Origin of the sequence: Subtercola sp. PAMC28395 (assembly GCF_018889995.1) — a bacterium.
Lineage (GTDB): Bacteria > Actinomycetota > Actinomycetes > Actinomycetales > Microbacteriaceae > Subtercola.
In genome coordinates this window covers 3,036,947-3,094,617 of record NZ_CP076547.1, presented here as the reverse complement: position 1 = coordinate 3,094,617, position 57,671 = coordinate 3,036,947, and the positions used below count along the sequence as shown (strand labels likewise).

The following is a 57,671-nucleotide window of genomic DNA, read 5'->3' as shown; positions in this document are numbered from 1 at the left end:
GTTCACCAGCACCGCGCCGGTCTGCACCGAGGAGTTCTTCGAGGAGGCCACCAGGCGCAACATGCGGGTCATGTCCGGTCTCACGGGCATCGACCAGAATGCGCCAGACTACTTCGCCGACACCCCCGAGAGCTTCTATTCCAACAGCACGGCGCTCATCGAGAAGTACCACAATGTCGGCCGCAACCTCTACGCCGTGACGCCGAGGTTCGCGTTCGGGTCGAGCCCGGAGCAGATGCAGAAGTGCGAGCAGCTGAAGGCCGAGCATCCGGATGTCTGGGTCAACACGCACATCTCAGAGAACCCACATGAGATCCGCGGTGTGCTCGCACTGCACCCCGACTGCGACGACTACCTGAGTGTCTACGAGAAGTACAAGCTCGTCGGCCCGAAGTTCAGCGGCGGTCACGCGGTCTGGCTCTCTGACGACGAGTTCAAGCGCATTCACGACTCAGACGCGTCGGTGACGTTCTGCCCGCACTCGAACCTGTTTCTCGGCAGCGGGCTCTTCCGCCTCGGCAAGGCCACAGACCCTGACATGCGCGTTCGCATGTCGTTCGGCACCGACATGGGCGGCGGCAACCGCTTCGGCATGCTCGCCGTTCTCGACGGGGCCTACAAGGTCGGCATGATCAACAACACCGTTCTCGACGGCAGCATCGACCCGTCACGGATGAACGCGGCCGAGTCGGAACGCAACAAACTGTCGGCCTTCCGGGCGTTCTACTCGATCACGCTGGGCGGAGCAGAGGGGCTCTACATCGATGACAAGGTCGGCAGCTTCGACGTCGGAAAAGAGGCGGACTTCGTCGCCCTCGATTGGAAGGCGGGCCCTCCCGGTGCCGAGTGGCACGCCGAGCTGATCGCCGACGGCGGAGACCCCGTCACCGTGGACGACGCGGCGAACATGCTGTTCGGCGTGATGATCGTGGGCGACGAACGTGCCGTCGCCGAGACGTGGGTCATGGGCGAGAAGGCGTACCAGCGGGCGGAAGCCGTAGCTCCCACCTTCGCTCGTCACTTCGACCCGGCCCACTAGGCCGTGGCCGCGGGAGCGGGGTCTGCGCCGGTGCCGGCAACCGAGCCGTCAGCCAATCTGTCGGGGGGGCCTGTCGTCTCGCTGATCATCGAACGGCGGGTTCTTCCGGGAAGCGACGAGATCTACCGCGCGTGGCAGAAGAAACTGGGGGCGGTGCTTGCCGCATGGCCGGGGTTCATCGACCGGCGCGTGATCGAGCCCTCGCCGCCCACGCAGGTGGACTGGGTACTGGTGCAGCGTTTTGTGAACGCCGAAGCCGCGCGACGCTGGTTGCAGAGCCCGGAACGCACTGCCCTGTTCGAGGAGATCAAAGACCACTTCGTCGGGCACGAAGACATCCACCTGGTCACAGAGGCGGAGACCCAGGCGCCGCGGGCCGCCTCACTCATTGTGACGAGCCACGTCGAGCCCGCCGATGAGACGGCGTTTCTCAGCTGGCAGCGCAGGATCTCTGCCGCTGAAGCCAGTTTTCCCGGATTCCTCGGGCACAAGATCGAGCGGCCGACCCCCGGTGTGCAGGAGGACTGGACGGTCATCCTGAGCTTCGACAGCGACGCGAGCCTCACGGCATGGGAGACGTCTCCGGTGCGCACGAAGCTGGTGAAGGAGGGGGAGGCGTTCAACTCGCAGATGCGGGTGAGCCGGTCGAGTTATGGCTTCGACTTCTGGGGTGCCGGTCGGCAGAGCCGAGCCACGATCTTCAAAGACAACCTGCTTGTGCTGCTGGTGCTGTACCCGATCGTGTTTCTCTGGGGCTACTTCATCGGCGCACCGCTGCTCGAAGCGAACGGCGTACCGTTCTGGGCGAGCCTGTTCATCGGCAACGTGGTGAGCACGCAACTGCTGGGCTGGTTTGTGGCCCCCTGGATCTTCAGGGTGTTCGACTGGTGGCACAAGCCCGGCGTCGGTACGCGCCGCAACGTCATCGGCTATGTCACTCTCGCTGTGCTCTACGCCGCGAGCATGGGCCTCGACGCCTGGCTGGTCTCACTCAGGGCGTAGAGGCCTCTGCCCCGCTGTGTGAGGTGCGCTGTGTGAGGTCGCGCTGTGTGAGGTCGCGCTGCGGCAGCGGGGCGTGTAGACTCACACACTGAACTTCGGCGAGGGATGCCGCTGTCAGATCGCTGTTGTCAACGCAACAGAACTGCCGGGTATCCGTAATCGACGCGGTGGACGAGGCTTCATGTCTTTCCTCACGTGTCTCATCTGAGTACTCAACCATTCAGGCGCGTTCGAGTTGAAAATACCAACCCACACAATGCATTACTCACGCGATGCATTGCCAACACAACGCACGCGGGTGTGTGTGCCTTCCGGGCCGCACGACTCGTGAGGAGAAATCATGGCTGACGACAACAAGATCGTTGCGGAGACCCGCAACTCATTCGGCAAGGGTGCGGCGCGCAAGCTCCGCGCAGCCGGCAAGATTCCCGCAGTGATCTACGGCCACGGCGCAGAGCCGCAGCACGTGAGCCTGCCGGGCCACGAGGTCTTCCTGCTCATTCGTAAGTCGAACGCTCTGATCGAGCTCGACATCGAGGGCAAAGAGACGCTCGCCCTCGTGAAGGACGTTCAGAAGGATCCCGTACGCCAGATCATCGAGCACCTCGACCTCATCGTCGTCCGCAAGGGCGAGCGCGTTCAGGTCGAGGTTGCCGTGCACGTCGAAGGTGAGCCGGTCTCCGGTGCGACCGCCGACCTCGACACCTTCTCGCTGCTGCTCGAGGTGCTGGCCACGAACATCCCGACGCGCGTCATCGTGAACATCGAGGGTGCTGAAGCCGGCACCCAGATCCTCGCGAAAGACATCGCACTGCCCGAAGGCGCCGTTCTCGTCGGCGACGAAGACCAGCTCATCGTGGCTGTCTCCATCCCCGAAGAGCAGGACCTGGGCGACAGCCTCTCAGCCGGAGACGCCTCGACGTCTGACGCGCCGACGCCTGCCTAGGCGAGCGCAGCGGGCGCCTTGAACAGGCGCTCGCCCTGAGCGCGGCGCGAGACTACCGAATGGCCGCATCGATACGCTCGTGTGTGCGCCGCTTCTGCCGCTGGTTGAGTAGCGCGTCAGAGCGTATGAAACCCCTTAATCGTGCGGGTTTCTGTACGAACTTCGCACTGGCGAGATTGCGCGCCAGTCGAGCGCAATGCGGTAGCAGAAGGGTTCGGTGATCAGCGTGGCAGGTGACGAGCAGTGGCTGGTGGTCGGGCTCGGCAACCCCGGGCCGGAGTACGCCGGCAACCGGCACAACGTGGGCCAGATGGTTCTCGACGAGCTCGCCACGCGACTCTCGTCATCGTTCAAAGCCGTTGGGCGCACGAATGCTCGTGTTGCAGAGGGTCGGGTCGTGCCCGGTGGGCCGCGCTTCGTGCTCGCCAAGCCGAACAGCTTCATGAACAACTCCGGTGGGCCTGTCGCCGCGCTGCTCGCCTACTTTTCGCTCACTCCGTCGCAGTTGATCGTGGTTCACGACGAGCTCGACATTCCGTTCGACACGCTCAAGCTGAAGTTCGGCGGGGGTCACGGCGGGCACAACGGTATCCGGGACATCGCGGCCGCGACTGGCACGGGTGACTTCGCGCGGGTGCGGGTCGGGGTCGGGCGGCCTCCTGGCCGGCAGAGTGCCGCCGACTTCGTGCTGCGCGACTTTACGGCGACCGAGCGCGGAGTGCTGCCGAACATCCTCGCCGACGCAGCCGACGCGGTCGAGCTGACCGCCACTGACGGCCTCACGGCCGCGCAGCAGCGCTTTCACGCGCCGTCCCCGGACTGAGTTCCGCCCGCATCGGCCAGCCGGCGGCGGGGAGGGAGTGTCGGAGGAGGACCGTAGACTTGTGCGGTGATACTTCAGGGCTTGATCGGTGCGCTTTCGCGCGCCTCGACGTTCGACAACGCCCTCGCACAGGCCGGCCGCGACGCTGATTTCTCGCTCACTGACGGTCTTCGGGCTCCACTCCTGGCCGCACTGCTTGCCAGGCGGGCAGAGAACGAACTCCCGCAGGTGCTGTTCGTCGTCACGGCAACGGGCCGCGATTCCGAGAGCCTCCGTGCGAGCCTCGAGTCTCTCGCTCCAGACGCCGATGTGCTCGAGTTCCCTGCGTGGGAGACGCTGCCGCACGAGCGGCTGAGCCCGAGCGCAGAAATCGTCGGCAAGCGGATAGCCGCACTGCGCTCGCTCTCCGAGTGGGATGCTCAGACGAATGCCGCGGATGCGGCGGGAGTGCCCGCGCGTGCTGAGGCCCCGGCGCCGTCAAAGGGTGTGGCTAGAGGTGCGGGGAAAGCTTCATCGGAGAGCGCCGCACAGAGCGCTGCGAGGAGCTCCGCGAAGAGCGCTGCGAATCCGAAGGCCCGTGCCGGGTCGCTTGGTCCGGTGCGACCACGCCCGCTCATCGTCGTAGCCTCCGTGCGCGCTGCACTGCAGCCGCTCGCCGACAACCTCACCGACCAGCAACCCATACTCCTGGTCAAGGGAGGGCGTGGCTACGACCTCGCCCAGCTCACGACCGGGCTCGTCGAACTGGCGTACTCACGCGTCGACATGGTGACCCGCCGAGGCGAGTTCGCCGTTCGCGGCGGCATTCTCGACGTGTTCCCGGCCGTCTCCGAGCACCCTGTGCGGGTCGACTTCTTCGGCGACGAGATCGAGGAGATCCGCGCGTTCTCGGTCGCCGACCAGCGTTCACTCGATCTCTCTCTCGCCGACGTGAGTCTGCCGCCCAGTCGCGAACTCCTGCTCAGCGAGAGCGTGAAACAGCGCGCCCGCGAGATGCAGCACGAGTTCCCGAGCCTCGCCGGCATGCTCGAGAAGATCGGCCAGGGCATCCCGGTCGAGGGTATGGAGAGCCTTGCACCGGCCCTCCTCGATCGCCTCGTCACCGTCACGCACTACCTGCCGAAGGGCGCCGCGATCGCCGTCATCGCTCCCGAACGTGTTGCAAGCCGCGCGGTCAGCCTCACTGAGACCAACCGCGAGTTCCTCTCCGCCGCGTGGAACGCCGCCACCGCCGGCGCCGAAGCCCCGATCGACCTGGCCTCCGGCGAGTTCATCACCCTCAACGCGCTGCGTGACGCCGCGGGGCCGGCCCGCCCGTGGTGGACCCTGTCGACATTCGACAGCGGTTCATCATCCGTCGACGAGCACCTGCAGGCCATCGTCGACTCCGACACCCACTACGTGAGAATCGCGGCGGATGCTGTACCCAGCTTCCAGGGCAACGTCGACGGTGCCCTCGAGCACGTCGCGGCGCGCCTGCGTGACGGCTGGAGTGTTGCGGTCGTTGCGGGCGGCTCCGGCCTCGTGGAGCGCGCGGCCGATGTCCTGGGCGAACACGAGCTGCCCGCTCGAATCGTCGACGAGTTCCCCAACGACGTCGAGCCCGGCATCGCCTACCTGGTGAAGGCCACCGTCGAGAGCGGCTTCGAGCTGCCCGAAATCAAGCTCGCGCTCATCAGCGAGAACGAGTTCTACGGCCGCAGCGCGGGGTATGACGCGCGGCAGGTGAAGAAGCTGGCCACCCGGCGAAAGAACGTCGTGGACCCCCTTCAGCTGAAGGCTGGCGACGTGGTCGTGCACCAGACGCACGGCATCGGCAGGTTCATCGAGCTCACCCAGCGCGAGGTCTCCAGCGGTGGCCGCAACCCTGTGAAGACCACGCGCGAGTACCTGCTCATTGAATATGCGCCGTCCAAGCGCGGTTATCCGGGCGACAAGCTGTACGTGCCCACCGACCAACTAGACCTGCTCACCCGCTATGTGGGCGGCGAAGCGCCCGCGCTCTCGAAGATGGGCGGCAGTGACTGGTCGGCGGCCAAGTCGAAGGCGCGCAAGGCCGTTCGCGACATCGCCGTCGAACTGGTGAAGTTGTACTCGGCGCGCATGGCATCGAAGGGCTACGCGTTCGGGCCCGACACACCCTGGCAGCGCGAGCTCGAAGAGGCCTTCCCGTTCGCCGAGACGCCCGACCAGCTCACCACCATCGACGAGGTGAAGGCCGACATGGAGCGGCCCATCCCCATGGACCGCCTGCTCGCTGGCGACGTCGGCTTCGGCAAGACCGAAGTCGCCGTGCGCGCCGCATTCAAGGCCATCCAGGAGGGCAAGCAGGTAGCGATGCTCGTGCCCACGACCCTGCTCGTGCGCCAGCATCTCGAGACGTTCAGCGAACGCTTCGCCGGCTTCCCCGTGCACACCCGTGCCCTCTCGCGCTTCCAGACCGAGAAGGAGGCCCGGGAGACGATCAAGGGCCTCGCTGACGGCACGATCGACATGGTGATCGGCACCCATCGCATCCTCACCGAATCCATGGTCTTCAAAGACCTGGGCCTCGTCATCATCGACGAGGAGCAGCGCTTCGGCGTCGAGCACAAAGAGAAACTGAAGAAGCTCAAGACCAACGTCGACATCCTCTCGATGAGTGCCACGCCCATCCCTCGCACCCTCGAGATGGCGGTCACGGGCATCCGGGAGATGTCGACGCTTGCGACCCCACCCGAAGACCGGCACCCGATCCTCACCTACGTGGGCCCGAACTCCGACAAGCAGGTCGCCGCGGCCATCCACCGGGAGATGCTGCGCGAGGGCCAGATCTTCTTCGTGCACAACCGGGTATCGTCGATCAACCGCGTCGCCGCGCACATCGCCGAGCTGGTACCGGATGCCCGGATCGCCGTCGCACACGGCCAACTGCCCGAACACGTGCTCGAACAGGTCATCGTGGACTTCTGGGAGCGCAAGTTCGACGTTCTCGTCTCGACCACGATCATCGAGACCGGCCTCGACATCCCGAACGCCAACACTCTCATCATCGACCGCGCCGACAAGTACGGCCTGTCGCAATTGCACCAGCTGCGCGGGCGCGTCGGTCGTGGCCGCGAGCGGGCGTACGCCTACTTCCTCTACGACGAGAACAAGCCCCTCAGCGAGACCGCGCACGACCGGCTCTCGACCATCGCCGCGAACAACGAGCTCGGCTCCGGCATGCAGGTCGCGCTGAAAGACCTCGAGATCCGCGGCGCCGGCAACCTGCTCGGTGGCGAGCAGTCCGGCCACATCGCCGGTGTCGGCTTCGACCTCTACCTCCGCATGATCGGCGAAGCCGTCTCGACCTTCCGTGGTGATGTCGCAGAAGGACAGACCGAGCTCCGGCTCGAGTTGCCCGTCGACGCGCACATCCCCGAGGAGTACGTCGACAGTGAGCGCCTGCGTCTCGAGGCGTACCAGAAACTGTCTACTGCCTCGTCACCGGCTGCGGCCGACGGCCAGATCGACCAGGTGCTCGAAGAGCTCATCGACCGGTATGGCGAGCCGCCGGAGCAGGTCACGAACCTGATCACCGTGTCGAAACTGCGCCGGCTGGCGCAGCGCACGGGGCTCAGCGAGGTCGTCGCGATGGGGTCCAACCTGCGAGTCGCCCCGGCGAACCTGGCCGACTCCGTCCAGGTGCGACTGAGGCGCATGTACCCGAATGCGAAGTACCTGGCGGCAGCCGCTGCACTGAGCGTTCCGATGCCGGTCGTCAACGGGCATCCGCTGCCTGACGCCGACCTCATCGCCTGGGTGGAGAGTCTGCTCGCGGCGATCTTCCCGCCGCCTTCGGCCCCAGCCGCCGCACCGGCGTCTGCGGTCGGGGCTCCGGCCGCAGACTGACTCGTCTCGCCGTCGAGTCCCGAGCGGGGCTCAGGGGAGAGGCTCGGCTGGAGCCGGGCCGGGGCGGCGGGCGAACCGGGCGGCAGAGCGCACTGCGCCGATGCTCGCCGCGATGACGAGCGCGATCGCGACCGCCTCCACCCAGGTCAGGGCCTGCCCGAGGATCACCAGCCCTGCCAGCGCCGCAATCGCAGGAGCGAGGCTCATCAGGATGGAGAATGTCGCCTCTGGCAGGCGCCGCAGCGCGAGCAACTCGAACGCATACGGGATCGTCGATGAAAGCACCGCGACCGCCAATCCGAGCACGAGCGCCGTGGGCTGGAAGAGAGCGGCCCCGGTCGAGACAATGCCGAACGGCAGCGACACGATTGCGCCGACCGTCATGGCGATGGCGATGCCATCGAGCTGGGCGAACCGCTGCCCGGCCCTCGCCGACAGCAGGATGTACCCGGCCCACAGGGCTCCTGCACCCGCCGCGAAGGCGACGCCGACTGGGTCGAGTGCTGCCGCTCCGCCCTGGCTGAGCAGGGCGACCCCGGCGAACGCGAGCACCGCCCAGAGCCACGCAGAGGCTCTCCGCGCGACGACCACCGAGAGGACGAGTGGGCCGAGCACCTCGATCGTGACCGTGGTTCCGAGCGGCAGGCGGTCGAGGGCCTGGTAGAAGAGCATGTTCATGCCCGCGAGCACCACGCCGTAGGCGACCACGATCATCCAGTCGCGCCGGGTGTGGCCGCGCAGCTTCGGACGACACACGATCAGCAGGATGATCGCCGAGAACCCCAGGCGCAGCCCCACCATGCCGAGTGCCCCCACGAGGGGGAACAGCACGACCGCGAATGATGCGCCGATCTCCTGGCACGCGAGCCCGACGACCACGATGCCGACCGGCCACAGTGTTGTGAAGCCACCGGGTGCTGCGCTGCGGCCGGATGCCCGGGAGGGTCGAAGCGATGCGGTCACCCGTTCACGCTACCCTCTGCCCGGGCTATTCGACGAGCGCTCCACTGCGCTTCGTTTCGCGCGCCCGCTTGTATGCCCGTGAGCGCATACTCACCAGAATGGCTGCAGCCACGATCGAGACACCCGAACCGAGCAGCACTGCGATCGTGCCCTCGTCGGCGACCTCATGCACCCCGGCGAAGGCCAGTTCATTCATCAGAAGCGAAACGGTGAAGCCGATACCGCCGAGTCCGCCGACCATGACCAGGTCCTTCAGTGTGAGCAACGACGACGCATCGGATGATCGGCCGACCGTGCGCGCCCCGATCCACCCGGCCAGGGTGATGCCGAGCAGCTTGCCCACCGGCAGCGCCACCAGGATGCCCCAGAATGCGGGGCTGAGCTCTGCGATGCCGACCGAGGGAATCGCGACGAGCGCCGCTGAGAACGCGAACAGTGGCAGCACGACGGCGTTCGACCAGGGCTGCAGTGCGTGCGCAGCCGATGCGCCGGGTTTTCTCGCCATGACGAGGCCGAGTGCTACCCCAGCTATCGTGGCGTGCACGCCCGACTGGTACATGAAGTCCCACGTCAGTATCGCGACAATGACCATGACGATGCAGATGAGAACCTTCAGCGCGCCGGTCGGGCGAGAGCCGATCATCCGGCCCACGATGCGGCCACCGAGGAGCTGACTGAGCGCACCGAACACCACCACCCCGAGAATGGCGCCGCCGAGCGCCAGCAGATTGAGCGAGGTCGTGAAGAAGAACGCGATTATCAGAATGGCCACGAGGTCGTCGAGCACCGCAAGAGCGAGAAGGAACACCCGCACCTTCGTGGGCAGGGCACGCCCGAAGATCGCCAGCACCCCCAGCGCGAAGGCGATGTCGGTTGCCGTCGGGATCGGCCAGCCGCCGAGGTACGGGCTGCCGGCGTTGAAAAGCAGGTAGATGCCGGCGGGCACGATGACCCCACCGAGCGCGGCGATGGCGGGCAGTATCGCCTTGGTCGGCGAATTGAGCGAACCCGCCACGAGTTCGTATTTCAACTCGACGGCGACGATGAAGAAGAAGATCACGAGCAGGCCGTCGCTGATCCAGTGGCCGGTCGAGAGGTCGAGCCCAAGAGTCGGAAAGCCGATGTGTGCGTCGTTCGCCTCGAGGAGGCCGATACCCGCCTTCGTGTTGGCGAGGATGAGCCCGAGGGCTGCAGCGGCGAGCAGAAGCCCCGCCGAGTTGCGTTCTGACCGGAAGATGCTCATAGCGGGGGGTGTCCTGTCGTCGGGCCGAGGCGAAGTTCTCACTCTGCACGAGAGAGCCCCGCTTCAGCCGTGGCTGATAGCTCTTGCCGACCAGACTTCCCGGCGCACCGATTACAGTCTATCGAAAGGGGTACGCGGCCAACGGGCGCGCGGCCCGACCCCGGGCTCCGGGGCGATGCCACAGCCGATCGATGGGTGAACCGCAGTGACCACTCCACTTTTCTCGAACCCGACGAACGCCGCGAACGCATCGAATGTCTCGAATGACGCGTCCGCTTCAGACGATTCACCCGACGAGACTGACTCGCACACCGTGCATCGGGCGCACACTGTGCATGACTCGCTCACCGCCGATGGCGCGCAGTCGTCGGATGCTTCTCCGGTGTCCGAGCACGACGCGCCGTCGAAGCTCGACGAGCTGATCGCCGTGACGGCCCGGCTGCGCGCACCGGGTGGATGCCCGTGGGACGCCGAGCAGACGCACGAGTCGCTCGTGAAATACCTGGTCGAGGAGACCCACGAACTTGTCGACGCCATCGAGACGGGCACCCGCGAAGACCTCCTCGAGGAGCTCGGCGACGTGCTCTACCAGGTTGTCTTCCACGCCGACCTCGCGGCACACACACCGGGTGAGGAGTTCGACATCCAGGATGTCGCGGCCCACATGACGGCGAAGATGGTGGGCCGTCATCCGCACGTCTTCGGCGACACCGTGGCCGAGACCGCCGATGCCGTGGTGGCGATCTGGGACGACCTCAAGGCTGTCGAGAAGCCCGGCCGCACGAGTGTGCTCGACGGGATCCCGCTCGGGATGCCCTCCCTTGCCCTCGCCGACAAGCTGCTCGGCAAGGCCCACAAGATCGGGGTTCTTGACGAGGCGGCCGCGCCGATCATCCCGGTGTCGACCGAAGACGAACTCGGGCCACTGCTTCTCGCGATCGTGGCCTCGGCGAAATCGCAGGGGCTCGACGCCGAACGCGCCCTGCGCACGACCCTCCGCGGCCTGCAGGACGAGATCCGCGAGGCCGAAGCGGATGCCCGAACCTCCGCACGCCCGAGCAACCCCTTCGACGCCGACAACTTCGACGCCGGTATCGTCGCCCTGCCCGCCGCCGACTGAAGCCTTCGGGAGGAGAGGGGTCACGGTGGCGCTGCCGACGGCAACGCATTACCTGAGTTCCTCCCGAAGTCCGCCCCTGCCGAGGTCCGCTCCTGCCGAGGTCCGCTCCTCCCGAGGTCTGCCGCTCCCGAAGTCCGCCGCTCCCGAAGGAAACTGCCGCCCGCCGAGCCTCGTCCAGCTGCCAAGTCTCGTCCAGCTGTCGAGGTGGCTCAACAATCCGACGAACCTCAGCTCGACCGAGCCGCTATTCGCGTCGGTCTAGCTGAGGTTCGTCCGTTTGTGCGTGAGCCGGCGCACGTGGGGGGCACACGGCGGGTGGTCGTGGTGGGCGCGTCAGACTCCCGGGCGCGGCGCCTGAGGCGAGCACGGCGGGTACCGCACGCGCGGGCTGGCAGAATTGAGCACATGGCCCACGCAATCACCCCGCCCCGCGGCATGCGCGACTTTCTGCCCGCCGAGAAGGCGGCCAGGGAGCGCGCGCTCGGCATCATCCGCCGCTCGTACACCACCCACGGTTTCGACGAGATCGAGACCCCGGTGATGGAGGACATCGAGCGCCTGCACTCCGGCCTCGGCGGTGACAACGAGAAACTCAGCTTCAGCGTGCTCAAGCGGGCCATTCCCACGGCCGCCATCGAAGCGGCCGCAGCAGCCGACGACGCCCAGCAGCTCGCCGACCTGGGCCTGCGCTTCGACCTCACCGTGCCACTCGCCAGGTTCTACGCGAGCCACCGCGCCGAGCTCCCCGCCGTGTTCCGTGCCATTCAGATCGCTCCCGTCTGGCGTGCCGAACGCCCGCAGAAGGGCCGGTACCGCCAGTTCGTGCAGTGCGACATCGACATCATCGGCGAGCCGACCCTGCTGGCCGAATCCGAGATCATCACGGCTACGCTCGCCACGCTCGACGCACTCGGGCTCGAGAACTGCACCATCCGCATCAACGACCGTCGGCTGCTCACCGCGATGCTCGAGGTGTTCGGGTTCGCAGCTGCCGAGCATCCACAGGTCTTGATCACCGTCGATAAGCTCGACAAGATCGGGCAAGACGGCGTGGTCGCCGAACTGCGCGAGCGCGCTGCGACCCCCGCGGCGGTCGATGCGCTCGACGCCTTCTTCCACCGCATCCAGACGCGCGAGTTCAATCCGTTCGGCGTGCGGGCCATCACGAAGGCGCTGCCCCCAGGCGTCGACGAGGCCCTCATTGCTGAACTCGCGAGCCTCGCCGACTCAGTCGACCCGTCGAAACTGCAGTTCGACCCGTTCCTGGTTCGGGGCATGGGCTACTACACCGGCACGATCTTCGAAATCGCGCACCCCGACTTCGCGTTCTCGCTCGGCGGCGGGGGGCGCTACGACGGCATGATCGGCCGCTTTCTCGGCACCGACGTCGCTGCGTGCGGCTTCTCGATCGGCTTCGAGCGCATCGTCGACCTGCTGCAGGCTGACGATGCAGGGGTGACGGATGCCCTGCTGCTCCTCCACGACTCCGAAGCGTCGGCTGCCCAGCTCGTGGGTCTCAAGACCCAGCTCGTCGCGGCGGGCACCCGGGTCAGGCTCGAGCGTCGCACCAAGAACACGAAGGCGCAGCTCGACCGTGCGGCCACGGGCGGGTACACCTCGTTCGCGTTCGTCGGGGCTGAGACGCATTCGGTCGATGACCTCGACGTGAAGGCGATCTGACGAGGCTTCGCCCAAAATAGCCTCGAATGGCGGTGTTACTTAGTTCGGCTATACAATTACTTAAGTGAACAACCAATACGATCTCGACACACACGAACTCAGCACACTTCTCGGTGACCTCGTCACGGTCACCCACCGTCTCACCCGTCTTGCAGCACAGGCCACAGGAGAATCTACCTCACCCGCAGCGTGGCGAACGCTCAGCGTTCTCACCTCGGCCGGCCCGATGCGCATCGGCGAACTGGCTCTGGCCAGCCGCGTGAGCCAGCCCACGATGACCAGGATCGTCGCAAACCTCAACGAGGTCGAGTGGATCAAGCGAATCGCCGACAGCTCTGACGCACGGGCATGGCAGATCGCAATCGCACCCAAGGGCCAGAACGCACTCAACGACTGGCGGTACCGCCTCGGAGCCGCCCTCGAACCGCTCTTCGCCGATCTCACCACCCGCGAACTCGGCGTCCTCGCAGAGGCCACCGACCTCATCGGCGATCGCATCGGGGTTCAGGAACTCGCAGCCTGAGAAGGTCGACTCTCCTCCCCTTCGATCTCCTGATGTTGACTGCGCACACGGTCTGCGGGTTTCGACCCCGGGTGTTTGCAGGGGTTCGTTAGACTGGGCGGCGGATGACCGTGCGCGTGTCGGTCGTCGTGAAGCCGACCATCAGTGTGAAGTCGTCCGTTCCTCTGCAAACCCGTTCGTCCTGTATAAACCCGTTCGTCATCTACAAACCCAAGGAGACAATCCAGTGGCATTGATCGAAGCCGTAGGCGCTCGCGAGATTCTTGACTCGCGCGGCAACCCGACCATCGAGGTCGAGGTTCTGCTCGACGACGGCGTGGTTTCCCGCGCTGCCGTTCCGTCCGGTGCGTCCACCGGAGCCTTTGAGGCCTACGAGCTGCGCGACGGCGACAAGAGCCGCTACCTCGGCAAGGGCGTACTGAAGGCCGTCGACGCTGTCATCGACGAGCTCGGCCCGGCCCTCGAGGGCTTCGAAGCAAGCGACCAGCGCCTCGTCGACGGCGCAATGATCGCCCTCGACGGCACCGAGAACAAGAGCCGCCTGGGCGCGAACGCCATCCTGGGTGTCTCGCTCGCTGTTGCACGCGCTGCTGCAGACTCCGCTGACCTGCCGCTGTTCCGTTACGTCGGCGGCCCGAACGCGCACGTGCTTCCCGTTCCGATGATGAACATCATCAACGGTGGCTCACACGCCGACTCGAACGTCGACATCCAGGAGTTCATGATCGCTCCCATCGGCGCAGAGACGTTCGCCGAATCCCTGCGCTGGGGAGTCGAGACCTACCACGCCCTCAAGTCGCTCATGAGCGCCAAGGGCCTGTCGACCGGCCTCGGCGACGAGGGCGGCTTCGCGCCGAACCTCTCCAGCAACGCTGCAGCGCTCGACCTCATTCTCGAAGCGATCACCAAGGCGGGCTTCACCCCCGGCAAAGACATCGCTCTGGCGATGGATGTCGCGGCGAGCGAGTTCTACCGCGATGGTGCCTACCAGTTCGAGGGCAAGGCCACCAGCGCCATCGAACTGAGCGCCTACTTCGAAGGGCTGCTGGCCAACTACCCGCTCGTCTCGATCGAAGACCCGCTCGAGGAGGACGACTGGGAGGGCTACCAGCACCTCACCGCCTCCATCGGCGGCAAGGTCCAGATCGTCGGTGACGACCTGTTCGTCACGAACCCGGTTCGCCTGGCCAAGGGCATCTCGCTCGGCGCCGGCAACTCGATGCTCGTCAAGGTCAACCAGATCGGCACGCTCACCGAGACCCTCGACGCCGTTTCTCTCGCGCAGCGATCGGGCTACACCACGATGATGTCTCACCGCTCCGGCGAGACCGAAGACACCACGATCGCCGACCTCGCGGTCGCCACGAACTCGGGTCAGATCAAGACCGGTGCGCCTGCCAGAAGCGAGCGGGTCGCTAAGTACAATCAACTGTTGAGGATCGAAGAAGAGCTTGCTGAGGGTGCTGTGTACGCAGGGCGCTCGGCATTCCCTCGCTTCAAGGGCTGAAACCTGTAGCTGAAATCGGTGGTTGATATCGCTGGTTGAGTAGCGGCGAAGCCCGTTACTCAACCAGCGAAAGCGAGGAAGAACATGCGGCCCCCCATTCTCGGAGCACGGTCCGCCTCGCCCGCTGATGGCAAGCCGCGAAAGTCGGTCGGCGTCACTGGTGCGGCGAGCGGCTCCAGCACGAATTCCTCCGGAGCATCTCTCGGAGTTGCCGGTCTGGCCGGGTCGACGAACTGGTTGCGCAGCATCCGGTTCTCCGGTTTCACCGTGCTCATGCTCATCGTGCTGGTCTTGTTCGTCGTTGTCGTAGCTCCTGGAGCGCGTGCCTTCTTCGAGCAGCGGCAGCAGATCGCCGACCTTCAGAGCCAGGTCCAGCAGGCGCAGGCGAAGAACACCGAGTTGAATGCCGATGTTGCCCGGTGGAGTGACCCGGCCTACGTTCGCGCTCTGGCCCGCGACCGCCTGTATTTCGTCATGCCCGGCGAGACGAGCTTTCTCATCCTGAACGACACGACCACGTCGGGCGGAGCGGCCGCGGCACCCGTGAGTACGAGCATCCAGTCGACCGACACCAACTGGCTGGCCACGCTGTTCGCGTCAGGAATGACCGCCGGGCTCAGTAACCAGACTCCCGACCAGCTCGGTACGCAACTCGGTACTCAGCCAGGCGCGCAGACCAGTACAGGCACTCAGACCAGTACAGGCACTCAGACAACGACCGGGAATTCCCAATGACAACACCCCCATTCGACCCGGCCAGCACTGCTGACATCGCCACGGTCTCGGCCCAGCTCGGGCGCCCGGCGCGCAATGTGCTCGGAATCGCCGCGCGGTGTGTGTGTGGTGCTCCGACCGTCGTCGCGACCGCACCACGGCTCGATGACAATACGCCGTTCCCGACGCTGTACTACCTGAGCCACCCCGCAGCGACAGCCGCGATGTCCGACCTCGAGGCAACCCAGGTGATGCCCGTGCTGCAGGATCTCCTTGCGACCGACGACGCGATTCGCGAGCAATACCAGGCCGCACATGCGCAGTACATCGCCGATCGCGAGACCATCGCGGTGGTCGACGAGATCGCTGGGATCTCCGCCGGGGGCATGCCGGTACGCGTCAAATGCCTGCACGCCCTTGCCGCTCACGCCCTCGCTGCTGGCCCCGGAGTGAACCCGATCGGCGACCTGGCACTGGCCAGAGGCGACTGGTCGCCCCTCATTTGCGAGTGCATCGACTATTCTGTATAGCTGAGGCCAGTGCGGGCCATTGAACAGCTCCGTGGCTGTGCCTGGGCCCAACCGTCTGGGTGCGTGCCGCGGAGGTAGTAGCCTAATGGCTGTACCTTCACTGAGGAGATCCTTTACTGTGCCCAAAATCCTGATCGTCGGCGGCGGCTACGCCGGTTTCTATACCGCCTGGAAGCTCGAGAAAGCCCTGCGATCCGGGGAGGCCGAGGTCACCATCGTCGACCCGCTTCCCTACATGACGTACCAGCCCTTCCTCCCCGAGGTCGTGGCTGGCTCGATCGAGCCCCGTCACGCCGTGGTCTCATTGCGCCGCCATCTGAAGAAGACCACGATCATCGCGGGCAAGGTCGAGAAGATCACCCACGCCGACAAGGTCGTCACCATCGTTCCGAACATCGGCGAGCCGTACGAGCTCGAGTACGACACGATCGTCGTCACCGCTGGCTCCGTTTCGCGTACCTTCCCGATCCCGGGTGTTGCCGACGAGGCGATCGGCCTCAAGACCATCGAAGAGGCCACGGCAATTCGTGACCGCATCCTCACCAACTTCGACAAGGCCTCGCAGCTGCCAGAGGGCCCAGAGCGCGACCGCCTTCTGACGTTTGTCGTCGTGGGCGGCGGGTTCGCCGGTATCGAGGTCTTCGCAGAGATGCGTTCGTTCGCCAGCGCGCTGCTTGACAAGTACCCCGAGCTCGCGTTTGAAGACACTCACTTCCACCTGATCGAGGCGATGGGCCGCATCATGCCCGAGGTTTCGTTGAAGACCGCGGGCTGGGTCATCCAGAACCTGGCTGAGCGCGGCGCCGAGATCCACCTCGAGACGCAGCTCAAGTCCGCCGTAGGCGGAGTCATCGAACTCTCGACGGGCGACAGCTTCGAATCCGACCTCATCGTCTGGACCGCTGGTGTCATGGCCAGCCCCATGCTCAAGAACACCGACCTCCCCATCGAAGAACGTGGTCGCCTGCGCCTGCAGCCCGACCTCCGCGTCATCAACGACGACGGTGTTGTCGCAGACGCCTGGGGTGCCGGCGATGTCTCGGCCGTGCCCGACCTCTCGGGCGGCGGAGTCGGTGGCTTCTGTGTGCCCAACGCCCAGCACGCCGTTCGCCAGGGCAAGCAGCTCGCGAAGAACCTCGTCGCCGAGCTGCGGGGCGAAGACGTGAAGGACTACTTCCACAAGAACGCCGGAGCTGTCGCAAGCCTCGGCATCGGCGTTGGTGCCTTCCAGTCCGGCAAGATCGGCATCACGGGCCTCCCCGCCTGGTTCATGCACCGCGGTTACCACGGACTGGCTATGCCCAGCTGGGAGCGCAAGCTCCGCGTCGTCGGAGGATGGGTGAACAACTTCTTCCTCGGCCGTGACATCGTTTCGTTCGAAGCCCGCGTTCACCCTCGAGCAGCGTTCGAAGAGTTCGCCTCACGCCCCCGGCCTGCAGTCGCCGCGGCTCCTGCCGGGCATCCTGTGACCGCGGGTGCGCCTGTCGCCGTTGGTGGAGCCGTCTCGAAAGAGTAGCCTTCACAGGTTGCCCCCATAGCCCAATCGGCAGAGGCAGTCGACTTAAAATCGACACAGTGAGGGTTCGAGTCCCTCTGGGGGTACTGCGCTCGAAGGCCTACTATCCCTGATCCACGGGGGAGTGGCGCCTTTTTCTTTCGTCAGGAATCGTATTTTGCGGCCACATGAACTCGGCCCGTCGTCGAACCCACGCAGGAAGCTACTCGTTCGCCTGGATTGAGACGGGCACGGCACAATCGAGCAGGTCGCCGCTTGGGCGGTTTCGTTCATCCAACTCACGTAACAAAGGAGGGTGGCCCGCTCTCCGTTGGCTCACCGATCGAGTACAAGGCCTATCGCCTGTGAGTGAAACTGATGCTTGGCTCCCAATCGACGACCCGATTAATTGTTCGCGTCGCCGGATTCACCAGCCGAGGGTGCCCGGCGCCCCCTTGAACGGGCCGACGACCCGGGAGGTGATCCAGCCACCGTAGAAGTCTCCCTCCTGGCTCGTCACGACCTCCCCGCCCACAGTGCACTGCTGCATGGCCGATGGATAGACAGCGACTCTGCCGGCAAGCAATTCGTACCCGGGCGACGGGTCGGCGTAGTACCAGGCCGCACTCGGGGCAGTCTGCGAACCGCCGTGCACCGACAGGTACCCCGCGAGACCCTTGAACTCGCAGAACGACTGGCCACGGGCATCCGACAGCGAACCCGAGCGAAACGCAGCTCTGGGCAGGTAGTAGACCGGCGGATGGCTGGTCTCGAGCACACGAACCGAATCAGTTGTGTCGACGATGGTCTCACCGCCGAAGACGATGACGATTCGCTCGGTGGAGGGTTCGATGCGGGGAGGCCGCGGGTAGTCCCACACGGACTCCTGGCCGGGCTTCGGTTCCTCGGGGACGATTCGGCTGCGCTTCATACTGCGACGCTAGCGGTGTAGTCCGAATGGTGGCTGTGGCTGGCTGTGGCTGTGGTCTCGGCTGTGGTTTGGGTGGGGCTGTGGCGGTGGGGCTGTGGCGGTTGTTGTCGTGCCATTCCTCCGAGTCTTCGCGGTGCTTCTGCAACCGGCTCAGGATGCTCGCGCCTCGGTAAAGCTGAAGAAGGTCACCGGCGTACCTGTCGCCCCCTGTGCCCGGTAGAAGTCGAGGGCGCTTGCGTCGTCGTTGTCGGCCGCGACAAAGATGTCGAGAATGCCCTCTCGCGCCGCGGCAGCGCGCAATTCGTGAAGCAAACGCGCTGCGATGCCCTGTCGCCGGTGGTCGTGGTGAACCGCCAGATCGTAGACGAAGACCTCGGACTGAGCGGTTCGCGTCAGCGGAAGGGTGTGTGCGGTGAGCCCGCCGACTACCTCGGGCCCACGGAACGCAGCGATTGCCCAGAAGGAATCACTCCGGAGAAGGTTCTTGATGTACGAATCGTCGAGTGGGACGCTGGGTTCTTCGAAGACGGCGGCCATCATCGTGAACGAGGAGGCGGCAAGCGCCTCGTCGCCGGCAACCAGGCGCTTGACTTCGACATCGCTCATTGCACGATCATGCCACCCGTGCACTCATGGCACTGGCACATTCTTGCCACTCGCACACCGGGAAGGGGCGAGAGAAGTTCTCCACAGATTCAGAAAACCGTCGTTTTAGTGAGATTTACTCGAACATATGTGCGAAAATGGATTCATGAACCGACCCCACGCAGACAGGCAAGACGAGCAGCTGACTGCTGATCTCAATGCCGCCGGCGTGCTGCTGAGACGGTGTCGCGAGAGGCTCAGCGCCGGGTCGTCTGATGCACGATTGTTGGCCGACGACGAACTGCTGAGTTTGACCGCGTCCGTGGCCGAGGTTGGGCGAGCGTGCGGCTCCATCGAAATCGCCCTTGCTGGTGAGATCGGCGAACGGTCACGTCCGCAGCTGGGTGGCGAACGCCTCAGTGCATGCAAGGGGTGCAGAAACGCCGCCGAGCTGCTGCAGCGCATCACCCGCGTCTCCTCCGCCACAGCGGCCAGACTTCTCCGAGTGGGCGAGGCCGTGAGGCCGGCGGTCTCGATGACCGGTCAGACGCTTCCTGCTCGGTTCTCGATGCTCAGTTCGGCGCTGGAGAATGCCGACGTCTGCGTCGATGCGGCCAGCGCAATAGTGGGTGGGCTCTCGGTTCCTTCATTGCGAGCTGATCAGGTTGCCGTCGATGCTGCCGAGGTTGAGTTGGTGGCAGCAGCGCTCGGGTCGAGCGTGGAGTGCCCTGTACCCGCGACAGCCGATGACCTCCGGCTGCAGGCCGCGGTGTGGCGCCTGGTCATCGATCCTGACGGTGTCGAACCCGACGAAGAGCGGGCCATGTGCCATCGGTCGCTCAAACTCGGTCGAGCGACTTCTGCTGGTGTGCCGCTCTCCGGAGTATTGCTGCCCGAGGCCGCTGCCCGGTTGCAGCGCCTATTCGACGCCTACCTCTCGCCTGTGACGAGTGCTGTTTCATTCCCGGCCGAGGCCGTTCTGTGCGATTCCGCACCTGCCGAGACTGCACCAGCCAGCACCGCAGGTGCCGATACCGCATTTGCAGGTACCGCAGTTGCCGATCCCGCTAAGTCTTGTGCTGATGCTGCCGGCGAAGCGGATTCCGATACCGCGGAAGCAGAATTCAGTGCTCTGGCCGATGATAGGTCGCGGGTGCAGATACAACACGATGTGTTCCTGTCGATCCTCGACAGCGCGAGCCGCTCGGCAGACACCCCGTCGATCGGAGGGGCGCCGGCGACCGTCGTGGTCAGTGTTCGCGAGTCTGACCTCATGGCCGGTGCCGGAGTGGGCTGGGTCGATGGCAGCGACGCTCCACTTTCGGGCCGTACTGCTCGTCAGCTGGTATGTGCCGGCGGGGTGCAGCGTGTCGTGTTGGCAGACGATGGGCGCATCGTTAGCCTCGGTGCAGAGCAACGGTGTTTTGACGGTCGGCAACGGCGAGCGATAACCCTGCGTGACGGTGGCTGCGTGATTCCTGGTTGCCGGGTCCCCGCGTCGTGGTGCGAGATCCACCATGTCGACGAATTTGCCGAGGGTGGGTCGACACACACCGACAACGGCGTGCTGGTGTGTTGGTTCCATCACCGAACCATTGATCACTCGGGGTGGGAGATCCGAATGCACGCGGGGGTGCCACAGATCAAGGCACCACCCTGGATCGACCGAAAGCATCGTCGTTGGATGCCCGTGACGAAGTCCCGAACCAGACTGGCCCAGACTTTCGATGACCGGGCAGAGTAGCGGCCATGCCCGTACATCCTGCCTGACCCTAGGTTGCAGGCCCAGTCAGACCGGGTATTCGGATTCACTGGTGAGCGGGAACGCACCTCGGGCGTCACTCTCAGCTAATGGCGTACCGATGCATCGTCACGCCGCGGTCGAAATTGCCCTGTTCGAGGAGGTCGAGCTGGAGGGGTTTGGCGAGAGGCTGGTCCAACGTGTCGAAGAGCGGCCTGCCGGCTCCCAGTACAACGGGGTGTGTGAAAAGCAGCAGCTCATCGAGAAGGTTGGCCCGAAGTAGTTGTGTGGCCAGTGTGGCTCCACCGATGCCGATGTCTCCCTCGGTCCGCTGACGCAGCTCGGCAAGCTGTGCGATCGCGTTGTCGGCGCCGTCTCCACTGAAGCCGCCGCCGCTCAAGCCGTCGCCACCAGCGCCGCTGCCGTCACCAACGCCGCTGCCAACCCCGCTGCCAACCCCGCCGATGATGCGGGTGTTGTGCCCAGCAGTCGTACGGGTGCGCGAGACGAGCACTTTGGGCATATCCGTCCAGATTTCGCCGAATTCACGGGCGTAGGCAGGAAGCGATTCATCCGTGCGCGCGTCGGGCCAGAACGGATCCATCATCTCGTAGACGATCCGGCCTTCCACCATCATCGAAAGACGGCGGGCACGAGCGTTGAACTCGAGGTGCAGTTGCTCACTGAGGCGAACCCAGCCGGGGCCTTCGAGGTCGTTGTGTTCGCCCGGCTTGCTGTCGATGAAGAGATCGAGCGAGACATTCATCCAGTACACGAATCGGCCGGCCATGAGCACTCCTTCGCTGGAAGTCCTCTCGATCCTGGTGGACGCACTCAGAGGACGCGGTTTGACAGCATTTCACTGAATGGTAGTCCGGCGCGTGGGTGAGAAATCAAGTGGATTCTCGATCACAAAGATCACAAAGATCACAAAGATCACAAGGATCACAAGGATCACCAAGATCAGTAATCGTCAAAATCATTCGCCGCCGGAGCAATCACCTCCAGGGTCATTCGGTATGAGGTTCACTCCCCGGCAACGCCCTGACGTAGCCGACGACAGCATTGGCGTGGCCGTGCCCCATGCCATGCTCGGTCTTGAGCCACGCGACGATCTCCATGTGCTTGGAGACAGGAGCGTGGTCGACGAGGTCGAACCAGTACTGCATCGGGTGCCCGTACTTCTTCTCGATCGATGGGAAGTAGCTGGCCGGCCCCTTTATTGCTGCTGACGCTTCTTCTGTCATTGTCGCCCCGTCCTATGTCTAAATCCTGCCTCTTCAACCGCTCATCTACAGCAGCGGCTCTATGACCGTGTTTCTACAGAGCCCTCTCGACATCGGTGTCTTTACAGCCGTGGATCTACAGCGTTGTCTTTACAGCGGTGTCTTTACAGAGTTGTCTTTACAGCGGTGTCTCTACAGCCGTGTCTCCCCAACTCTGGCTCGGCAGCTCTGCTTTCGCAACCTCGTGACTGCTCCACATCATGAGTGATGACTCAGGTGACGGCCTTAGCGGTCGCGTCGACCCGCGAGCAGGGCATGCAGCAGCGGGATGATCGACCCGACCAAGAGTATGGTGCCGAATACCGCGTCACTGGCGTGGAGCACGGCCCCGGCGATCACGAGCGCACCGAACAACAGAGCAGACACCAGCCTGCGGGCCGTGCGTTCCAGTCGGGCAACGCGCTTCTCGAGAGCCGGGCTCGACACAGCCACGGTGCCGTCTTCGAAACGGGTGATGAGTGAGTCGAGCCGCTTCGGCAGTCGCACAGCGATTCCGGCGGTCTCGAGGGCCTGTTTCGCGAAGTCCTTGACTACGTTTCCGCCCTCATCACGCAGAAGCTTTGCGGCGTAGGGCTCGACGGAGTCCCAGAGGTTGAATGCGGGGTTGAGTGCGCTGCAGACGCCGGAGACCAGTGACATGGCCCGGATGATCAGCAGGAAGTTCTCCGGGAGCTGAACTGGCAGGGTGCGAACGACGTCGCTGAACTGTTCGGCGAAGGCGCGGAACTCCCGCGGATCCACCTCGCGCAGTTCGGCGAATCCCATGCCGCCGAAGCGGGCGAAGAGTTGGGTCATCGCCTTCTCGAGCTCGGTGGTGTCGGCGGAGGGGAGCAGCACGCCGACGTCGCGCACGGCATCGACCAGCCCCTTGCCATCGCGGGATGCCGCTGCAATCAGCATCTTTCGCAGACCGCTACGCGTGTTGCTCGGAACCTCGCCCATCATGCCGAAGTCGATGAAGGTCAGCTTCCAGGGGCGGCTGCTGGCTGCGGAGGCATCCGCGGGGGCACCTGCTGGCGCATCCGCTGGCGCATCTGCTGAAGTACCCGTGGAGGTGCCAGTGGAGGCATCACTGGTCGCATCAGTGGTCTTATCAGTCGGTGTAATCATCGTCGTGCCCACCGGCGTGACGAAGATATTGCCGGGGTGCGGGTCTGCGTGGAAGAACCCGTTCGTGAAGAGTTGGTCGAACATGACCGCGGCGAAAACCGGAGCCACTTCGGCTGGGTCGATTCCCGCCGCGATGAGGGCTTCGGTGTCGGTGATCTTGATCGCAGTGACGTCTTCCAGCGTGAGAACGCGCCGTGTGGTGCGCTCCCAGACGACGGCGGGAACGCTCACCCGGTCGTCGCCTTCGAAGTCCGCAGCGAAGCGCTCGGAACTCGTTGCCTCGTGCAGGTAGTCGATCTCCTCGAGGCTGGTCTGCGCGAACTCCTCGACGAGGGCTGGCATGTCGACCCGGTCAGAAATGAGCCGCACGTGACTGAGCCACCCGCCGACTCTGCGCAGTGCCGCCAGGTCGACTTCGATGATGGTGTCGATTCCGGGGCGCTGCACCTTCAGTACGACGCCGTGGAGTCCGGTGTCGGCGGCGTCGAGTGGGCCGAGCATCGCCCGGTGAGCCTGTCCGAGCGATGCTGCGGCGACGGGGGTCTCGTCGACCATTGCGAAGGCACGAGCCAGCGACACGCCAAGCTCCGCCTCAGCGAGCGCCCGGATCGCCGCGAACGGAACAGGAGGCACTTCGTCTTGCAGGCCTTCGAGTTCTTTCGTGATCTCCGGAGGCAGCACGTCGAGCCGGGACGACATGAACTGGCCGACCTTGATCATCAACCCACCGAGGTCGACCGCGAGCACGTGGAACCGTTGCGCGAAACGGCGCATGCGTTTCGACCGCGTGCGCTCGGCGATCCAGGTGAGCCCGATGCGGGGAAGGAAGAGTTCGTACCACCAGGTGACAGCGAGGTTCCAGCCGGCGAATCGCAGAATGCGGCGATAGCGGGCTTTCGATTCCCGCGTCTGGCTGGTGGTCAGCACAGTAACGCCGGGTCTGGAACCCGATGTGGAGCCGGGCGTGAAGCCCGATGCAGAGCCGGGTGTAGTGCCGGAGGTGATGCGAGTCATGCCCTGACGATCAGGCGGCACCCCCGTCAATCCTGGGCAAGAATCGAGTAGAGCCTGCGACGTGCCTCTTCGAGCACGGTCACGGCCTGCTTGACCTGCTCTGGGGAGCCTGTGCGACCCACCTGCGCGGCCGCCTGGGCGAGTTCGACGCCAGCCTTTGGAAGAGCGGCGAATCTCTTGCTTTCGCTCGAGCTGCCTGACCCGGTCGAACCCGTCGAACCGGTGGTGTCGAACGGCGTCGACGATTCGGCGCTTGCTACGCTTTCGCGACCGGCATCAGTCAGGGTGTAGGTCTTGCGCCCGTTCGACTCAGACGCTTCGATGAGTCCCTCGTCGGCGAGCAGCTGCAAGGTCGGATAGACAGAGCCGGCGCTGGGCTTCCAGCTGCCGCCGCTTCGTTCCTCGATCTCGTGGATGATCTGGTAACCGTGCATCGGCTGCTCAGCAAGCAGCGTGAGCACTGCCTCGCGCACGTCGCCCCGGCCGACGCGCGTTCCCACGCGCTTGTCGAACGTCGACCGAAGTTGCTCCATCGCCTGCCACACGCCTTCGCCGAACTTGCCGTCACCGAATGTACTTGCGCCGAATGCACCGGCGCCGAACTTACCGTCGCCGAACGCGCCTTCGCCGAACATGTTTGAGGGGAACGTCTTACCCATGATGAGCTCCTTAGCCACAGTACCGATACTCGTACGCGTAGCGCGAACGATACTCAACGATATATGTCGTTGAGCGAAAGTGATAGCTTCAATTCAGCGTGAATACGCCTTCCGAGTATATCGTTGGCGGATTCGTGGCCTTCCACGATTCCCTCCGTTAAACAGCAGAGTCACAGCGTCGCTCTGGCGAACGCTGTGACTCTGCTGACGTGACAGATGCTGTATTGCTGTGTGCCCGTATTGCTGTGTGCTTAAGCAGCAGTCCGGGAGAGTGCGCCGGCTTTGACCTTGTCGAATTCGGCCTGGGTGATTGCACCTGAGTCGAGCAATGTCTTCGCCTTCGCGACCTCGTCGGTCGGCGATGAGCCGGCAGCCTGGCGGATGTAGTCGTCGGCCTGCTTCTTCGCGCTCTGCTGGGCGGCGAGTTGGCGTTCGCTCATGCCGCGTCCATTCGCTATCAGGTAGACGAATGCCGTGAGGAAGGGAACAAAGATGAGGAAGATGAACCAGATCGCCTTCACGATGCCGGGCGTTTTGTGGTTACGAAACAGATCGCCAATGATGGAGAACAGGATCATCAGGTAGGAAATGAATACAAAGCTCCAGAAGAAAACTCCGACGACATCCCAGAAATTCATGGCAGTAGTGCTCCCTCATCATGTGACGCACGGAAGATGCGTCAGGTGAATGGTATTGCCAACAGGGGTAACGCCGCTGTTCGACACCAATCGCATTGCCGGATCGACCGCCACTGGCATTGCCGGATCGACCGCCACTGTCCGGGAGAGCCCGTCTGGTCGGGGCTCGTGTCGGGGCCAGTTGGGTACCGGGCCGGTAGTGTCGGGGCCAGTTGGGTATCGGGCCGGTTGTGTACTGGCCGGTTGAGCACCGGGCCTGGAGTCAACTGGTGCGTTCGCGGCGACCGAACGTCTCAGCTTCAGGTTTCAGTGTCACAGCACCGATCAGCCGGAGTAACAGCACGGAGGTGAGTGTTCCCGCGGCGAGAATGCCGGCCAACACAACGATCTGAAAGCGACCTGCCTCAAGCGGTGATGCGCCGCCGAAGATCGCTCCGACGAACGCGCCGGGAAGAACGACGATCCCCGTCGTCTTCGTCTGGTCGATTGAGGGAACGAGAGCTGAGTAGATCGCTGTTCGGGCCAGTTGGCGGGTCGACTCGATGGGCCGGGCACCGAGGGCGAGCCAGCCTTCGACCTCATCCCAATGATCGTGCACCGAAGCGTGGAAGCCTCGGCCGGTGAGTGTGGCGATGCTCATGGTGTTGCCGATGACGATCCCGCCGATCGCCAGGGCGTACCGCGGTGAGAATTCGATGGCACCTGTAGCGAAGACGATGACCAGCACCACGACGTTGCCGGTGAGCATGGCGATCGCGATCGATGCGACCTGACGCACGGTCGTGTGAGTGCTGTTCGTGTGAGTGCTCTTCGTGGTGATGCTGTTTGCCTTTATGCGGCGCGAGGCGGTCCACACGGCAGCGACGAACATGATCACGAGCCCGAGCGCGACCCAGACGGGATTGCTGATGATGCCGCTGAGCACGAGACTCAGCGCGGCGAGTTGCAGGGCTCCACGCAGGATCGCCTGGACCGGCGCACTCGCTCGCGGAACGCGTGCGAAGAGCAGCCCGGCGACTGCGACCGCGGCCAGAGCGGCCACGGCGACGATGGTGGGCAGCAGCCCTGCGATCCAGTCCATGTCTTCTGACTCTAGGCCTGACTTCTGACTCTAGGCCTGACTTCTCACTCTGGGCCTGACTTCTGACTCTAACCCCGGGCGACCCGTCTCATTCGATCGCGAGGGCCCGCACGGGTGAGACCCGCACTGCTGAGCGCGCCGGAACAGCAGACGACACGATTGCTAGGACGATTGCCCCGGCCACGATGCTGATGATGATCCAGCCGGGAATTGTCGGCCAGAAGAACCCGCCGATGTGGTGGTTGCTCGCGATTGCGGCGAGCACCCCGGCCCAGCCGTAGAAGATGCCGAGCACGAGGCCGGTCGCTGCGCCGACGACGGTCAGTTGGATGCTCTCCGCGAGAATCATCATCCGAACCTGTTGCTTCGTGAAACCGAGCGCTCGCAGAAGCCCGATCTCGCGGCGGCGCTGGATGACGCTGAGCGACAGTGAATTGACAAGCCCGATCGCGGCGATCACGAGCGAGAAGCCGATCAGAACGGTCAGGATGCCCATGGTGAGTTGCAGGAAGGCGCGATCCCCGTCGGCATCTGCGGCGTCGGCACTCGCTGCCGCTGCGACGACGACGCTGGTCTGCGTCAAGAAGGACTGTCCGGCAACCGAGAACATGGTGACGAGGGTGACGCCGATCACGAGACCGATGGTCGACCGCGCTGATCTCGCGGGGTACCTCTGAGCGTTGGCACTCGCGAGTACGCTCGGGGTCGAGGATCCGGTGAGTCGGCCTGCCGCCTTCAGCAGCACCGGAATGAAGAATGTCGAACCGAGCACGAAACCGACGAAGCTGAGAGCACCGCCGGGAGCGGCGACCAGCAGGCCGAAGGGCGTCTTCAGGCCGATGGCCACACCTGCGATAAGGAGTGCGATTCCTCCGAAGAAGCTGGCGATGATGAGGGTGCGGAGTCGCTTGGGCATCTCTGAGACGGCCACGATTCGAGGTTCCTGGGTTGCGCCAGTCGCCTCGATCGGGGAGACGCCGAGAATCTTGCGCGAACCGAACCACGCAGCTCCGGTTGTGCTCACGACTCCGACGATCACCGGAGCGACGAGAAGGGGTGAGAGCGTGCTGATGGGCGTGTTGACGAAGGTGCCCGATGTGACGAGTGCTCCGTAGCTGATCTGGGTGACGACCAGCCCGACGACCAGCCCGACGGCAGCGCCGACGAAGCCGACGACCGCACCTTCGATTGCGATCGCACCGCGCAACGTGCCGGCCGACGCGCCCAGAAGTCGCATGAGCGCGATGTGTTTGGCGCGGCCCGCCATGATGATGCCGAAGGTGTTCGCTGTGACGATGCACGCGACGAAGACGGCGACGAAGAAGAAGAGTACGTCGAGAACGTCGAGCAGGAGCACTACGTAGCCGTGTTTGATGAACTGCCCGCCTACCGACTGCACGCGGAGCACAATATCCATCTCGATCATCATGGTGGCGAACACCGAGGTGATGAAGGCGACGAGCAGGCTCGAGGTGTGTTGCCTGCCGCCATGCCAGAGCTCACGGAAGGCGAGGGCGATCACGCGCTCACCTCGAGGCTCAGGATGACGTCAGAGAGTGCTTTCGCGGGTTCAGGCCCGAGATCGACGGTGCGCACATCGTGGGCGATCGACCCGTCGGCGATGAAGATCACGCGGTCGGCGTGCGAGGCTGCCACGGGGTCATGCGTCACGAGTACAACGGTCTGCTGGTATTCCCGAGTCAGATCCCTGAGCAGGCCGAGTACCTCGCGGCTCGACTTCGAGTCGAGGTTCCCGGTCGGCTCATCGGCGAAGATGAGCTGGGGGCGCATGGCCAACGCGCGGGCGATCGCTACGCGCTGTTGCTGGCCGCCCGAGAGTTCATGCGGGCGACGGCTCTCGAGCATCCCGATGCCGAGCCGGGCGAGCAGCTCTCGCACCCAGGCGAGTTCGAGTGCGCTCGGGCGACGGCCGTCGAGTTCGAAGGGGAGGGTCACATTGCCCATGACCGAAAGGGTGGGTACGAGGTTGAAGGCCTGGAAGACGAAGCCGAGGCTGCGTCGTCGAAGCAGGGTGAGCGCGTTGTCGTCGAGGTCGGTGATGTCGGCGTCGCCGATGCTGATGCGGCCATGGGTGGGGGAGTCGAGCCCGGCGAAGACATGCATGAGGGTCGACTTGCCCGAACCGCTCGGACCCATGATGGCAGTGAGGGAGCCCGACTCGATGTCGAGGTCGATGGTGTCGAGGGCGCGGGTCTGGCTTTCGCCGGTGCCATAGATCTTGCTGACACCGAGCGCACGTGCGGCGATTGCGCCTGCCGGTGTGGGGGCGTGCGTGGGCGCAGAGGTGGGTCTGGAGTCGGGTCTGGAGGTGGGGGATTCGCTCATGTGCGGGTGTCTCCTCAGAGTGGGGCGTGCGGTGTAGGTCTCACGCTAAGGCTCGGCGTCTGGTCGGCGAATCGGCCAAAGTGAGGAAGAAGTCTGTACATCGCTGTGATGACAGCTCTGGGCAATGAGTGGGCCCCGATGTTCTGGCGCGACCGGCGCGACTGGCGCGACTGGCGAGACCGTCGCTTTGCCCTGCGAAGCAAGCCCCTCAGACACGCCCCCTCAGACATGCCCGCCTCAGACACGCCCTCCAGACAAGCCCTTCAGACAAGCCCTTCAGACAAGCCCGTTGTGGTACGCGAAGATGACCAGTTGAACTCGGTCGCGGAGGGCCAGCTTGCCCAGAATGCGACTCACATGGGTCTTCACGGTGGCTTCACTCAGATTCAGGGCCGCAGCAATCTCGGCATTGCTCAGCCCCGCGGCGACGAGGTCGAAGAGATCCTTCTCCCGTGGAGTGAGGAGTGCGAGTGCATCGTCGCGGTCCACTTCGCGCGGCGCGGCAAACCTTCTCACCAGGTTCGCCGTTGCACTGGGGGCGAGAACGGCGTTTCCGGAATGCACTGTGCGGATGGCGGCGAGAAGGAACTCGGGTTCGGTGGACTTCAGCAGGAATCCGCTCGCGCCGGCGTCAATGGCCTCGAAGGTCTTGTCGTCGAGATCGAAGGTCGTCAGCACAATGAAGCGCGGGATGAGGTGGGGATCGGGCGCGGTGCGGAACACCTCGTGAATGGCTTCGATTCCACCCATTCGGGGCATCTCGAGATCCATGAGCACGATGTCGACGGGCACGCGCCCGACGAGGGTGACGGCTTCTGATCCGTCAGAGGCCTCCCACAGGACGGTGAGGTCGGATTGCGAGTTGATCACCATGGCGATGCCCGCACGGAACAGCGGCTGGTCGTCGACGAGCCCGATACGGATGGGTCGGTCGGTCATCCGGCGGCCCCAGGCGCGGGAATCGCGTTCGACTTGTACGGCAGTTCGGCTTCGACCCGGAACCCGGCGATGTCGTCGCGAGGTACGGCGATCACCGAACCGTCGAGGAGTCGCATGCGTTCCGTCATTCCGATCAATCCCTGGCCCGCCCGGTAACCCGCCCCGTCGCCGGCCCTGTGCCCAGCCACGTTACCCACCAGTGAGTCACCGCGTGACTCGCCGCGTGACTCGCCGTATGGCTCGCCATGTGACTCGCCGCCGATGCTTGCTGAGGCCGCCTGCGGATTCTCGGTCGTGAGTACACCGAAGCGTACACGGTCGATCTGCCAGTCGAGTGTGACGTCGACATGGGTGCCGCGGCCGCCGTGTTTGAGGGCATTTGTCAGGGATTCCTGCAGCACTCTGAACAGGGCGAGTTCGTGTGCTGCAGAGAGGGGCACCCGAATTCCCGTTTCGCTGACGACGATGTCGAGACCGGCCTGCTGCACGGTCGAGACGAGCGCATCCAGATCGGCAGCCTTGGGGCCGGAGCGCGTTGCATCACCCGGTTCCCGCAGCACAGTGAGGAGTTCATGTACGTCTTCGAGCGCGGATCGGGCGGCGCGATTGATGGTCGCGAGGGCTTTGGTCTCGGCTTCGGGATCAGCGACTTTCGCGTACCGGGCGCCGTCGGATTGTGCGATGACGACAGCGAGGGCATGTCCGATGAGGTCATGCATCTCCCGGCTGAGGAGCGCGCGTTCGCGCTCCTGGGCCAGGCGCGCCTCGCTCAGGATTCGTTCCCGCTGTCGATCAGAGCGTTGGCGCGACTGCGCGCGGCGGTTTCGAACCAGCACTCCGAGGGCCCAGAACAGCGCGAGCGCTGCCGCGATCACCGCACTGGCGACAACGAAGTAGACGCCCCGGTAGAACGGGTCTTCGAGAATCGGTGCGCGGTCACTCGGCGCGAACAGCACGAGCCGTGCCCCGGCGATCGCCCCTCCGAGCACGCTTGAGGCGAGCCCAGCCCACCGAACTCCCGGGTTCTGTGCCAGGCCGGTCGCGAACACCGCGGCAAGGATGAGCAGGTCGCCTGCCAGCAGGCCGTCCACGGTGGTGATCTGCACGAGAGCGCCGATCCAGGCGACCGCAAGGCCGAGCCCGGGCATCCGTCGCCAAAAGAACGCGGACAGGGCGAAGATGACGGTTGTCAGGAACGCCGAGACTCCGCCGCGAATCAGGTCTGCTGCGCCGAGCATCACGAGGGCGCCGAGGGCTATCGCCGCATCGGCGACGCGGGGGTGTCTTTCGAACCAGAGCAACACACGCGCAACTCTAGTGTGAATCCCGAGTGTGAATCCCGAGTGTGAATTGTCTGGGGATCCCGGCCCCGATCATCCCGGGCGCTTTGGCTCGGATTGCGACTTAGGTTAGGCTTACCTCATACCCGCAGCAGCACCCGAACCAGAGGACCCCATGAGACGCCTGCCCTTTTCTGCACTCGCCCTCGGAGCCGGGGGGCTGGCTCTGACGATTGTTCTTTCGGGGTGCGCGGGCGCGACTGGCTCCACTGCCGGTTCCAGCGGTACAGCGGGTGATCTCTCTGGTACGAACCTCACGGTGTACAACGCGCAGCACGAGGAGCTCACCCAAGCGTGGGCCGACGAGTTCACCAAGGAGACCGGCGTCACGATCACGCTTCGGAATGGCAATGATTCCGAGCTCGGCAACCAGATCGTCGCTGAGGGGTCTGCGTCGCCGGCAGACGTCTTCCTGACCGAGAACTCGCCGTCGATGTCGCTTGTCGAGAACGCCGGGCTGTTCGCTCCGGTCGACGCGGCCACCCTGGCGCAGGTGCCGACGGCCTACCAGCCGTCGACCGGCAAATGGACGGGAATCGCGGCTCGATCCACCGTTGTCGTCTACAACCCCTCGCTCATCACCGAGGCCGAGCTGCCGAAGTCGCTGCTCGACCTCGCCGACCCGTCGTGGAAGGGTCGCTGGGCCGCGTCGCCGAGCGGTGCCGACTTCCAGGCGATCGTCTCGGCACTCCTGGCGGAGAAGGGCTCTGACGCCACACTCGCGTGGCTCACGGCCATGAAGCAGAACGTCAGCGAGTACAAGGGCAACAGCACCGTGATGAAGGCGGTCAATGCCGGTGAAGTGCCGCTCGGAGTGATCTACCACTACTACTGGTTCATCGACCAGGCCGGAACCAAGGAGAACAGCGGTAACACGAAGCTGTACTACTTCAAGAACTCCGACCCCGGGGCGTTCGTCAGCGTTTCAGGCGGAGGGGTGCTCGCATCGAGCAAGAACCAGGCTGCAGCACAGGCGTTCCTGAAGTTCATCACCGGGAAGACCGGCCAGGGCATCCTGCAGAGCGGCACGAGTTTCGAGTACCCGGTGGGTAGCGACGTGACGCCGAACCCCGCACTGCCAGCGCTCGAGACTCTGGATGCCCCAACCATCGATCCTTCGAAACTGAACAGTTCAGACGTGACCGACCTGATGACCAAGGCCGGGCTCATCTAGCTGAGCTCATCTAGCTGAGCTCATCCAGCCGGGCTCATCCAGCCGGGCTCATAAGCCGGGCTCATCGAGTCAGGATCACCGAGCGGGATTCATTCGCGGGGCTCAACCGGCGAAGGCCTAGAGTGAATGGGCACCTAAAGAGAGGTTTCGTTGTCTACAACGAGCGTCGATCGGCCAGGGTTGCCCGAAAAGCAGCGTGGCGATCATCCACCATCGGGTAGAAGCGCTGGCCAGCGACCCTCTGGCCACCGACCCTCTGGCCAGCGACCCCCGATACTGCTCGTGGTGCTCGTGTGCGTGATTGCCGCCGTCATGCTGGTGCCGGTGGCCTATGTGGTCTCGATCGTCTTCCAGGTGGGCTGGCCCACCCTGGCGCCGCTCGTCTTCCGGCCCAAGGTCGGCGAGTTGCTCGTCAACTCCGTGCTGCTGGTTCTGCTCGGAGTCCCGCTCTGCATCACCCTCGGTGTGGGCGGCGCGTGGCTGGTCGAGCGAACCACGCTTCCCGGGAGGCGAGTGTGGGCGGTGCTCCTGGCTCTGCCGCTGGCAATTCCCGCCTTTGTGAGCAGTTACGGCTGGGTGAGCGCGGTACCGTCTATCGGCGGGCTCGGTGGCGGGTTGCTCATTGCCACCCTGGCGTACTACCCCCTCGTCTACCTCCCGGCGGCGGCCACTCTCAGGGGGCTCGACCCGGCACTGGAGGAGTCGGCACGCTCTCTCGGCCTCGGCTCGTGGCGGGTCTTCACGAGGGTTGTGCTGCCGCAGTTACGACTGGCGATCTGGGGCGGTGGCCTCATCGTCGCCCTGCACCTTCTCTCGGAGTACGGGGCCTTCGCGCTCATCCGCTTCGACACCTTCACGACGGCCATCGTCGTGCAGTACCAGTCGACGTTTGCAGGTCCCGCCGCCAGCGCGCTCGGGGGAGTGCTCGCTGTGATCTGCCTGGTGCTGCTCGTCGTCGAAGCGTCGACCAGGGGTCGTGCCCGCTACGCTCGCGTGGGTTCGGGCGCGGCGCACCCTGCCCCGCTGCTGAAGCTCGGAAGATCGGCACCGGTAGCCCTCGCGGCGCTCGCGGCGATTGCGATCCTGGCGCTCGGGGTGCCCTTGGCGAGTCTTGCGAGGTGGCTCAGTGTGGGTGATGCGTGGGGTCAGCGCGAATTGCCGGGGGCGATCATCCAGACGGCCGTTCTCGCCGGTGGCGGAGCGATCGCAACGGTTGTGCTCGCGTTGCCCGTGGCCTGGCTCTCGGTGCGGCACCCGAGCCGGGGTTCTCGACTCCTCGAAGGCGCGACATATGTGGCGAGCAGCCTTCCGGCGATCATCATCGCCCTCGCGCTCGTCACCGTGACGATCAGGCTGGTGCCCGCGCTCTACCAGACCCCGTTCACCGTGATGCTCGCCTACGTCATCATCTTCTTGCCGCGCGCCCTGGTCAGCCTGAGGGCGGGCATTGCGCAGGCGCCCGTCGCCCTCGAGGAGGCCGCGCGGTCACTCGGCACGTCGCCGTTGATGGCTCGCCTGCGCGTGACCTTGCCGCTCATCGCCCCGTCGGTCGGTGCGGGGGCGGCCCTCGTCGCGCTCGGGGCTGCCAATGAGTTGACGGCCACGCTCCTGTTGGCGCCGAACGGAACACGCACGCTGGCGACGCAGTTCTGGTCTTCGACGTCGGCCGTCGCGTACGCTGACGCCGCCCCCTACGCTGTTCTGTTGATCGCGCTCTCCCTTCCTGCCGTCGCCATCCTGTTCGCCCAATCCCGAAAGCGTGCTCGCCGTTGACCTCACTCACCATCTCGGGTGTCTGCAAGACACTCGGCGGCAATTCCGTCTTACGCGACCTTTCACTCACCGTCGACGCAGGTTCACGCACGGCGATCGTCGGCGCTTCGGGCAGTGGCAAGAGCACGCTCCTCCGCCTGATTGCGGGCTTCGACCGTGTGGATGCTGGCCGGATCACCCTCGGTGACACCGTTGTCTCTGCGGCTGCGGCTGTGGGTGCTGGTGCTGGTGCTGGTGCTGGTGCTGGTGCTCCTATGATTTCAGCTTCACGGTCATCCACCTTCGTTGCCGCGCATCGCCGGGGTGTGGGTTATGTGGCGCAGGACGGCGCCCTTTTTCCGCACCTCACCGTGGAGCAGAACATCAGTTTCGGGCTGTCTCACGCTGGTCGCGTTGCCCGCACTGGCCGCGCATCTCGGAGTGCCGAGGCCCGTGATCGCATCCGCGAGGTTGCAGAACTCGTCGCCCTCGACGTTGAGCTGCTCAGCAGGTATCCGCATGAGATCTCTGGCGGCCAGCAACAGAGGGTTGCTCTGGCGAGGGCGCTTGCTCCTTCGCCCTCGGTGATCCTGCTCGATGAGCCATTCAGTGCCCTGGACACCGGGCTTCGGGCCCAGACACGGCAGGCCGTCATCGCCGCTCTCGAGGCCAGCGCGGTCACGACCATCCTCGTGACGCACGACCAGGAGGAGGCTTTGTCGTTCGGCCAGCAGATCGCTGTCATCTCGGGCGGAACGATCGTGCAGGCCGGAGCCCCGGTCGACGTCTTCGACAGCCCGGTGACAGCGGAGACGGCGATGTTCCTCGGCGAGGCGGTGCTGTTGCCCTGCACAGTATTCGAAAGCGCACGCTCACGCTCAGACTCAAGCGCAAGCAGTGGGGTCGTATCGTGTGCGCTCGGCGAGATTCCGGTGCGGCACGATCACCGGTCCGGAACGGGTCGCGCGGCCCGCGCGCTCATTCGGCCGAGCCAGTTGACTGCGCACTTCGACACACCGTCACCGAACGCCACAATTGTCGGGGCGCACTACGCGGGCGATCATGTCGAGCTGGTTCTGCGCCTACATGCTGAAACGGCATCTCAGAATCCTGGCACTGACGCTGGCTATGCAGTCGTCGGCGGCGCAGACGCGAAGAATGCTCTGACGATAGCCGTGACGCTCGCCACCGCCGAGGCGCGCGAGTATCGGCCCGGCCGCACGCTGACCCTCGGAGTGACTGGCGCCGTGAACCTGTACTGATGACGAGCGCCTCAGAATGCGGTGCTCGGCAAGTCCTTCTCGTCTTCTGTGATCGCCGTGATGATGCGCTCGGCGACGGCGTCAGCATCCAGGCCCGGTGCGAACGCTGGCGCGGTACCGGCGATCGGGTGCGCGGCAAGGCCAGTTTCCGTGTGCCCCGGTCGGGCGTCGATGACCCGGATGCCCGACCGCCGCAACTCGCGCGATGCAGCCTGGACGAACGCCGCGAGCGCTGCCTTCGACGCGGAGTACGCGGCCATTCCTGCCGTGGGGGATTCGGCGACGATGCCGCTGATCGTGACGATGAACGGTTTGCGGCCGGCTGCCGCTGACTGCGCCAGCCGGGGGATTGCGCCGCGGATGAGGCGAATGGGAGCGGCGGTGTTGATCGCGAGGAGCTCATCGAGAGTGTCGTCTGCCAGTTCGCCGATCGGCCCGAAAGCCACGGCTCCGGCTGCGATCACGACGCCGTCGAGATGCTCGGGGTATGCCTGCTCTGCCGCGAGAAGGAGTGCTGCCGCGGACCCGGGAGAGGTGAGGTCGGCGAGATAGGCATCGGGGCCGGCGAGCGTCTGTGGGTTCCGCGCACCGCGAATCACGATGGCACCGGCCGCCGTGAGACGCGACGCAAGCCGTGAACCCAATCCACCCGATGCTCCGACCACGAGAACCACAGCACCGTCGAGAGTCGTCATGGCTGTGAGCCTACCCGCGCGAGCCCATCCGTGTGGCGCACCACTCAGTGCTTGTCTCAGTGCTGGTCGCCTACGGGTTTCGGCAAGGGGGTGAACCGTCGCAGTCGCAGGCTGTTGGTCACCACGAACACCGAAGAGAATGCCATGGCGGCGCCGGCCAGCAGGGGGTTCAGCAGGCCCAGCATTGCCAGCGGTATCGCTGCGATGTTGTAGGCGAAAGCCCAGAACAGGTTGCCCTTGATGGTGGCCAGGGTGCGCCTGGCGAGCCGCACTGCGTCGCCGACCACGAGGAGGTCTCCGCTCACAACGGTGATGTCACTGGCGGCGATGGCTGCGTCGGTTCCGGCGCCCATCGCGATCCCCAGGTCACTGGCGGCGAGTGCGGCAGCGTCGTTCACGCCGTCACCGACCATCGCCACCACCCGACCCTCTGATTGCAGCTGTCTGATCACAGCCAGCTTCTGCTGCGGTGTGACACCGGCATGGACGTCGGTTATGCCCACTTCGGCGGCAACGGCGGCGGCCGCGCCGGCGTTGTCGCCCGTCAGAAGCACCGGTCGCAGCCCCAGCGCGCCGAACCGGCGAACTGCTTCAGCGCTCGACGATTTGACCGTGTCACGCACACCGATGATCCCGCGAAGCTCGCCGTCCCAGGCAAGTGCGGTGACCGTCACGCCCGACGATTCTGCGTCGGTGATTGCTTCTGCAGCGTCAGCGGGCAGCACGATGGCCCACGAGTCGGTCAACCAGCCTGCCTTGCCGGCCAGAACCAGCGTGTCGCCGACGATCGCCTGGACTCCCTGGCCGGGTGTCGACAGGAACGATTCTGGTGATTTGTCTGCCACCGCAGGCGTGTTCTCGGCCGCAGCGAAGTCGACGATGGCTCTCGCGACCGGATGCTCTGACCCGAGTTCGACGGCCGCGGCGTTCCGCAGCAGCTCTTCCCGCGGGGTACCGGCACTGGGCGTCACGAAGGTGACCCCCATCTTCCCGGTGGTGATCGTGCCCGTCTTGTCGAGAACGATGGTGTCGATAGTGCGGGTCTGCTCGAGGACTTGAGGTCCACGGATGAGGATGCCGAACTGCGACGCCCGGCCGGTGCCGACGAGCAGAGCCGTCGGCGTGGCGAGTCCCAGGGCGCACGGGCAGGCGATGATCAGTGTCGCGACGGCCGCTGTGAAGGCGAGCGTCAGCGTGCCCCCGACGAGCAGCCAGCCCACGAAGGTTGCGAGGGCGAGGCCGAACACGATCGGGACGAACACGGCAGAGACACGGTCGGCAAGTCGCTGGGCATCTGCTTTCCCAGTCTGAGCATCCTCGACGAGTCGACCGATGCGCGCGAGCTCCGTGTCGGCTCCCACCCGCGTCACTTCGACCACCAGCCGACCACCGACGTTGACCGTGGCGCCGACGACCCGATCGCCGACCGAGACCTCGGCTGCGACGGATTCGCCGGTGAGCATGCTCAGGTCGACTGCGCTGGAGCCGCTTGTGATGAGGCCGTCAGCGGCGATCTTCTCGCCCGGGCGAACGACGATCGTGTCGCCCACCATCAGGGAGGCTGCGGGAACGCGTGTTTCGACACCGTCGCGGAGCAGGCTCGCATCTTTGGCACCCAGTTCGAGCAGGGCACGAAGCGCTTCACCCGATTGTCTCTTCGCTCTGGCCTCCATGTACCGCCCGGCGAGCAGGAAGACGGTCACGGCCGAGCACACTTCGAGGTAGATCTCATCCACGCCAGAACCTGCCCCACCAATCGCGCCGGGCAGAAGAGTGAAGGTCATGTGCATGCCGGGCATGCCGGCCGTGCCGAAGAAGAGCGCATAAAGAGACCACCCGAACGCGGCAGTCACACCGACGCTCACGAGCGTGTCCATCGAGGATGCGCCGTGGCGGGCATTGAGGAGCGCGGCGCGGTGGAACGGCCAGGCACCCCACACAACGACCGGCGCTGCAAGCGTGAGCGCGAGCCACTGCCAGTTGGTGAACTGCAGGATCGGGATCATCGAGAGCAGAACCACCGGCACCGTCAGAGTTGTCGACACGATGAGGCGGTGTCGTAGCTCCTCTGTCGCCCGGTCGCGCGGTGCTGGAAGATCTTCGATGCCTGAGACATCGCCGGATCCATTGCTGCCGGAGCCTTTGCTGCCGGAGACGTCACTGCCAGAGACGTCACTGCCAGAGCCTTCGCCCGAATCAGCCAGCCTGCGGGCGGCTCGAGCGGCCGGAGGCGGTGCCGGCACCGTTGCCGTGTACCCCGCGTCGTGCACGGCCGTGATCAACGTCTCGATCAGTGCCGACGTCTGCACGCCCTGGGCGTGCACACGAGCCTTCTCGGTGGCATAGTTCACGCTCGCCTCGACGCCGTCGATGCGGTTCAGTTTGCGTTCGATGCGAGTGGCGCACGAGGCACACGTCATCCCTGCAATGTCGAGGCTGACGTCTGTGCTGACGTCTGCGCTGTCGACGCCTGCGGTGGCTCCAACGTCAGGCATGATCAGGAGCTGGCAACCGCTGCGTATCCGGCCTCGGCGATAGCGCGCGAGATGGCGTCTGAGGAGACGGGAGTATCGGTGGCCACGACGACCCGCGAAACCTGTCCGGGGTGCAACTCGACAGTCACGTTCGTCACACCGGGCAGCTCGCAGACCTTCTCCGTCACGCTGGCAACGCAATGCGCGCAGGTCATGCCAGTGACGTCGAACTGTTGCGAGTCGAGCGTCTTCGAGTCGACCGTGTTCACACCGACCGTGTTCAAACCGACTGTGTTCACACCGACTGTGTTCACACCGACTGTGTTGTTCGACCCGATGATGTGCTGGTTGTCGTCCATGAACAGATCCTTCACTTTCTGCCTCGGGTGATACCCCTAGGGGGTATCCATTCTACGGCACCGGATGATCGACCTGGCTGGTTGCGGCCCGATTGACATGATCCCTGGCGTGGGCAACGGCGGAGTCGATGTCGCTGAAGAGGTGGTTCTGGTGCCTCAGCGAGCTGATGACACCGACCTGCGTCGCGAGTTTCAGGTGTTGTGGCTGGATACCCTTGATCAGAACGGTGATCCCGCGGCTCTCGAGCGCGTGAACCATCTCTGCGATCACCCGGGCACCCGTTGCGTCGAGCACCTGCAGTTGCGACATGCGGATGATGACCACGGTGACGTTGGTGATGGCATTGACCCGTTCGAGCATCCGGTCGGCAGCACCGAAGAAGAGCGCTCCGTCGAGGCGGAACAGGGCGATGCGCTCGTCGCCGGGCAGGGAGGGCTGCGGGAGTTCTTCGCGATGCACGCCGCCGGATTGGGCCAGCATCCTGAGGGCGAAGAACGCGGCGACCGCGATGCCGATACCCACGGCGATGATGAGGTCGAAGGAGACGGTAATCAGTGCTGTGACAATGAACACCACAGCATCGGAGCGTGTCGAGGTGAGCACGCTGCGCATCGTGCTGATCGACACCATGCGCGTGGCGGTCACCATCAGCACTCCAGAGAGGGCGGCAAGCGGAATCTGGGAGACGACTCCCGTCGCGAGGGAGACGACGGCCAGCAGAACGAGGGCATGCACGATCGCTGCGAGCCGCGTCTTGCCGCCGGAGCGCACATTGACCGCCGTGCGGGCTATCGCCCCGGTGGCGGGCATGCCTCCGAAGAAACCCGACGCAATCGATGCCAGCCCCTGGCCGACGAGTTCCCGGTCGGCGTCGTACGGGCCGGTGTCGGAGATCGACGCCGCGACCCGGGCAGAGAGCAGCGATTCGATTGCGGCCAGGGCTGCGACGGTGAGGGCCGGTCCGACCAGTCCGCCGAGAAGGGCAGGGTCGATGTTCGGCAGCCCCGGAACGGGCAGTGAGTTCGGGAGCACCCCGATGCGAACGAGTGGCAGTGCCGCCACGCTGGCGACGACCGATACGACGACGATCGCAATGAGTGAGCCGGGCAGCTGGCGGTGGATGCGAGGGGCAACGATCATGATCGCCGCCACGATGGCGACAGCGGCGAGCGAATAGCCGAGGGTTGCCGGGTTGACCGACTGCAGTGATTCGAAGGCCGAGACGAACGCGTTGCTGCTCGGGCCGGCCTTTGTGCCGAGGGCGGCAGGTACTTGCTGAAGGAAGATGATCACGGCGATGCCGAGGGTGAAGCCCTCGATTACGGGCCACGGAATGTACGAGACCACCCGTCCCAGTTTCAGTACCCCGGCGATGAGCACCACGACGCCAGCCATGAGGGCCACGACCGCAACCGCGCCCACCCCGTGCGAGACGACAATCGGGCCGAGAACGACAACCATTGCACCTGTCGGGCCTGAGACCTGGATGTTCGACCCACCGAATACGGCGGCGATGACTCCGGCCACAATCGCGGTCACGAGGCCCGCTTCGGCTCCTGCGCCGGAGCTCACGCCGAAGGCGAGCGCCAGTGGCAGCGCCACGATACCGACGGTGATGCCCGCTACCAGGTCACCGCGCCACGTGCGACGGACGGAGCGATAGTCGCTCCAGCTCGGCAGGAGTGCGCGGAGGTACTTCACGGCCTGTGTCGCAGTCGCTTTCGGCCCAGTCGCCTTGGTTCCAGTTTCTTTGTTCACAGCTTCTTCGGGCACAGCTTCTTTGGGCACAGTTTCTTTGGGCACAGCGCCGTTCATCTCAGCGGTCCATTGTTTCGTTGACGGTTTCGGCGAGTCGCAGTTGGGTGTTCTGCAGAATGTCGACGAGCAATGATTTCGCAACCGACAGCAGATCGCTGACCTGGGGGTACGCAAGGCTGTAGAACACCTGGCTGGCCCGCCGTTCGGCGACCACGAGGTTGTGGCGCCGCAATACGGAGAGGTGTTGGGAGAGGTGCGAGGCCTCCAGTCCCGTGTCGGCGAGAAGAGCGGCGACAGAGACATGGGGCGATGTCTGGAGCACCTCGAGAACCCGGATGCGAACGGGGTGGGCGAGACCTTTGAACAGGTTCGCCTTGACTTCATAGAGCGGGCGCTCGGAGACGGAGAAGGTTGACATGATGCTGCGATTCCTCAAACGGGGTCTGGGTTTGAATGGGGTCTGGGTTTGATCGGCTCTGTGTCTGATCGGGTCTGGGTTCGAATGTTTTGAGTGTTCGGTATGTGTGACTTTATAAAGTCATCATATCGTGCTTTCTGGAGGAATACCGGGGCGAGCGCGACGTGAAGCGTGCCGCCCGGCGGGAGATCCGGGATGGGTGGGTGTGTTGGCGCGGTGCTCGCGGCGCCCTCTGCGGCGACTGCTGGGCGGCCCGGGAGAAGAACCAGAGTTTCGCCAGCTCGACGAAGAACAGGTAGACCACGATCATCCCGAGCAGAACGAGAAAGAACGGAGGAGGGAGTGTTGCGAAACCGAGGAATCCTGCGAAGGGGGAGAAGGGCAGCCAGATCCCCAGCGCGACGACACCGAGCGAAGCGGCCGCCAGGGCGATCGAGGGTCGGCTCCGCAGGAACGGGACTCTGCGCGTGCGGATCGCGAAGATGATCAGCGTCTGCGTGGCAATGGATTCGATGAACCACCCTGCCCGGAATTCACCTTCGGAGGCATTGAAGACGAAGAGCATGAGGGCGAAGGTCGCGAAGTCGAACAGCGAGCTGATCGGCCCGAACAGCAGCATGAAGCGCCGGATGTACGCGATGTTCCAGTGTGAAGGAGAAAGCAGTTGCTCCTTGTCGACGTGGTCGGTGGGGATGGCCAGCTGACCCGAATCGTAGAGCAGGTTGTTCAACAGGATCTGGCCGGGCAGCATCGGGAGGAAGGGGAGCACGACCGATGCGGTTGCTGCGCTGAACATGTTGCCGAAATTGCTCGAGGTACCCATCAGCACGTATTTGATCGTGTTCGCGAAGATCCGACGCCCTTCTATCACCCCGTCGGCGAGTACCGCCAGGTCTTTGTCGAGAAGGAGCACATCGGCGGCATCCTTCGCGACGTCTGCAGCCGTCTCGACGGAGATGCCGACATCAGCCTGGTGCAGGGCCAGGGCATCATTGACCCCATCACCGAGGAACGCGACCGAGCGCCCGCGGTGGCGGAGCTGGGTGATGATGCGGGCCTTCTGTTCGGGTGAGACCCTGGCGAAGATCGTCGCAGCAAGGGCAGCTTCGCCGAGTTCTGAATCGCTGAGGGCGTCGATGTCTTCACCCAGAAGTGTGGTGCCCGCATTGTTGCTGGCTGTGTTGTTGCTGGCTGTGTTGTTGCAGGCTGTGTTGTTGTTGCGCGCCTTTCTGTCTGCAGAGATGAGCCCGAGATCGGCGCACACCTTCTCGGCCACGATCGCGTTGTCGCCCGTCGCAATCTTGACCTGGATTCCGAGCATTGCCAGGCGCTCGAGTGAGCCTCGGGCGTCGGCTTTGGGCATGTCTCGAAACGTGAGGAAGCCCGACAGCGTGAGGTCGTGTTCATCGATGGCATCGACACCCGCGAGCCCGGGGGCGACGCGCTGGGCGACAGCGATGACCCGAGCTCCCTGGCTGTACTGGGCATCGAGAACGGCCTGGGCACGTGCAGGAACTGTCACGCAGTGTTTCAGAATGTCTTCGGGAGAGCCTTTCGACACGATTTGTGTGATGCCGTCGGCGTCGGTGACGAGCGCGCTGACCATGCGGCGGTCGTGGTCGAAGGGCAGAAGGTCGAGGCGCGTGTAGGCACCTGTCACGCTGCCCCGGGCATCCGGTGCAAGCCACAGTGCAGCGTCGAGCGGGTTCAGCCCCACGACGTCGACAGGGTTCGAATCCGTAAGCCGTGTTTCGCCCCCGGGCCCGGTGCGATTGGCGAAGGTGTGGCCCACGACCTCCGTGGCGAGCAGGCCGAGCTCGACCAGCTCCTTCGGTGTGATGGTCTCGTCGACGCTGAGCGCCTCAATGAAGCTGATCGTGCCTTCGGTCAGGGTGCCCGTTTTGTCAGTGACGAGCAGATCCATGTCGCCCAGGTCCTCGATGCACACCAGGCGCTTCACCAGGACCTTCTTGCGGATGAGCATGCGCGAGCCCGTGGCGAGGCTCGTGCTCACCACGGCCGGCAGCAGTTGGGGTGTGATGCCCACGGCGATGGCCAGGGAGAAGAGCAGAGACTCGATGATCGGGCGCTGCAGCAGCACGTTGGCAATGAAGATGAACGTCGTCAGCACGATCGCGACCTGCAGCAGCAAGACAGAGAAGTGGCTGAGGCCCTTCTGGAATTCGGTCACGGGGGCACTCGTTCCGAGCCCGAGCGCGATCTTACCGAATTCAGCGTTTCCGCCGGTCGCGATCACGACGCCCGTGCCACTGCCCGATTGGATGATCGTGCCCATCAACAGGCACGATGTGAGGTCTTCGATTCCCCTGTCGCCGGAGACCGGTGCCGGGTCTTTCGCTACGGGCAGCGATTCACCCGTCAGGATGCTCTCGTCGCAGAGGAGGTCTTTGCTGGCGAGCACTCGCATGTCTGCGGGAACGACGGTTCCGACTGAGACGCGCACGACGTCGCCCGGAACCAGGTCGACCACGTCGGTCTGTTGTGCACGCCCGTCTCGCACAGCGATGACTGTGTGCCTGACCTTGTCGTGCAGCGAGTCGGCCGTGAGCTGAGCCCGGAACTCGTTGACGAATCCGAGCCCTACGCTGACGACGAGTATCACGCCGATGATGACGGAGTTCGCCGCGTCCCCGAGAAACAGCGATACGGCCGCGGTGACGAACAGGAGGATGAGGATGGGGCTCCGCAGCTGCTGCCACAGCAGAGGCCACACACGAGCCTTGTGGGTTCGCACAGCATTGGGCCCGATCGTCCGCAGCCGATTCGCTGCCTCCGCTGACGAAAGCCCAGACTCTGCGCTCCCCGGGCCGCCGACCTCAGCATACGTCTCGGCGGCTGAGCGTCCGGCAGCTTCACGCAGGGTGACGGTCACGCCCGTGGCGACATCCGTGGTGGCATCCTTTGTCACACCCGCGGTCAGACCGCGTCGGTTCCGTGCACCACGAGCACGGGGCACCCGGCATGCTCGGCGCATTGCGAGCTCACGGATCCGAGCAGCAGCCCGGCGAATCCGCCGTGACCCCTGCTGCCGACGATCACCATGTCGGCGTTCGCGCTCTCGTCGATCAGCACTCGCGCGGGCGCACCTTCAGTGGTCTTCTGTTCGAACCACTCCGGCACGGAGGCACCGAAGACCGATGCGGTGACCTCCGCGAGAATCTCCTGGGCGTCGTCTTCGGGCGACCAGGTGGTCGGGAGGGGTGTGTACGAATTCGGGTACGACCAGACGGTCACAGCGCGGATACGGGCGTTCTGAAATTGGCCGAGAGTCACGGCGTGGCGCAGGGCTTTCGCCGAAGACGGCGAGCCGTCGACACCCACGACAAAGAGAGGTCGATGTTCGGGAATTCCGGCTTCGGGCGGTGCCAGTTGCGGCGAAACGCGCGGAGTGGGGTGCGGCGAGGATTCCTGGGTGGGCATGCTCTCATGTTCCGCTGCCGGAGACGTCGGCGCTAGGGTCGAAAGTCACTCGCCGCGAAGCAGATCACGGGCCAGCGGGTCACAGGCGAGCGGGTCACGGCGAGCGGGTCACAGGGCCAGCGGGTCACGTGTCAGGTCGTTCAGTGCCGACTGGCCACTGTCGCCGGTCGGGATCACGATGATCGGGCGGTGCTGCCGGTGAGCCAGATGGATCGCCACCGAACCGTTGAAGAACTCGGCAATGGAGGAGCGGGCGGTCGGGCGGTGTGTCCCGACGACGATGGCCACAGCATCCACCGCCTCTGCGACATGGCTGAGCGCGTCGGCCGGGTCGCCCGCAGAGACCATCGTGCGCCAACGTACCTCGGTGGGGTCGAGCAGGCCGGCAAGGTGGGCGCGGAGTCGTTCGGGAAACTCGGGCGCCCGGTCTTCGGCGAGATCGGGGTCGGTCGTCGCCGAATAGACCGTGCCGTCGGCGTTTCTCTGCACGATGTAGCGGTCGACATCCACGTGCACACAGACCAGGGCTGCGGCGAAGCGGGTAGCAAAGGCAGCGGCCTGATGGATGATCGTGTCAGGCTGCCCCGTGAAGACCCCGACGACGATCACGGCTGCGCGACCTGTCTCGGCGCGACCTGGTTCTGCCCGACCTGGTTCTGCCCGGCTTGTTTCAGCCCGGCCTGTTTCTGCCCGGCCTTGTTCGGAATTGCCTCGTTCGGCGCTGAGTGGACTCATGGCGACACCTCTGGCTGGAAGGCTACTCCTCGACGGGCACCTGGCCCAGCAGAATCTCCTTCACGGTTGTGCCGTAGGCGGATTTGAGTGCCCGTTGCAGCTCGCGCACGCTCGTGAACCCCGCTTGTCGGGCCACCGACTCCGGGGTCATCGCTGCATCGCCCGAGGACTGCATGCCCAGCATCGCCATCATTGCGCGGCGATCGCGAATCGCGTCGGCTGGCGTCGTTCCGCTGCCGGTGTGCCGAAAGTTCGCTTCGAGTTGGGTGAGGGTGAGGGCGAGCTGGCTGGCGACGGAACGTGAGTTGAAGCCTGGCCGCGCGGAACCCAGAGCGATCAGCGAGTCGGCGTGGGCGCGCAGTCCCAGGTCGGTGGCCCTGGCCGGCATCCCGATGCCGGCGTCTTCCTCGAACATGCCACGGATCAGTTCGGTGAGCACTGATGCTGTGGGCTCTGCAGGAATCGAATGGTCGTTGACGACATCGATCAAGGCAATGACGAAGGACAGCGTGGGAGACGTGACGGTGGTGGAGTAGGCGAAGGCTTCGAAATCATGTGCGGGGAACGTCTGTGCGGGGAACGTGCGTGCGGGGAATGTGTGTGCCGGGAACGTGTGTGCCGGGAACGTGTGTGCCGGGAACGTGTGTGCCGGTAGCTCGTGAGCCGGCAAATCGCGGTCCTGTGAATCGCGGGCCTGGGAGGCGTCAGCGTGGGACTCGTGAGCCTGCGAAGCGTCAGCGTAGGGATCGTGAGCCTGGGAAGCGTCAGCGTGGGACTCGTCAATGAGAAGGTCGGTGCGAAACTTCAGCGATCGAAGCGGCAGCGACACGATGGTGACATGGCTCGTCACCTCAGACCACGCATCGACATGCACCGGTTCGGCCAGGTACGCCGCCGATCCATCGATGAACCGCAGCTGCCTTCCTCCGTACGACACCGTGAAGTCACCTGCTCGCAGGAAGATCACGCTCAGGCGCGGGCGGATGCGCGACGTGGCGTCGAGCAACGACGGGTTCACGCGTCCGGGGGCGAGCTCGAGGTCGCTGACCGATACCTCGCCGAACGCCCAGTGCCGACCGTGCACCGCACCGGTCGGGGTGTCATCCGGGCTCGGGCCGGTTGGTGGGCCGGTGCCGGTGCCGGTTCCGGTGCCAGTGGGGGTGCGGGGGCCGGTTATGCGGTCAGTGCTGGTGTTGGCGTCAGTGCTGGTGTTGGCTTCAATGGAACTGTCGGCTGTTGTGCCACCTCCAGGGCCGATGCCGGGGCGATGACGCAGCGAGCGGTCAGCGATGTTCACGTCGATGCGTGTACTGGCTTGCATTCGGGCTCGTTTCGTCGAACACGTCTGGAAACCAGGGGCTGGGGTCTACCGGGGAGGGCTGGGCCCCCCAATCTACTCCTGGAGCTGTTCGGCCCGATACTGTGAAAGGGGCAGCTTCGGGATGCGGGGTTGTCTCGACAACGACGAAGGACACCGGTCTGTGGCACTTGCATCGCACATCGAGCGTTATCGGCAGATCGCCGCGGTCCTCGCCCGCCATGGGTTCGGTTTCATTCTCGGGGCCAGCGGGCTGGACAGGTTCGAGGTGGCCGCACTGGTCGCCCATACCAATGGCCGCAGCGATGCCGGCGGAAATGCCGGGCCACCGCAGCTTCGCTCGGCACTGGAAGAACTGGGCCCGACCTTCGTCAAACTCGGGCAGTTGCTCTCGACCAGATCAGACCTGCTGCCACCGGCGTATGTTGCCGAGCTCCAGAAGCTTCAAGACAGCGCGCGGCCCGTGCCGGTGAAGGAGATCCGCGATGCCATCGAACAGGAACTCGGGGCCCCCGCGGAGAAGGTCTTCGCACAGTTCACGGCGCGACCATTGGCGAGTGCGTCGATCGGCCAGGCGCACGCTGCCACGATGAAAGACGGCATGGCTGTCGTGGTGAAGGTCAGGAGACCCGGCATCGTGACGCAGGTCAACGAAGACCTGGAGATCATGCAGAACCTGGCCGTCCAGGCCTCCCGCCATTGGAGCGCTGCCTCGGACTTCAACATCGTGGGTATCACCGATGAATTCTCGACGTCACTGCGGTTCGAGCTCGACTACCTGCACGAAGGCCACAATGCTGAACGGTTCGCCGAGAATTTCGCCAGCAATCCGGGCATCCACATTCCGGCGATCCGCTGGGAGACGACGACATCGCGTGTTCTGACGATCGAGAAGGTCACAGGCATCCGCATCGACGATGTCGCGGCCCTCGACGCGGCGGGGATAGACAGGAGGGCGCTCGCCAACCGGGCCGTCGATGCCGTGGCGCAGATGATCCTCGAGGACGGCTTCTTTCACGCAGACCCGCATCCGGGCAACATGTTCGTGGAGCCCGACGGCACGATCGGGCTGATCGACTTCGGCATGGTCGGAGAGATCGACGACGATCTTCGAGACAGGCTGGTTGCTCTATTGCTGGCCTTCGGCAGGAACGACGCCGGCAGGATCTCGACCGCCGTTGTCAACCTCTCCGTCGGGCAGGAGAACGTCGACCGGGTGCGATTGAAAGCCGATCTGACGCGCTTTCTGGCGAAATACCACAACCTGTCGCTGAGCGAACTGCACATCGGCCCTCTTGTGTCGGAACTCGTGGCTGTTCTGCGGAACAACCACCTGCAACTGCGGCAGGAGATCGCGCTGCTCGTCAAGATGCTCGTGATGGTCGAGGGAATGGGTGTCACGCTCGACCCGGCCTTCACGCTCAGCGAGGCATTGCGACCGTATACACAGAAGCTGCTGGCGGAGAAGTACTCGCTGAAGGCAGTGGTGAAGAACCTGGGGAAGGCTGGACTGAGCGTCGCGGAGCTCGGGGCCGAACTGCCCGACCGACTGCGCTCGCTGCTCGACGTCGTCGACACGACGGGCTTCGAAGTGCACCTGCGCGCGCAGGAACTCGAACCGTTGGTAGGTCGGGCAGAAGTCATCGGCAACAGGCTGGTTGCCGGGGTGATCGCCGCCGCCCTGATCAGGGGAGTCGGCGAATTCGCCGCGACGGACCGGCAGCGCTGGCAGGCCTGGGAGCGGCCACTGATGGGTGCCGGGGTTGGTCTGGCGGGCATCCTGAGCGGGTACCTGCTGTGGACAGCGCGCAGGAAGAGACCCTGACAGATCAAGGTTCCCCGGCGGATCAAGAATTTCTGACGGCTACATGTTGATCATGTGCCCGATCAAACCGTGGAAGGCATCCTGCATCGATTCGCTGAGTGTCGGGTGCGTGTGCACGTTGCGGGCCAGTTCGTAAGCCGTCAGATCCCACTTCTGCGCAAGCGTCAGTTCTGGCAGGAGCTCGGAGACGTCGTGCCCGACGAGGTGGCCGCCGAGCAGTTCGCCGTATTTCGCATCGGAGACCAGCTTCACGAAACCGCTCGATTCACCCAGTGCATGAGCTTTGGCATTCGCTGTCATCGGGAACGTTGCGACCCGCACGTCGTAGCCTTCGTCGCGAGCCTGCTGTTCCGTGAGGCCGAAGCTCGCCACCTGGGGTTGGCAGAAGGTGGCCCGCGGCATCATGCGGTAGTCACCGAGCGACATCGTCGCGGCTCCGGCGATCGTCTCGGCAGCGACGATGCCCTGGGCTTCTGCAACGTGTGCGAGTTGCAGCTTGGCCGTCACATCTCCGATGGCGTAGATGCCGGCGACAGTCGTGTGCATGAAGTCGTCGACGGCGATGGCACCCCGGTCGGTGAGTTCGACGCCGGTGTTCTCGAGCCCGTAGCCGGTCACATTTGCGGCGAACCCGATCGACATGAGCACGCGCTCGGCCTCGACTGAACCGGCGACACCGTTCTTGTCGGTGTAGCTCACGGTGACCGATGGGCTACCGTTCACCAGTCCGTTGTCAACAACGCTCTCGACCTTGGTCGAGGTGAGGATGGGCACTCCGAGCTTCTTGAAATTGCGCTCGACTTCCTTGGAGACGTCGACGTCTTCATTCGGCAGGGCGCGGGGCAGGAACTCGATGACGGTGACGTCGACGCCGTAGTTGGCCATCACGTAGGCGAACTCGATGCCGATGGCACCGCCGCCGACGATGGCGAGAGACTTCGGCAGGTCGCGGTCGAGAATCAGGTTCTCGTACGTCACAACGTTCTGGCTGAGCTCGACGCCGGGAAGCAACCGTACCGTCGAGCCGGTGGCGATGATGGCATTGTCGAAGGTCAGCCTTTCGCTTCCGCCCTTCGTCAGGGCAACGTCGAGCGTGCGCGCGTCCGCGAAGGAGCCACGGCCGTCGTATTCGGTGACCCCGTTCTTCTTCATCAGGTAGTGCACCCCCTTGGCGCGGCCGTCAGCGACTTTGCGGCTGCGGTCGAACGCTGCGCCGTAGTCGAAGGTCACGTCGCCCCGGATTCCGAACGTGTCGGCCTCTCTGTTGAAGATGTGGGCCAATTCAGCGTTGCGCAACAGGGTCTTGGCTGGCACACACCCCACGTTCAGGCACACCCCACCCCAGTACTTCTGTTCGACGACTGCCACCTTCAGCCCCAGTTGCGAAGCCCGAACGGCCGCGACGTACCCGCCGGGCCCAGCACCAAGAATCACGACGTCGTAGTGAGCAGCCACAGCAGATTTCCTCTCGAGAAGCGTTGCGTACCCCTCCATTCTCTGCCTCGAACGACACGGGGTCGACCACAGTAGCGACTCTTGCATCTGCGTCGTCCGTGGTTGAGGAGTCCGGGCAAGCAGTCCGCGGGTAATCGGCCCGAGGTAAGCCGTCCGGGGGTGAGTCGTCCGTGGGCGGCGCAGCTAGGCGTGGGTGGTCGCCAGGATGTCGACCACGAACACGAGGTCATCTGTGCCGCTGATGCCCGCTGTGCTGTTGCCGGCGGTGCCATAGCCCTGGTCGGGCGGAATGACGACGATGACCTGTGAGCCGACGGTGTTGCCGACGAGAGCTGCGGCGAACCCCTTGATGACCTGGCCGGTCGCAAACGATGTCGGGCCTCTTCCCCAGCTCTGGTCGAATACCTTGCCTATAGACCAGATGACTCCCTGGTACTGCACGGTGACGCTGTCTCCGTCGGCGACCGTTTCGCCGTCGCCCTTCTTGAGCAGGGCGATCTGGAGGGCCGTCGGGGCGGGGGTCGTGGGAATCGTCACGGTCGGCGTGCCGTCATCGGCGAGGGTCACCGTCGGGAACCCGGCTGGTGCTGGCTGGGCGGCGCCGGTCGCCTTGGTCGGCATGTTCGGGTCGAGGGTGGAGCTCGGCGAGGGAGTGGAACTCGATGCGGCGGCGACGGACTTCACGTCGACGACGAAGACCACCGTGTCAGCTGCGGCGACGCCAAGCGTCGAGTTGCCGTTTGCACCCCAGGCATCGGCCGGGGGAACGACTGCAACGATTCGCGATCCGACGGTTGCGCACGAGACGGCTTTGACCAGTCCAGGGAGGAATTTCGCGGCGTCGACGGTGACCGCCTGGGGCCCGACCTCGGCGTCGGTCGTCGTGAACAGCTGTGCGCCAGTGACCCCGTTGTAGAGCGTGAAGTCCACGGTGGCCACCGAACCGTCGGTGACCTTGGCGCCGGTTCCGACCGTCGCGACTGTACGTTCTGTGGTGGTGGTCGAGAGCGGTGTGGTGAACGCGGTGGTGGGGAGGGCGTCAAGCGCACCGGAGACCGTCACAGCGGCCGAGTTCGGGCCGGGGGCAGTGAGGGTGCAGGTCCCGGCAGAACTGGACGAGCTGGTCGACGAGCTGCAGCCGGCAAGGGTGAGAGCGACGACGGCTGTGGTGGCCACCGCAGCAAGAAGGGCGATTTTGCGCATGCACCGAGTCTGGCGGCATGAGCTATGAGCGAGCTGGCGACAGGCTGGGAGCGCCCCGATCGTGCTTGCGCAATGCTAACGGGCTTCTGGCACCTGGCTTGCTGCAATGACCACGACGCTCAGCAGGGAGACGACGGCCATGGTGATCATGAGGCCCGCGAGCATCCCGAGCCGGAGCCTGCCGCGTCGGGTGACGAGTTGCACGATGATCATGCCCAGGTACAGAAGAACGACGGCGACGAGTGCCCACAGGGCCAGCCCAGGCGGAGAGAACGCTCGAAGTGAGAAGAGCATCACCCCAGCGATGCCAGCGAACAGGCCGCCGACCACCAACCAGATACGCCCGGTCGAAGTCGTCAGCGAGGGTTGGTTTGTGACCTTCGTCGGGTCTGAGTTCGGGTCTGAGCTCGGGTCTGACATGCGGTCCTCCCGGAGGCCCAGAGATTGCGCCCACCAGTCAAGGCTACATTCGGGGCTATCGTTGTGGGCGATGATCACTCGCCGAGAAGCAGCACTGAGGCTCGATATTCCGCTCGAGATGGCCCACCGCCATGGATTGCCCGCGCGCATGAGCGAGGCGGAGTTCGAGGCTATCGCCGCCTCGCCTCCACCGTGGCTGGTGCAGTCCCGCGCCAACCGCACCGGGAAGAAGCCCGTGTGGGTACAGCTGGTGTGCACGGTCTGTGGCTTCACCGAGGCTGCGAGGCCCAAGAAATGGTGGCCCGCCTTCACCTACCTGAGCTGCGACTATCACGACATCGCTGAGCTGCCGGTTCTGGCCGCCGGGTTCTCGAGGCGTGAGTACGACGGAATCGGCACGGGTTTCGTGGGAATCGTCGACGAGCGGGTGGAGTGATCACCCCACCCGCTCGTCGACGTTCCCCTTCCGGGAAGTACCCGTTGCAGCGGTTATGCCTGGCCGTGGCTCGCGCGTGAGCGACGTGACAGCGAGTCGATGATGACGGCCAGCAGCAGCACCGCGCCTGTGATCATGTAACGGATGGACGAGTCGAGGTTCAGCAGAGTGAGTCCGCTGGAGATCGACTGGATCACGAGAATACCCAGCAGTGCAGACCAGGCAGAACCGCGGCCACCGAAGAGGCTCGTGCCACCGATGACGGCCGCCGCAATGGCGTTCAGGTTGGTGTCACCGCCACCGCTGGAAAGGCTCGCGCTGGTCAGTCGGGCTGCGGCGAGGAGTCCGCCGAGGGCTGCGAAGCTCGAGCACAGGATGAACACGGTGATGTAGACCCGGTTGACCCTGATACCCGCTCGACGTGCGGCCTCAACCGAACCACCGACGGCGAACACCGAGCGACCCCAGCGGGTCCTGGTGAGGAAGTAGTTCATCATGACGACCAGCAGCACGAACAGCAGGAACATGGCGCCAAGTCCTCGGTCAGTGGCGAGGTACGCGACGGCGAGCAGAAGCACGATCAGCAGTGCAACGGCCTTGATGAGCATCACGGAGACAGCGCCCGTCGACAGGCCAGCCTTCTTGCGGCGGCGCGCCCGGTTCCAATCGGAGAAGAACAGGGCGCCGGCCGCGATGACGGCGAGGGCGTAGGCGGCCCACGGTGGCAGGAAGGTCGCCTGGGCGAACTGGACGATCCACGAATCGTACGGAAGGTTGATCGAGCCGTTCGGGCCGAGAACCTTCAGCTGCAACCCGAGAAAGGCGAGAAGACCAGCCAGGGTGATCACGAAGCTCGGTACGCCGAACCTGGTGAAGAGCATTCCGTACAGGAAACCGATCGCGGCCCCGACGATGAGGGCGACGATGATGGCCAGGGCGACAGGCCACTTCAGCTGCGTGAGACCGACGCCGAGGATGGCAGCAGCAAGACCGCTGACGGACCCGACCGAGAGGTCGATCTGGCCGAGGAGCAGCACCAGGACGATGCCGATGGAGATCGTGCCCACTGCCGCACATTGCAGTGTCAGGTTGACGAGGTTGTTCGACGACAGGAAGTTCGGGTTCAGAACCTGGAAGATCACGCAGATGACGACCAGGCCGATGACGACAGGGAGTGAACCGAGATCGCCGCCCCGCACGCGCTGGCGGAAGGCAAGCACGGCGCCGCCGATGCCCTCGGTCCGAACGAGTCGTTCGTCCTGCAGGTCGGTGGCGCGCTCGGCCGGGGTCTCCGTTGGGATCGGGGTCTGGGATGAAGAGGGGGTGGTGGTCATGATCAGTCGATCTCCTCGTCGATACCGGTTGAGTTGTCTGGCAGGGGCTCGGTCACGCGGCCCTCGCTCGGTGCAGCGGCCGCGTGGGCAGCAGCAGACGAAGCAGATGCTGGTTCGGGGGGCGAAGCAGGGGCCGCGCTTGCGTGGGCACTGGCCCGGCGGGTCACTACGTTGTCTGTCGCACCCGTGATCGCCGAGATGATTTCTTCGTAACTCACGTCGGCAACGTGGAAGTCACCGTTGTTGCGTCCCAGGCGAAGCACGACCACGCGGTCGGCGACGGCCTGCACGTCGGCCATATTGTGGCTGATCAGCAGGACTCCCAGCCCCCGTTCGCGCAGGCGTTCCACCAGGTTCAGTACTTCGGCGGTCTGGGCGACGCCAAGAGCGGCTGTCGGTTCGTCGAGGATGACCACACTGGGCTCACCGATGAGGGATCTCGCGATGGCCACGGTCTGCCGTTGGCCGCCCGAGAGAGAGGCGACGGCGATTCGCACCGAGGGGATCTTCGCGGAGAGCTGGCGGAGCAGGCTCCACGCGCGTTGCTCCATCTCTTCTTCATCAAGTGACGGGCCGCGGGTGATCTCGCGGCCGAGAAAGAGGTTCGACACGACGTCGAGGTTGTCGCAGAGAGCAAGGTCCTGGAAGACCGTGGCAATGCCGAGTGCGCGCGAAGCGGTGGGGGTCTGGATGCTCACCTCGGTTCCGTCGAACGTGATGGTTCCGGAATCCTGCGGGTGCACACCGGCCAGGATCTTGACGAGCGTGGATTTGCCCGCACCGTTGTCGCCGACGATGGCCACGACTTCGCCGGGGTAGATATCGAGATTGATGTCCGTCAACGCGCGGACGGCACCAAATCCTTTCGATACTCCCTTGAGCGAGAGGACGGGCTCTCGGGTGGTGCCTCGCGGTTCGGCGACGGCAGAATTCATCGTCACGATTTCTCCTTTGAAGTGCGGTGAACAGAATGCGGTGAAGTGAGTGCAGTGAAGTGAGTGCAGTGAAGCGAAGTCTGGGTGGTGCGATGGTGCCTTGACGCAAAAGTAGACCCGGTCGGGGTGCATGTACACACCCCGACCGGGTTTCTTCACCTACTTGATGCCGTTGGCAGCACAGGCCGCTGCGTAGTCTGCGGTGCAGATCTGCGCGACGGTGTAGAAGCCGTCAGCGACGACGGTGCTCTGGATCTTGTCGACGGTGACAGCGGCCGGGACGAGCAGGAAGGACGGGATTGCCGCTCCACCTGCCGTGTTGGTGGTCGATGTCGCCTTGACGGTCTCACCCTTGGCCAGCGACACAGCGAGCGTTGCAGCCTGCTCTGCTTCGGGCTTGAGGGCCTTGTAGACCGTCATGTACTGGTCACCAGCGAGAATGCGCTGGATGCCGGCGAGTTCGGCGTCCTGTCCGGTGACCGGGGGGAGCGGGCTGACGTTGGCTGCCTTGAGCGACGCGATTGCGCCACCTGCGGTGCCGTCGTTGGCCGCGTAGAGACCCTTGATCTGCGGACCGAACTGCGTGATCTGGCCTGCGACCCAGTCCTGGGCCTTGGCCGGGTCCCACCCGGGTGTGTCGAACTCGGCAAGCACCTTGTAGCCGGACGGGTCGATGATCGAGTGAGCGCCCTTCTTGAACAGAGTGGCGTTGTTGTCGGTCGGTGAGCCGTTCACCATCAGGATGCCGGATCCGGCGGCAACGCCGTCCTTCTTCAGCTTGTCGACCAGGGCCTGGCCCTGGAGCTCGCCGACCTTCTCGTTGTCGAACGAGATGTAGAAGGCGATGTCGGGGCTGTTGATGAGGCGGTCGTATGAGATGACCGGCACGTTCTTGGCTTTGGCCTCGCTGACGATCGAAGCGGCTGCTTCGCCGTCGAACGGGTCGAGCACCAGAACACTGACACCCTGGGTGAGCATCGATTCAGCCTGCTGCTGCTGCTTCGCGGCGTCACCGTCGGCGTTGGAGTAGAGAACCGTGCAGTCGGGGCAGAGTGACTTGACCTTCGCCTCGAAGTACGGCTTGTCGGCACTTTCATACCGCGCGGTGACAGAGTCAGGAAGAAGCAGACCGATCTTCGCGCTTGAGGCGTTGGCGGTCGATGCGCCTGAACTGTTGGACGAACCGTTCGAACATGCTGTGAGCGAACCGGCTGCGAGCAGGAGCGCGGCAGTGGCTATGACCGCTCTCGTGGTGGCGATCTTCATTGAGGAACCTCCCGTTGTGGTCGCCCTCTTTGGCGACTGGAGCGAGCTTGGCATTATTCAACCTTGTCGTCAAGTCTTGAAGACAAGGATTAGATAACAACTTAAGCACTTCTTTCTTCGGCAAGGATCGACACCTGGTCGACCGCATACACAGCAGCTCCCAGCGTCGCCGCACGCGCTCCCAGCTGGCCTTGGACGATTTCGGGCATCAGCTCGGGGCCGACGATGATCGAGCGCTCGACGGCGTGGCGGAGCGGCCCGAGGAGGAGCTCGCCAGCACGGGCCAGTTCGCCCCCGACGACGATGCGTTCGGGGTCGAGGAGGTTGCAGAGATTCGCCGCGGCGACGCCGATGTGCCGGCCGGCGTCTGAGACGGCCCGCATCGACAGGGGTTCGCCAGCCATCGCGCGAACGACGATGTCGTTGAGCTTCAGGGCACCCAGATCATCCCTCAGGCTCTCGAGAATCGCCGGGCCACCGGCGATGGCTTCGAGGCAGCCCCGGTTTCCGCAGCGGCACAGGGGTCCGTTCTCGAGAATCGTGGTGTGGCCGAACTCGCCTGCCGTGCCGTTGTGCCCTCGGAAGACTGCACCGTTGAGAATCAGGCCAGCCCCGATACCGTCACCGATGTCGAGCGTGACCGCATTCCGCTTTCCCCGGGCAGCACCGAGGCGGAATTCGGCCAGGGCGCTCAGGTTCGCGGCGTTGTCGACGAACACTGGCCTCTTCAGCCGGCGCTCCATCACTTCGGCCACGGCGACGCCGTCCCACCCGCGCATGATTCCGCTGCGCGCAGTCGTCCCCGTCTCGACATCCATCGGCGCAGGAACCGCTATGCCTACTCCCAGCACCTCCTGCATCGAGGCGTCGACCGATTCGAGCATGTCCGAAAGCAGAAGGGTGGTCTTGTCGAGTTCGTTGTCGGCCCGGTGATCTTTTGCCAGAGGCATGTGATGTTCGGCGACGACCGTGTGAGCTGCGTCGGCCAGCGCGATGCGCATATGCCTGGTGGAGAAGTGGACGCCGACGAAGAGGCCGATCGAGTGCGCCAGGGTCACGTGCTGGGCTCTGCGGCCGCTGCGTGTGCTCGGCGCCGTGTGCAGCAGACCCGAGGCTGAGAGCTCCTTCACGATGTTCGAGACCGTGGCTGGCGAGAGCCCGGTGGCACCCGCGAGTTCGACTTGGGTCAGGCCGCCGTGCTTCTTGATGGCGTCGACGATTCGAGCCCGGTTGGCTTCACGAAGTGAAGTCTGTGATCCCGGAGTGCGCCGTTGGTCTTCCACCAGATCAACATACAGCCCGTGTCAATACGGATACGAAAAGGCAATAATTGACGGATGATCTCCCCACAGCTTGCCCGCGCACTGCGGGTCGCCGGCCTCCGCTGGCAACCGACTGCGGGAGACCGGTTCGTCATCGAGCGCCCGGGTTTCGAAGGCGATGTCTTCACCGTGAGCGACATGACGATCGAGGCCCAGGAATTCTCGACCGGCACCGTTCTGGGTTTCAACGGCACCACGGAGTGGGCCCTCGACTCGGTAGCTCTCGACGACGCACTCTGGTTACCGGCAGAGCACCAGCTCCGCGCGTTGCTCGGCTCATCATTCCGGTGCCTCCGCCGGGTCGACAGCTCATCGGCTGATGCCCCGGCCGATGACGGCGCCCACCCCTTTGTGCCCGATTCGTATGTCGTCGAGACCCTTGTCAATGGCCAGCTCGCCGCCTTCACCGCAGCCGATCCCGCCGACGCCTACGCTGGTGCGCTGCTGACGATCGGCGAGGTTCCTGGGCTGGAAGTCACAGGGTGAGACGTGCGGCGAAGGCGGGCTTCTGGATGCTCGACTACGCCTACGACGTCTGTGACGAGTTTCGCGGCCTGTTCCGCAGCCCGACCACCTTCGAAACCGTTGCAGACGTCAAAGCCTCCGAGTCTCTGAATCAACCGGAGGGGCCGAATCAATTGGCGGTGCCGAATCCATCGGAGGGGATCAGGCCGATCGTCCTGGTCCCTGGTGTGTTCGAGAAGTGGCATGCGCTGTACGGTGTCGCTCTCGGCCTGAAGAGCGCCGGGCATCCGGTGTATTTCGTGCCGCAACTCGGGCGGAACACCGATCCGATTGCCGAAACTGCGAGCAGGGTCGCGCAACTCCTCGACGAGAAGAACCTGCGCGACGTGGTGATTGTCGCCCACAGCAAAGGCGGTCTGATCGGCAAATACCTGATGATGAGGTGTGACCCGCAGCACCGCGTAGCTGGCCTGGTCGCCATCAACACGCCGTTCT

Annotated in this window: 50 protein-coding genes and 1 tRNA gene (2 of these 51 running past the window's edge); 21 read left to right on the top strand and 30 right to left on the bottom strand. The window is 64.7% G+C overall.

The genetic code is table 11. The features are described from left to right. The 5 genes from guaD to mfd all read left to right on the top strand — a co-directional run. Positions 1 to 1,039, top strand: the 3' portion of a protein-coding gene (guaD, locus tag KPL76_RS14150; protein WP_216334171.1) for a guanine deaminase. The gene continues 404 nt to the left of window position 1, outside the view; the window shows 1,039 of its 1,443 coding nt (coding positions 405–1,443); its start codon lies off the left edge, out of view; it ends in the stop codon at positions 1,037 to 1,039. Between the two features lie 30 nt (positions 1,040 to 1,069). Beyond that, the gene (locus KPL76_RS14145; RefSeq protein ID WP_216334170.1) at positions 1,070 to 2,041 is read left to right on the top strand and encodes an antibiotic biosynthesis monooxygenase; all 972 of its coding nucleotides are present in this window, start codon (positions 1,070 to 1,072) and stop codon (positions 2,039 to 2,041) included. A 340-nt stretch (positions 2,042 to 2,381) separates the two neighbouring features. Beyond that, positions 2,382 to 2,987 carry a 50S ribosomal protein L25/general stress protein Ctc gene (locus KPL76_RS14140; RefSeq protein ID WP_216334169.1) on the top strand — a complete coding sequence of 202 codons (606 nt, stop codon included), beginning with the start codon at positions 2,382 to 2,384 and terminating at the stop codon, positions 2,985 to 2,987. Between the two features lie 217 nt (positions 2,988 to 3,204). Next, a complete protein-coding gene (gene pth / locus KPL76_RS14135) occupies positions 3,205 to 3,810 on the top strand; it encodes an aminoacyl-tRNA hydrolase (protein WP_253202067.1) in 606 nt (201 codons plus the stop codon). A 66-nt stretch (positions 3,811 to 3,876) separates the two neighbouring features. Next, a complete protein-coding gene (gene mfd, locus KPL76_RS14125) occupies positions 3,877 to 7,683 on the top strand; it encodes a transcription-repair coupling factor (RefSeq protein ID WP_253202066.1) in 3,807 nt (1,268 codons plus the stop codon). Positions 7,684 to 7,713: 30 nt separating this feature from the next. Here the strand turns inward: mfd and KPL76_RS14120 are convergent, their stop codons facing one another. Together KPL76_RS14120 and KPL76_RS14115 are read right to left on the bottom strand one after the other, a co-directional pair. Beyond that, complete coding sequence (locus tag KPL76_RS14120; RefSeq protein ID WP_371733909.1) at positions 7,714 to 8,646, bottom strand: DMT family transporter; 933 nt, start codon at positions 8,644 to 8,646, stop codon at positions 7,714 to 7,716. A 25-nt stretch (positions 8,647 to 8,671) separates the two neighbouring features. Then, positions 8,672 to 9,889: a Na+/H+ antiporter NhaA gene (locus tag KPL76_RS14115; RefSeq protein ID WP_216334168.1), complete on the bottom strand. Its 1,218-nt coding sequence runs from the start codon at positions 9,887 to 9,889 to the stop codon at positions 8,672 to 8,674. A 205-nt stretch (positions 9,890 to 10,094) separates the two neighbouring features. Between KPL76_RS14115 and KPL76_RS14110 the strand changes: the two genes are divergently transcribed. The 8 genes from KPL76_RS14110 to KPL76_RS14075 all read left to right on the top strand — a co-directional run bounded on the left by KPL76_RS14110 (position 10,095) and on the right by KPL76_RS14075 (position 17,565). Continuing rightward, the gene (locus KPL76_RS14110) at positions 10,095 to 11,009 is read left to right on the top strand and encodes a MazG family protein (RefSeq protein ID WP_371733908.1); all 915 of its coding nucleotides are present in this window, start codon (positions 10,095 to 10,097) and stop codon (positions 11,007 to 11,009) included. Positions 11,010 to 11,414: 405 nt separating this feature from the next. After that, entirely contained in the window at positions 11,415 to 12,689 is a 1,275-nt protein-coding gene (gene hisS, locus KPL76_RS14105) for a histidine--tRNA ligase (RefSeq protein WP_216334167.1), read from the top strand. Positions 12,690 to 12,753: 64 nt separating this feature from the next. Then, positions 12,754 to 13,212, top strand: coding sequence for a MarR family winged helix-turn-helix transcriptional regulator (locus KPL76_RS14100; protein ID WP_216334165.1), 459 nt, complete (start codon positions 12,754 to 12,756; stop codon positions 13,210 to 13,212). 226 nt (positions 13,213 to 13,438) lie between these two features. Beyond that, on the top strand, positions 13,439 to 14,719 hold the full coding sequence (gene eno, locus KPL76_RS14095) for a phosphopyruvate hydratase (RefSeq protein WP_216334164.1): 1,281 nt from the start codon (positions 13,439 to 13,441) through the stop codon (positions 14,717 to 14,719). An 84-nt stretch (positions 14,720 to 14,803) separates the two neighbouring features. Next, a complete protein-coding gene (locus KPL76_RS14090; RefSeq protein WP_216334163.1) occupies positions 14,804 to 15,454 on the top strand; it encodes a septum formation initiator family protein in 651 nt (216 codons plus the stop codon). Beyond that, positions 15,451 to 15,963, top strand: a complete 513-nt coding sequence (locus KPL76_RS14085) for a DUF501 domain-containing protein (RefSeq protein ID WP_216334162.1) — start codon at positions 15,451 to 15,453, stop codon at positions 15,961 to 15,963. The genes KPL76_RS14090 and KPL76_RS14085 overlap by 4 nt, the downstream gene beginning before the upstream one ends. Positions 15,964 to 16,081: 118 nt before the next feature. Next, on the top strand, positions 16,082 to 17,479 hold the full coding sequence (locus KPL76_RS14080; protein ID WP_216334161.1) for an NAD(P)/FAD-dependent oxidoreductase: 1,398 nt from the start codon (positions 16,082 to 16,084) through the stop codon (positions 17,477 to 17,479). A gap of 12 nt (positions 17,480 to 17,491) precedes the next feature. Continuing rightward, a tRNA-Leu gene (locus KPL76_RS14075) sits at positions 17,492 to 17,565 on the top strand. Between the two features lie 320 nt (positions 17,566 to 17,885). Here the strand turns inward: KPL76_RS14075 and KPL76_RS14070 are convergent. Both KPL76_RS14070 and KPL76_RS14065 read right to left on the bottom strand, forming a co-directional pair. After that, positions 17,886 to 18,389 (bottom strand): DUF427 domain-containing protein, encoded by a 504-nt coding sequence (locus KPL76_RS14070; protein ID WP_216334160.1) that lies wholly within the window; start codon positions 18,387 to 18,389, stop codon positions 17,886 to 17,888. Positions 18,390 to 18,539: 150 nt separating this feature from the next. Continuing rightward, positions 18,540 to 18,995: a GNAT family N-acetyltransferase gene (locus KPL76_RS14065; protein ID WP_216334159.1), complete on the bottom strand. Its 456-nt coding sequence runs from the start codon at positions 18,993 to 18,995 to the stop codon at positions 18,540 to 18,542. Positions 18,996 to 19,140: 145 nt separating this feature from the next. Between KPL76_RS14065 and KPL76_RS14060 the strand changes: the two genes are divergently transcribed. Further along, on the top strand, positions 19,141 to 20,718 hold the full coding sequence (locus KPL76_RS14060; protein WP_216334157.1) for an HNH endonuclease signature motif containing protein: 1,578 nt from the start codon (positions 19,141 to 19,143) through the stop codon (positions 20,716 to 20,718). 100 nt (positions 20,719 to 20,818) lie between these two features. Here KPL76_RS14060 and KPL76_RS14055 read toward each other — a convergent pair whose 3' ends face one another. The 10 genes from KPL76_RS14055 to KPL76_RS14010 form a co-directional block, all read right to left on the bottom strand. Further along, positions 20,819 to 21,505 (bottom strand): dihydrofolate reductase family protein, encoded by a 687-nt coding sequence (locus KPL76_RS14055; protein ID WP_216334152.1) that lies wholly within the window; start codon positions 21,503 to 21,505, stop codon positions 20,819 to 20,821. A gap of 220 nt (positions 21,506 to 21,725) precedes the next feature. After that, positions 21,726 to 21,962: a DUF4287 domain-containing protein gene (locus KPL76_RS14050; protein WP_216334151.1), complete on the bottom strand. Its 237-nt coding sequence runs from the start codon at positions 21,960 to 21,962 to the stop codon at positions 21,726 to 21,728. Between the two features lie 264 nt (positions 21,963 to 22,226). After that, on the bottom strand, positions 22,227 to 24,125 hold the full coding sequence (locus KPL76_RS14045) for an AarF/ABC1/UbiB kinase family protein (RefSeq protein WP_216334150.1): 1,899 nt from the start codon (positions 24,123 to 24,125) through the stop codon (positions 22,227 to 22,229). Positions 24,126 to 24,151: 26 nt separating this feature from the next. Further along, entirely contained in the window at positions 24,152 to 24,760 is a 609-nt protein-coding gene (locus tag KPL76_RS14040) for a PadR family transcriptional regulator (protein WP_371733964.1), read from the bottom strand. Between the two features lie 275 nt (positions 24,761 to 25,035). Then, positions 25,036 to 25,422, bottom strand: coding sequence for an SHOCT domain-containing protein (locus KPL76_RS14035; protein ID WP_216334147.1), 387 nt, complete (start codon positions 25,420 to 25,422; stop codon positions 25,036 to 25,038). A gap of 262 nt (positions 25,423 to 25,684) precedes the next feature. Next, positions 25,685 to 26,503, bottom strand: coding sequence for an ABC transporter permease (locus KPL76_RS14030; RefSeq protein ID WP_216334145.1), 819 nt, complete (start codon positions 26,501 to 26,503; stop codon positions 25,685 to 25,687). A gap of 88 nt (positions 26,504 to 26,591) precedes the next feature. Continuing rightward, on the bottom strand, positions 26,592 to 28,025 hold the full coding sequence (locus tag KPL76_RS14025; RefSeq protein WP_216334144.1) for an FtsX-like permease family protein: 1,434 nt from the start codon (positions 28,023 to 28,025) through the stop codon (positions 26,592 to 26,594). Continuing rightward, a complete protein-coding gene (locus KPL76_RS14020; RefSeq protein ID WP_216334143.1) occupies positions 28,022 to 28,849 on the bottom strand; it encodes an ABC transporter ATP-binding protein in 828 nt (275 codons plus the stop codon). The genes KPL76_RS14025 and KPL76_RS14020 overlap by 4 nt, the downstream gene beginning before the upstream one ends. 276 nt (positions 28,850 to 29,125) lie before the next feature. Beyond that, the gene (locus tag KPL76_RS14015) at positions 29,126 to 29,788 is read right to left on the bottom strand and encodes a response regulator transcription factor (protein ID WP_216334141.1); all 663 of its coding nucleotides are present in this window, start codon (positions 29,786 to 29,788) and stop codon (positions 29,126 to 29,128) included. Then, positions 29,785 to 31,092 (bottom strand): sensor histidine kinase, encoded by a 1,308-nt coding sequence (locus KPL76_RS14010; protein ID WP_216334139.1) that lies wholly within the window; start codon positions 31,090 to 31,092, stop codon positions 29,785 to 29,787. Before KPL76_RS14010 ends, KPL76_RS14015 begins: the two co-directional genes overlap by 4 nt. A gap of 151 nt (positions 31,093 to 31,243) precedes the next feature. Between KPL76_RS14010 and KPL76_RS14005 the strand changes: the two genes are divergently transcribed. The 3 genes from KPL76_RS14005 to KPL76_RS13995 all read left to right on the top strand — a co-directional run bounded on the left by KPL76_RS14005 (position 31,244) and on the right by KPL76_RS13995 (position 35,316). Further along, complete coding sequence (locus KPL76_RS14005) at positions 31,244 to 32,302, top strand: iron ABC transporter substrate-binding protein (protein WP_216334137.1); 1,059 nt, start codon at positions 31,244 to 31,246, stop codon at positions 32,300 to 32,302. A 312-nt stretch (positions 32,303 to 32,614) separates the two neighbouring features. Further along, positions 32,615 to 34,075 carry an iron ABC transporter permease gene (locus KPL76_RS14000; RefSeq protein WP_216336544.1) on the top strand — a complete coding sequence of 487 codons (1,461 nt, stop codon included), beginning with the start codon at positions 32,615 to 32,617 and terminating at the stop codon, positions 34,073 to 34,075. After that, positions 34,072 to 35,316 (top strand): ABC transporter ATP-binding protein, encoded by a 1,245-nt coding sequence (locus tag KPL76_RS13995; protein WP_216334132.1) that lies wholly within the window; start codon positions 34,072 to 34,074, stop codon positions 35,314 to 35,316. Before KPL76_RS14000 ends, KPL76_RS13995 begins: the two co-directional genes overlap by 4 nt. 11 nt (positions 35,317 to 35,327) lie before the next feature. Here KPL76_RS13995 and KPL76_RS13990 read toward each other — a convergent pair whose 3' ends face one another. The 9 genes from KPL76_RS13990 to KPL76_RS13950 form a co-directional block, all read right to left on the bottom strand. After that, positions 35,328 to 36,011, bottom strand: a complete 684-nt coding sequence (locus KPL76_RS13990; protein WP_216334131.1) for an SDR family oxidoreductase — start codon at positions 36,009 to 36,011, stop codon at positions 35,328 to 35,330. Positions 36,012 to 36,067: 56 nt separating this feature from the next. After that, positions 36,068 to 38,506: a cation-translocating P-type ATPase gene (locus KPL76_RS13985; protein ID WP_216334130.1), complete on the bottom strand. Its 2,439-nt coding sequence runs from the start codon at positions 38,504 to 38,506 to the stop codon at positions 36,068 to 36,070. Positions 38,507 to 38,508: 2 nt separating this feature from the next. Further along, entirely contained in the window at positions 38,509 to 38,844 is a 336-nt protein-coding gene (locus KPL76_RS14825) for a heavy-metal-associated domain-containing protein (RefSeq protein WP_253202064.1), read from the bottom strand. A gap of 52 nt (positions 38,845 to 38,896) precedes the next feature. Further along, positions 38,897 to 40,546 (bottom strand): SulP family inorganic anion transporter, encoded by a 1,650-nt coding sequence (locus tag KPL76_RS13975; RefSeq protein WP_253202266.1) that lies wholly within the window; start codon positions 40,544 to 40,546, stop codon positions 38,897 to 38,899. 115 nt (positions 40,547 to 40,661) lie between these two features. After that, entirely contained in the window at positions 40,662 to 41,021 is a 360-nt protein-coding gene (locus KPL76_RS13970) for a metalloregulator ArsR/SmtB family transcription factor (protein ID WP_216334128.1), read from the bottom strand. A 112-nt stretch (positions 41,022 to 41,133) separates the two neighbouring features. After that, complete coding sequence (gene mgtA, locus KPL76_RS13965; protein ID WP_253202063.1) at positions 41,134 to 43,950, bottom strand: magnesium-translocating P-type ATPase; 2,817 nt, start codon at positions 43,948 to 43,950, stop codon at positions 41,134 to 41,136. 8 nt (positions 43,951 to 43,958) lie between these two features. Beyond that, positions 43,959 to 44,462 carry a universal stress protein gene (locus tag KPL76_RS13960; protein ID WP_216334126.1) on the bottom strand — a complete coding sequence of 168 codons (504 nt, stop codon included), beginning with the start codon at positions 44,460 to 44,462 and terminating at the stop codon, positions 43,959 to 43,961. 108 nt (positions 44,463 to 44,570) lie between these two features. Further along, the gene (locus KPL76_RS13955) at positions 44,571 to 45,197 is read right to left on the bottom strand and encodes a universal stress protein (RefSeq protein ID WP_216334124.1); all 627 of its coding nucleotides are present in this window, start codon (positions 45,195 to 45,197) and stop codon (positions 44,571 to 44,573) included. A 22-nt stretch (positions 45,198 to 45,219) separates the two neighbouring features. Then, on the bottom strand, positions 45,220 to 46,518 hold the full coding sequence (locus tag KPL76_RS13950; RefSeq protein ID WP_216334122.1) for a hypothetical protein: 1,299 nt from the start codon (positions 46,516 to 46,518) through the stop codon (positions 45,220 to 45,222). 160 nt (positions 46,519 to 46,678) lie between these two features. On the opposite strand from KPL76_RS13950, the gene KPL76_RS13945 reads away from it, so the two are divergent. Next, positions 46,679 to 48,340: an AarF/ABC1/UbiB kinase family protein gene (locus KPL76_RS13945; protein ID WP_253202062.1), complete on the top strand. Its 1,662-nt coding sequence runs from the start codon at positions 46,679 to 46,681 to the stop codon at positions 48,338 to 48,340. Between the two features lie 39 nt (positions 48,341 to 48,379). On the opposite strand, the gene lpdA is transcribed toward KPL76_RS13945, so the two are convergent. From lpdA to KPL76_RS13930, 3 genes are all read right to left on the bottom strand, one after another. Next, positions 48,380 to 49,834, bottom strand: a complete 1,455-nt coding sequence (gene lpdA / locus KPL76_RS13940) for a dihydrolipoyl dehydrogenase (RefSeq protein ID WP_216334117.1) — start codon at positions 49,832 to 49,834, stop codon at positions 48,380 to 48,382. A 144-nt stretch (positions 49,835 to 49,978) separates the two neighbouring features. Then, on the bottom strand, positions 49,979 to 50,998 hold the full coding sequence (locus tag KPL76_RS13935) for an FKBP-type peptidyl-prolyl cis-trans isomerase (protein ID WP_216334116.1): 1,020 nt from the start codon (positions 50,996 to 50,998) through the stop codon (positions 49,979 to 49,981). Between the two features lie 75 nt (positions 50,999 to 51,073). After that, on the bottom strand, positions 51,074 to 51,418 hold the full coding sequence (locus KPL76_RS13930; protein WP_216334115.1) for a hypothetical protein: 345 nt from the start codon (positions 51,416 to 51,418) through the stop codon (positions 51,074 to 51,076). Positions 51,419 to 51,488: 70 nt separating this feature from the next. Between KPL76_RS13930 and KPL76_RS13925 the strand changes: the two genes are divergently transcribed. After that, complete coding sequence (locus KPL76_RS13925) at positions 51,489 to 51,854, top strand: hypothetical protein (RefSeq protein ID WP_216334114.1); 366 nt, start codon at positions 51,489 to 51,491, stop codon at positions 51,852 to 51,854. A gap of 53 nt (positions 51,855 to 51,907) precedes the next feature. Here KPL76_RS13925 and KPL76_RS13920 read toward each other — a convergent pair whose 3' ends face one another. The 4 genes from KPL76_RS13920 to KPL76_RS13905 form a co-directional block, all read right to left on the bottom strand. After that, positions 51,908 to 53,188 (bottom strand): sugar ABC transporter permease, encoded by a 1,281-nt coding sequence (locus KPL76_RS13920; protein WP_216334113.1) that lies wholly within the window; start codon positions 53,186 to 53,188, stop codon positions 51,908 to 51,910. Positions 53,189 to 53,190: 2 nt separating this feature from the next. After that, positions 53,191 to 54,123, bottom strand: coding sequence for an ATP-binding cassette domain-containing protein (locus KPL76_RS13915; protein ID WP_216336539.1), 933 nt, complete (start codon positions 54,121 to 54,123; stop codon positions 53,191 to 53,193). 159 nt (positions 54,124 to 54,282) lie between these two features. Beyond that, a complete protein-coding gene (locus tag KPL76_RS13910; RefSeq protein WP_216334112.1) occupies positions 54,283 to 55,389 on the bottom strand; it encodes a sugar ABC transporter substrate-binding protein in 1,107 nt (368 codons plus the stop codon). A gap of 101 nt (positions 55,390 to 55,490) precedes the next feature. Further along, entirely contained in the window at positions 55,491 to 56,672 is a 1,182-nt protein-coding gene (locus KPL76_RS13905; RefSeq protein WP_216334111.1) for an ROK family transcriptional regulator, read from the bottom strand. A gap of 54 nt (positions 56,673 to 56,726) precedes the next feature. Here KPL76_RS13905 and KPL76_RS13900 point away from each other — a divergent pair, with 54 nt between their 5' ends. Then, on the top strand, positions 56,727 to 57,197 hold the full coding sequence (locus tag KPL76_RS13900) for a pilus assembly protein CpaE (protein ID WP_216334110.1): 471 nt from the start codon (positions 56,727 to 56,729) through the stop codon (positions 57,195 to 57,197). Further along, positions 57,194 to 57,671 carry the 5' portion of a triacylglycerol lipase gene (locus KPL76_RS13895; RefSeq protein ID WP_216334109.1) on the top strand. 293 nt of this gene lie beyond the right edge of the window, so 478 of the gene's 771 nt are visible here — the first part of the coding sequence; the start codon lies at positions 57,194 to 57,196; the stop codon falls past the right edge of the window. Before KPL76_RS13900 ends, KPL76_RS13895 begins: the two co-directional genes overlap by 4 nt.

Excerpts from the sequence above, each read along its gene's own strand:
- KPL76_RS14140 (WP_216334169.1), top strand. The coding sequence starts at position 2,382 with ATGGCTGACGACAACAAGATCGTTGCGGAGACCCGCAACTCATTCGGC.
- KPL76_RS14115 (WP_216334168.1), bottom strand. The coding sequence starts at position 9,889 with ATGAGCATCTTCCGGTCAGAACGCAACTCGGCGGGGCTTCTGCTCGCC.
- hisS (WP_216334167.1), top strand. The coding sequence starts at position 11,415 with ATGGCCCACGCAATCACCCCGCCCCGCGGCATGCGCGACTTTCTGCCC.
- KPL76_RS14090 (WP_216334163.1), top strand. The coding sequence starts at position 14,804 with ATGCGGCCCCCCATTCTCGGAGCACGGTCCGCCTCGCCCGCTGATGGC.
- KPL76_RS14085 (WP_216334162.1), top strand. The coding sequence starts at position 15,451 with ATGACAACACCCCCATTCGACCCGGCCAGCACTGCTGACATCGCCACG.
- KPL76_RS14070 (WP_216334160.1), bottom strand. The coding sequence starts at position 18,389 with ATGAAGCGCAGCCGAATCGTCCCCGAGGAACCGAAGCCCGGCCAGGAG.
- KPL76_RS14065 (WP_216334159.1), bottom strand. The coding sequence starts at position 18,995 with ATGAGCGATGTCGAAGTCAAGCGCCTGGTTGCCGGCGACGAGGCGCTT.
- KPL76_RS14060 (WP_216334157.1), top strand. The coding sequence starts at position 19,141 with ATGAACCGACCCCACGCAGACAGGCAAGACGAGCAGCTGACTGCTGAT.
- KPL76_RS14055 (WP_216334152.1), bottom strand. The coding sequence starts at position 21,505 with ATGGCCGGCCGATTCGTGTACTGGATGAATGTCTCGCTCGATCTCTTC.
- KPL76_RS14050 (WP_216334151.1), bottom strand. The coding sequence starts at position 21,962 with ATGACAGAAGAAGCGTCAGCAGCAATAAAGGGGCCGGCCAGCTACTTC.
- KPL76_RS14045 (WP_216334150.1), bottom strand. The coding sequence starts at position 24,125 with ATGACTCGCATCACCTCCGGCACTACACCCGGCTCTGCATCGGGCTTC.
- KPL76_RS14040 (WP_371733964.1), bottom strand. The coding sequence starts at position 24,760 with ATGTTCGGCGAAGGCGCGTTCGGCGACGGTAAGTTCGGCGCCGGTGCA.
- KPL76_RS14035 (WP_216334147.1), bottom strand. The coding sequence starts at position 25,422 with ATGAATTTCTGGGATGTCGTCGGAGTTTTCTTCTGGAGCTTTGTATTC.
- KPL76_RS14030 (WP_216334145.1), bottom strand. The coding sequence starts at position 26,503 with ATGGACTGGATCGCAGGGCTGCTGCCCACCATCGTCGCCGTGGCCGCT.
- KPL76_RS14020 (WP_216334143.1), bottom strand. The coding sequence starts at position 28,849 with ATGAGCGAATCCCCCACCTCCAGACCCGACTCCAGACCCACCTCTGCG.
- KPL76_RS14015 (WP_216334141.1), bottom strand. The coding sequence starts at position 29,788 with ATGACCGACCGACCCATCCGTATCGGGCTCGTCGACGACCAGCCGCTG.
- KPL76_RS14005 (WP_216334137.1), top strand. The coding sequence starts at position 31,244 with ATGAGACGCCTGCCCTTTTCTGCACTCGCCCTCGGAGCCGGGGGGCTG.
- KPL76_RS14000 (WP_216336544.1), top strand. The coding sequence starts at position 32,615 with ATGCTGGTGCCGGTGGCCTATGTGGTCTCGATCGTCTTCCAGGTGGGC.
- KPL76_RS13990 (WP_216334131.1), bottom strand. The coding sequence starts at position 36,011 with ATGACGACTCTCGACGGTGCTGTGGTTCTCGTGGTCGGAGCATCGGGT.
- KPL76_RS13985 (WP_216334130.1), bottom strand. The coding sequence starts at position 38,506 with ATGCCTGACGTTGGAGCCACCGCAGGCGTCGACAGCGCAGACGTCAGC.
- KPL76_RS14825 (WP_253202064.1), bottom strand. The coding sequence starts at position 38,844 with ATGGACGACAACCAGCACATCATCGGGTCGAACAACACAGTCGGTGTG.
- KPL76_RS13970 (WP_216334128.1), bottom strand. The coding sequence starts at position 41,021 with ATGTCAACCTTCTCCGTCTCCGAGCGCCCGCTCTATGAAGTCAAGGCG.
- KPL76_RS13960 (WP_216334126.1), bottom strand. The coding sequence starts at position 44,462 with ATGCCCACCCAGGAATCCTCGCCGCACCCCACTCCGCGCGTTTCGCCG.
- KPL76_RS13955 (WP_216334124.1), bottom strand. The coding sequence starts at position 45,197 with ATGAGTCCACTCAGCGCCGAACGAGGCAATTCCGAACAAGGCCGGGCA.
- KPL76_RS13950 (WP_216334122.1), bottom strand. The coding sequence starts at position 46,518 with ATGCAAGCCAGTACACGCATCGACGTGAACATCGCTGACCGCTCGCTG.
- lpdA (WP_216334117.1), bottom strand. The coding sequence starts at position 49,834 with ATGGAGGGGTACGCAACGCTTCTCGAGAGGAAATCTGCTGTGGCTGCT.
- KPL76_RS13935 (WP_216334116.1), bottom strand. The coding sequence starts at position 50,998 with ATGCGCAAAATCGCCCTTCTTGCTGCGGTGGCCACCACAGCCGTCGTC.
- KPL76_RS13930 (WP_216334115.1), bottom strand. The coding sequence starts at position 51,418 with ATGTCAGACCCGAGCTCAGACCCGAACTCAGACCCGACGAAGGTCACA.
- KPL76_RS13925 (WP_216334114.1), top strand. The coding sequence starts at position 51,489 with ATGATCACTCGCCGAGAAGCAGCACTGAGGCTCGATATTCCGCTCGAG.
- KPL76_RS13920 (WP_216334113.1), bottom strand. The coding sequence starts at position 53,188 with ATGACCACCACCCCCTCTTCATCCCAGACCCCGATCCCAACGGAGACC.
- KPL76_RS13915 (WP_216336539.1), bottom strand. The coding sequence starts at position 54,123 with ATGAATTCTGCCGTCGCCGAACCGCGAGGCACCACCCGAGAGCCCGTC.
- KPL76_RS13910 (WP_216334112.1), bottom strand. The coding sequence starts at position 55,389 with ATGAAGATCGCCACCACGAGAGCGGTCATAGCCACTGCCGCGCTCCTG.
- KPL76_RS13900 (WP_216334110.1), top strand. The coding sequence starts at position 56,727 with ATGATCTCCCCACAGCTTGCCCGCGCACTGCGGGTCGCCGGCCTCCGC.